At 68.5% G+C, this 57,671-nt stretch carries 41 protein-coding genes, 2 tRNA genes and 5 pseudogenes (2 of these 48 only partly in view); 21 read left to right on the plus strand and 27 right to left on the minus strand.

Annotation, left to right across the window (positions count from 1 at the left end; all coding sequences use genetic code 11):
* The 3 genes and pseudogenes from ACFV6H_RS22605 to ACFV6H_RS22615 form a co-directional block, all read right to left on the minus strand.
* Nucleotides 1–65, minus strand: partial view of a DUF6344 domain-containing protein gene (locus ACFV6H_RS22605; protein ID WP_385544908.1) — the 5' end (the start) only. Its footprint begins 319 nt before the window's first position; 65 of the gene's 384 nt are visible here — the first part of the coding sequence; it begins with the start codon at nt 63–65; the stop codon falls past the left edge of the window.
* Between the two features lie 287 nt (nt 66–352).
* Nucleotides 353–505: pseudogene (locus ACFV6H_RS22610) on the minus strand (PPOX class F420-dependent oxidoreductase); the annotation flags it as partial.
* 106 nt (nt 506–611) lie between these two features.
* The gene (locus ACFV6H_RS22615; RefSeq protein ID WP_385544911.1) at nt 612–1,490 is read right to left on the minus strand and encodes an alpha/beta hydrolase; all 879 of its coding nucleotides are present in this window, start codon (nt 1,488–1,490) and stop codon (nt 612–614) included.
* 157 nt (nt 1,491–1,647) lie between these two features.
* Here ACFV6H_RS22615 and ACFV6H_RS22620 point away from each other — a divergent pair, with 157 nt between their 5' ends.
* Nucleotides 1,648–2,505: a helix-turn-helix transcriptional regulator gene (locus ACFV6H_RS22620; RefSeq protein ID WP_385544914.1), complete on the plus strand. Its 858-nt coding sequence runs from the start codon at nt 1,648–1,650 to the stop codon at nt 2,503–2,505.
* A gap of 220 nt (nt 2,506–2,725) precedes the next feature.
* Here the strand turns inward: ACFV6H_RS22620 and ACFV6H_RS22625 are convergent, their stop codons facing one another.
* Nucleotides 2,726–3,667 (minus strand): AraC family transcriptional regulator, encoded by a 942-nt coding sequence (locus tag ACFV6H_RS22625; RefSeq protein WP_385544917.1) that lies wholly within the window; start codon nt 3,665–3,667, stop codon nt 2,726–2,728.
* Between the two features lie 164 nt (nt 3,668–3,831).
* Between ACFV6H_RS22625 and ACFV6H_RS22630 the strand changes: the two genes are divergently transcribed.
* On the plus strand, nt 3,832–4,677 hold the full coding sequence (locus tag ACFV6H_RS22630; RefSeq protein WP_385544920.1) for an SDR family oxidoreductase: 846 nt from the start codon (nt 3,832–3,834) through the stop codon (nt 4,675–4,677).
* A 53-nt stretch (nt 4,678–4,730) separates the two neighbouring features.
* Here the strand turns inward: ACFV6H_RS22630 and ACFV6H_RS22635 are convergent.
* Together ACFV6H_RS22635 and ACFV6H_RS22640 are read right to left on the minus strand one after the other, a co-directional pair.
* A pseudogene (locus tag ACFV6H_RS22635) lies at nt 4,731–4,871 on the minus strand (nitrilase); the annotation flags it as partial.
* Nucleotides 4,846–5,577: an AbiV family abortive infection protein gene (locus tag ACFV6H_RS22640; protein ID WP_385545092.1), complete on the minus strand. Its 732-nt coding sequence runs from the start codon at nt 5,575–5,577 to the stop codon at nt 4,846–4,848. The gene ACFV6H_RS22640 and the pseudogene ACFV6H_RS22635, both read right to left, overlap by 26 nt.
* Nucleotides 5,578–6,125: 548 nt before the next feature.
* On the opposite strand from ACFV6H_RS22640, the pseudogene ACFV6H_RS22645 reads away from it, so the two are divergent.
* Nucleotides 6,126–8,060, plus strand: a pseudogene (locus ACFV6H_RS22645) (PHP domain-containing protein); the annotation flags it as partial.
* A 307-nt stretch (nt 8,061–8,367) separates the two neighbouring features.
* Nucleotides 8,368–14,700 (plus strand): AAA family ATPase, encoded by a 6,333-nt coding sequence (locus ACFV6H_RS22650; protein WP_385544923.1) that lies wholly within the window; start codon nt 8,368–8,370, stop codon nt 14,698–14,700.
* Here ACFV6H_RS22650 and ACFV6H_RS22655 read toward each other — a convergent pair.
* A pseudogene (locus ACFV6H_RS22655) lies at nt 14,678–15,103 on the minus strand (FTR1 family protein); the annotation flags it as partial. The gene ACFV6H_RS22650 and the pseudogene ACFV6H_RS22655 overlap by 23 nt on opposite strands.
* A 124-nt stretch (nt 15,104–15,227) precedes the next feature.
* On the opposite strand from ACFV6H_RS22655, the gene ACFV6H_RS22660 reads away from it, so the two are divergent.
* Nucleotides 15,228–18,698, plus strand: a complete 3,471-nt coding sequence (locus tag ACFV6H_RS22660; protein WP_385544926.1) for a DNA polymerase III subunit alpha — start codon at nt 15,228–15,230, stop codon at nt 18,696–18,698.
* Between the two features lie 241 nt (nt 18,699–18,939).
* Here the strand turns inward: ACFV6H_RS22660 and ACFV6H_RS22665 are convergent, their stop codons facing one another.
* From ACFV6H_RS22665 to ACFV6H_RS22680, 4 genes are all read right to left on the minus strand, one after another.
* Nucleotides 18,940–19,890, minus strand: coding sequence for an RNA-binding protein (locus ACFV6H_RS22665; RefSeq protein ID WP_385544929.1), 951 nt, complete (start codon nt 19,888–19,890; stop codon nt 18,940–18,942).
* 97 nt (nt 19,891–19,987) lie between these two features.
* Nucleotides 19,988–20,854, minus strand: a complete 867-nt coding sequence (locus ACFV6H_RS22670; protein WP_385544932.1) for a hypothetical protein — start codon at nt 20,852–20,854, stop codon at nt 19,988–19,990.
* A gap of 226 nt (nt 20,855–21,080) precedes the next feature.
* Nucleotides 21,081–21,533, minus strand: a complete 453-nt coding sequence (locus ACFV6H_RS22675; protein WP_385544935.1) for a hypothetical protein — start codon at nt 21,531–21,533, stop codon at nt 21,081–21,083.
* 235 nt (nt 21,534–21,768) lie between these two features.
* A complete protein-coding gene (locus tag ACFV6H_RS22680; protein WP_385544938.1) occupies nt 21,769–22,866 on the minus strand; it encodes a barstar family protein in 1,098 nt (365 codons plus the stop codon).
* Nucleotides 22,867–23,201: 335 nt separating this feature from the next.
* On the opposite strand from ACFV6H_RS22680, the gene ACFV6H_RS22685 reads away from it, so the two are divergent.
* Together ACFV6H_RS22685 and ACFV6H_RS22690 are read left to right on the plus strand one after the other, a co-directional pair.
* Nucleotides 23,202–24,209 (plus strand): hypothetical protein, encoded by a 1,008-nt coding sequence (locus tag ACFV6H_RS22685; protein WP_385544941.1) that lies wholly within the window; start codon nt 23,202–23,204, stop codon nt 24,207–24,209.
* Complete coding sequence (locus tag ACFV6H_RS22690) at nt 24,206–24,388, plus strand: hypothetical protein (RefSeq protein ID WP_385544944.1); 183 nt, start codon at nt 24,206–24,208, stop codon at nt 24,386–24,388. Before ACFV6H_RS22685 ends, ACFV6H_RS22690 begins: the two co-directional genes overlap by 4 nt.
* A 136-nt stretch (nt 24,389–24,524) precedes the next feature.
* Here the strand turns inward: ACFV6H_RS22690 and ACFV6H_RS22695 are convergent, their stop codons facing one another.
* Nucleotides 24,525–25,841, minus strand: coding sequence for an MFS transporter (locus tag ACFV6H_RS22695; protein ID WP_385544947.1), 1,317 nt, complete (start codon nt 25,839–25,841; stop codon nt 24,525–24,527).
* 88 nt (nt 25,842–25,929) lie between these two features.
* Between ACFV6H_RS22695 and ACFV6H_RS22700 the strand changes: the two genes are divergently transcribed.
* Nucleotides 25,930–26,907 (plus strand): ArsR/SmtB family transcription factor, encoded by a 978-nt coding sequence (locus ACFV6H_RS22700; protein ID WP_385544950.1) that lies wholly within the window; start codon nt 25,930–25,932, stop codon nt 26,905–26,907.
* A gap of 160 nt (nt 26,908–27,067) precedes the next feature.
* Here ACFV6H_RS22700 and ACFV6H_RS22705 read toward each other — a convergent pair whose 3' ends face one another.
* Complete coding sequence (locus ACFV6H_RS22705) at nt 27,068–27,640, minus strand: hypothetical protein (RefSeq protein ID WP_385544953.1); 573 nt, start codon at nt 27,638–27,640, stop codon at nt 27,068–27,070.
* Nucleotides 27,637–27,996 carry a hypothetical protein gene (locus tag ACFV6H_RS22710; protein ID WP_385544956.1) on the minus strand — a complete coding sequence of 120 codons (360 nt, stop codon included), beginning with the start codon at nt 27,994–27,996 and terminating at the stop codon, nt 27,637–27,639. Before ACFV6H_RS22710 ends, ACFV6H_RS22705 begins: the two co-directional genes overlap by 4 nt.
* 104 nt (nt 27,997–28,100) lie before the next feature.
* On the opposite strand from ACFV6H_RS22710, the gene ACFV6H_RS22715 reads away from it, so the two are divergent.
* Both ACFV6H_RS22715 and ACFV6H_RS22720 read left to right on the plus strand, forming a co-directional pair.
* A complete protein-coding gene (locus ACFV6H_RS22715) occupies nt 28,101–28,544 on the plus strand; it encodes a hypothetical protein (RefSeq protein ID WP_385544959.1) in 444 nt (147 codons plus the stop codon).
* Nucleotides 28,541–30,382 carry a hypothetical protein gene (locus ACFV6H_RS22720; protein WP_385544962.1) on the plus strand — a complete coding sequence of 614 codons (1,842 nt, stop codon included), beginning with the start codon at nt 28,541–28,543 and terminating at the stop codon, nt 30,380–30,382. Before ACFV6H_RS22715 ends, ACFV6H_RS22720 begins: the two co-directional genes overlap by 4 nt.
* A 1,234-nt stretch (nt 30,383–31,616) precedes the next feature.
* On the opposite strand, the gene ACFV6H_RS22725 is transcribed toward ACFV6H_RS22720, so the two are convergent.
* Nucleotides 31,617–33,089, minus strand: a complete 1,473-nt coding sequence (locus ACFV6H_RS22725; RefSeq protein WP_385544965.1) for an integrase — start codon at nt 33,087–33,089, stop codon at nt 31,617–31,619.
* Nucleotides 33,090–33,145: 56 nt separating this feature from the next.
* On the opposite strand from ACFV6H_RS22725, the pseudogene ACFV6H_RS22730 reads away from it, so the two are divergent.
* Nucleotides 33,146–34,756: pseudogene (locus ACFV6H_RS22730) on the plus strand (OB-fold nucleic acid binding domain-containing protein); the annotation flags it as partial.
* Nucleotides 34,753–35,943, plus strand: a complete 1,191-nt coding sequence (locus ACFV6H_RS22735) for an ImpB/MucB/SamB family protein (RefSeq protein ID WP_385544969.1) — start codon at nt 34,753–34,755, stop codon at nt 35,941–35,943. The pseudogene ACFV6H_RS22730 and the gene ACFV6H_RS22735, both read left to right, overlap by 4 nt.
* On the opposite strand, the gene ACFV6H_RS22740 is transcribed toward ACFV6H_RS22735, so the two are convergent.
* Nucleotides 35,934–36,006, minus strand: a tRNA-Ala gene (locus ACFV6H_RS22740). The genes ACFV6H_RS22735 and ACFV6H_RS22740 overlap by 10 nt on opposite strands.
* Nucleotides 36,007–36,195: 189 nt before the next feature.
* Here ACFV6H_RS22740 and ACFV6H_RS22745 point away from each other — a divergent pair.
* Both ACFV6H_RS22745 and ACFV6H_RS22750 read left to right on the plus strand, forming a co-directional pair.
* On the plus strand, nt 36,196–36,747 hold the full coding sequence (locus ACFV6H_RS22745; protein WP_093602452.1) for a DNA-binding protein: 552 nt from the start codon (nt 36,196–36,198) through the stop codon (nt 36,745–36,747).
* Nucleotides 36,748–36,811: 64 nt separating this feature from the next.
* Complete coding sequence (locus ACFV6H_RS22750) at nt 36,812–38,401, plus strand: protein kinase (protein ID WP_385544973.1); 1,590 nt, start codon at nt 36,812–36,814, stop codon at nt 38,399–38,401.
* A gap of 42 nt (nt 38,402–38,443) precedes the next feature.
* Here ACFV6H_RS22750 and ACFV6H_RS22755 read toward each other — a convergent pair whose 3' ends face one another.
* The 11 genes from ACFV6H_RS22755 to dnaA all read right to left on the minus strand — a co-directional run bounded on the left by ACFV6H_RS22755 (nt 38,444) and on the right by dnaA (nt 53,326).
* Nucleotides 38,444–39,859, minus strand: coding sequence for a hypothetical protein (locus ACFV6H_RS22755; RefSeq protein ID WP_385544976.1), 1,416 nt, complete (start codon nt 39,857–39,859; stop codon nt 38,444–38,446).
* A gap of 247 nt (nt 39,860–40,106) precedes the next feature.
* The gene (locus tag ACFV6H_RS22760) at nt 40,107–40,241 is read right to left on the minus strand and encodes a DLW-39 family protein (protein ID WP_208857699.1); all 135 of its coding nucleotides are present in this window, start codon (nt 40,239–40,241) and stop codon (nt 40,107–40,109) included.
* 191 nt (nt 40,242–40,432) lie between these two features.
* A tRNA-Ile gene (locus ACFV6H_RS22765) sits at nt 40,433–40,506 on the minus strand.
* A 58-nt stretch (nt 40,507–40,564) separates the two neighbouring features.
* Nucleotides 40,565–41,191: a DUF3566 domain-containing protein gene (locus ACFV6H_RS22770; RefSeq protein ID WP_385544979.1), complete on the minus strand. Its 627-nt coding sequence runs from the start codon at nt 41,189–41,191 to the stop codon at nt 40,565–40,567.
* A gap of 87 nt (nt 41,192–41,278) precedes the next feature.
* The gene (gene gyrA, locus ACFV6H_RS22775; protein WP_384987902.1) at nt 41,279–43,924 is read right to left on the minus strand and encodes a DNA gyrase subunit A; all 2,646 of its coding nucleotides are present in this window, start codon (nt 43,922–43,924) and stop codon (nt 41,279–41,281) included.
* A 93-nt stretch (nt 43,925–44,017) separates the two neighbouring features.
* The gene (gene gyrB, locus ACFV6H_RS22780) at nt 44,018–46,096 is read right to left on the minus strand and encodes a DNA topoisomerase (ATP-hydrolyzing) subunit B (protein ID WP_385544983.1); all 2,079 of its coding nucleotides are present in this window, start codon (nt 46,094–46,096) and stop codon (nt 44,018–44,020) included.
* Between the two features lie 550 nt (nt 46,097–46,646).
* Entirely contained in the window at nt 46,647–47,243 is a 597-nt protein-coding gene (locus ACFV6H_RS22785; RefSeq protein WP_385544986.1) for a DUF721 domain-containing protein, read from the minus strand.
* A complete protein-coding gene (gene recF / locus ACFV6H_RS22790; RefSeq protein WP_385544989.1) occupies nt 47,240–48,427 on the minus strand; it encodes a DNA replication/repair protein RecF in 1,188 nt (395 codons plus the stop codon). Before recF ends, ACFV6H_RS22785 begins: the two co-directional genes overlap by 4 nt.
* A 72-nt stretch (nt 48,428–48,499) precedes the next feature.
* Nucleotides 48,500–49,387: a phosphogluconate dehydrogenase (NAD(+)-dependent, decarboxylating) gene (gene gnd, locus ACFV6H_RS22795; protein ID WP_384784511.1), complete on the minus strand. Its 888-nt coding sequence runs from the start codon at nt 49,385–49,387 to the stop codon at nt 48,500–48,502.
* A gap of 78 nt (nt 49,388–49,465) precedes the next feature.
* Nucleotides 49,466–50,596, minus strand: coding sequence for a DNA polymerase III subunit beta (gene dnaN, locus ACFV6H_RS22800; RefSeq protein WP_093601560.1), 1,131 nt, complete (start codon nt 50,594–50,596; stop codon nt 49,466–49,468).
* A gap of 915 nt (nt 50,597–51,511) precedes the next feature.
* Nucleotides 51,512–53,326: a chromosomal replication initiator protein DnaA gene (dnaA, locus tag ACFV6H_RS22805; RefSeq protein WP_385544994.1), complete on the minus strand. Its 1,815-nt coding sequence runs from the start codon at nt 53,324–53,326 to the stop codon at nt 51,512–51,514.
* A 362-nt stretch (nt 53,327–53,688) separates the two neighbouring features.
* Between dnaA and rpmH the strand changes: the two genes are divergently transcribed.
* From rpmH to ACFV6H_RS22840, 7 genes are all read left to right on the plus strand, one after another.
* Complete coding sequence (rpmH, locus tag ACFV6H_RS22810; RefSeq protein ID WP_093594288.1) at nt 53,689–53,826, plus strand: 50S ribosomal protein L34; 138 nt, start codon at nt 53,689–53,691, stop codon at nt 53,824–53,826.
* Nucleotides 53,827–53,844: 18 nt separating this feature from the next.
* The gene (gene rnpA / locus ACFV6H_RS22815) at nt 53,845–54,216 is read left to right on the plus strand and encodes a ribonuclease P protein component (protein WP_079125033.1); all 372 of its coding nucleotides are present in this window, start codon (nt 53,845–53,847) and stop codon (nt 54,214–54,216) included.
* Nucleotides 54,213–54,572 carry a membrane protein insertion efficiency factor YidD gene (gene yidD / locus ACFV6H_RS22820; protein WP_093594285.1) on the plus strand — a complete coding sequence of 120 codons (360 nt, stop codon included), beginning with the start codon at nt 54,213–54,215 and terminating at the stop codon, nt 54,570–54,572. The genes rnpA and yidD overlap by 4 nt, the downstream gene beginning before the upstream one ends.
* Nucleotides 54,573–54,575: 3 nt before the next feature.
* Entirely contained in the window at nt 54,576–55,859 is a 1,284-nt protein-coding gene (gene yidC, locus ACFV6H_RS22825) for a membrane protein insertase YidC (RefSeq protein ID WP_385544999.1), read from the plus strand.
* Nucleotides 55,860–55,873: 14 nt separating this feature from the next.
* Nucleotides 55,874–56,383, plus strand: coding sequence for a R3H domain-containing nucleic acid-binding protein (locus tag ACFV6H_RS22830; RefSeq protein WP_093594279.1), 510 nt, complete (start codon nt 55,874–55,876; stop codon nt 56,381–56,383).
* A 105-nt stretch (nt 56,384–56,488) separates the two neighbouring features.
* Entirely contained in the window at nt 56,489–57,205 is a 717-nt protein-coding gene (rsmG, locus tag ACFV6H_RS22835; RefSeq protein WP_093594276.1) for a 16S rRNA (guanine(527)-N(7))-methyltransferase RsmG, read from the plus strand.
* 266 nt (nt 57,206–57,471) lie between these two features.
* Nucleotides 57,472–57,671, plus strand: the 5' end (the start) of a protein-coding gene (locus ACFV6H_RS22840; RefSeq protein WP_093594273.1) for an AAA family ATPase. It continues 877 nt past the right edge of the window; only the first 200 of its 1,077 coding nucleotides appear in the window; it begins with the start codon at nt 57,472–57,474; its stop codon lies beyond the right edge, outside the window.

The following is a 57,671-nucleotide window of genomic DNA, read 5'->3' on the forward strand; positions in this document are numbered from 1 at the left end:
GCAAGCACCGCGAAGAACGCGGTGATGAAGACGGTCCACAGTTTCTTGACCTTGAAGGCGGCCATGACCCCTCGCTTTCGGGTTGGGCGATCTACATACCTTCCTCATGATGTGTACGCATCTCGAAAATCCACGGAGCGACGCCGTTCTCACGCAGCTCTTCGGATGAACACCACTCGTACGGTCCAACCACACCCGTAACACCCCGTCACACGCCCGCCCGCGGCCCATAACCCCCATAACCACGAAGAGGTCCTCCGACCTGCGTTTCCGCAGGTCGGAGGACCTCTCGATAGGTGGAGCCCAGGGGAGTCGAACCCGAAAGGCTTCTGGGCCTCTAGGTCCGGCAATCGAGCTTCCAGGAGTCGGCAGCCGTCCAGACGCCGAGCGTGTGGCCGTCGCGCACTACCCACACCGGGGTGGCGACCGGCGTGCCGTTCCTGCGATAGCTGGTGGCCAGCAGATATTTGCCTGCGCCAAGTCTTTCCAATGGCGTGCTGTCCACGGAGAGCGGTCTCCTGATCCGGGTGTCGAGTGGTGGCCGTGCGAGGGGGCGGGGGTGCGGGGGGCGGGGGCACGGCGGCCGATGCCGGGGCACCGGCCGGGCCGTGTCAGAGGTGGGTGCGCAGGAAGCTGTCGATCTTTGTGACCGCCGGGTCGACGTACTCGGGGCGGTCGTAGAAGTCGAAGTGGGTGCCGCCCTCGATCAGGAACAGTTCCTTGGGTTCCTGTGCCTTGCTGTAGGCAGCCTCGCTCTGCGAGAGGGTCTCGGCGTCGGATCCCGCGACGAGCAGCAGCGGGGTGGGGGCCAGGAGTTCGATGACGTCGAGGGCGGAGAACTGGACCATCTTGTCGTAGGACCAAAGGAGGAGCTGGTTCCTCCAGGCGGGGTCCTGGTTGCGGTCGCTGAGGTAGTACTTCTTGCCGTTGTTGACCCACTGGCCTGCGTCGCCCGGCGGCATGAAGGGCAGGTACTGCGCCTCACCGCCCTGCGCGTACGCCTCGCGTGCGCTCTGGGCGATGTTCATCATCTCCCGCCAGTCTCCCGCGTAGCCGTCGGTGATGGTGGCGCGGAGGTCGGGCAGGCCGCTGACCGTGGCCACGGCCTTGATCCGACGGTCGGCCACCGCGGTGTAGGGGACGTAGCCACCGCCGCCGCAGACGCCGACGGCCGCGATGCGCTCACGGTCCACCTCCTCCCGGCCGGCCAGGAAGGTCACCGCGTTCTTGATGTCCTCGGACTTGGCGAAGGGATTCTCGTCGCAGCGGGGTGCTCCCTCGCTGTCGCCGTAGGTGGAGTGGTCGAACGCCAGGGCCACGTAGCCGAGCTTGGCCAGACGCGTGGCGTAGGCGGCCGGGGACTGCTCCTTGGTTCCGGAGGCCGCGCCGACCACGATCACCGCCGGTGCCGCACCGGCGTCCCGCTCGGGAAGGTAGAGGTGACCGGCCAGGCGGTTGCCATTGCTGTCGAACGTGATGTCGCCGCGCATCTCTGATGTGCCTTTCCAGGGAAGTTTTCCGGGGTCGACATCGAGCATCGAGCCTGACCAGCGCGCTGACCAGGGGAAAGAGCCATCCTAGGAAGGAACCTTCCCAGGATGCGTACTGCTCTTCCAGGTCGATCCGTCCCAGGGAGAAGATGGGGTCATGAGCGCACGCAGCGACCGTTCCAAGGAACTTGGCGCCTTCCTCAAAGCGCACCGCAGCCGCCTCGGCCCCAGCACTGTCGGACTGTCCGGCGCCGGACAGTCGCGTCGCGTCCCGGGCCTGCGCCGCGAGGAGGTGGCCCAGCTCGCCATGATCAGCACGGATTACTACACCCGCTTGGAACAGGGCCGCCTCGCCGGAGCCTCCCCGGCCGTCCTGGACGCCCTCGCCGGTGCCTTGTGCCTGGGCGAGAACGAGCGCAGCTACCTGTTCCAGCTCGCCAACAGGGACGGCCAGCGCCCCAGCAAGAACCCGGACACGGAGCGGGTGCGCCCACAGCTCCAGTTGCTGCTGGACAACCTGCGTGACAGTCCGGCCCTGGTCCTCGGCGGCCACCTGGACATCCTGGCCTGGAATCCGCTTGCCACCGCGGTGTTCCTCGACTTCGCCCAAGTGCCCCGCCACGAACGCAACTTCCTGCGGATGCTCTTCCTCGACCCCCAGGTCCGCGGACGCTACATCGACTGGCCCTCCCTCGCCCGGATCTGCGTCGGGTTCGTCCGGGCGGCCGTCAACGGCCCCAGCGAGCCCAGGATCTCCTCCCTGATCGGCGAACTCTCCCTCCGCGACCCGGACTTCCGCACCTGGTGGGCCGAGCAGCACACCAGCTACCAGACCACCGGGACCAAAACCCTCACCCACCCCGACACCGGCCCCTACCCCCTGGACTGGCAGGTGCTCCGCACACCGGACGAAACCCAGGTCCTGATGGTGATGACCGCCCCACCAGGAACCCACAGCCTGGACGTGCTGCGTCGGCTCCACCCCCAGACCGCCCCCGCCAACCCCACCACCTGACCAGCCGACCAGCCGACCAGCAAGGCTTTCTGTGTGGCAGCGTGCAGATGCCCCACACCAACCGAACAGACACCAGCCACGCTCACCCTGATTTTGTCGGGGTGAACGGGAGCCACTGCATCGGCGGGATGGGGAGCCACAAACCTCACCCTCCGAAGCTGAACCCTCACAGGTAATGACCACGGGTGAGGGTTGCCGACAGGCGCCGCTGTTTCCCGGATCAGCAGGAGTTGTGTGTGGGGCTGGTGCGGTGGGCGCGCCGGTGGGCTCCGGGTGAGCGGCCGAGGGCGCGCCGGAAGGCTTTGCTGAAGGCGTATTCGGAGCCGTAGCCGACTCGGGCGGCGACGGATGCGAGGGGGAGGTCGCTTTCGCGGAGGAGGCGCCCGGCGAGGGTCATGCGCCAGCGGGTCAGGTACGTCAGTGGGGGTTCGCCGATCAGTTCGGTGAACCGGCGGGCGAAGGCGGTACGGGACAGTCCGGCTTCGCCGGCCAGACGGCTCACTGTCCACGGCGAGGCCGGTGAGTCGTGCATGCGCACGAGGGCGGTGCTGACAGGCGGGTCCTTGAGGGCCCGCGCCCACCCTGTGGCTCCCTGCGCGGCCTGCCGGTCGTACCAGGTGCGCAGACTGAAGATCAGCAGCAGGTCCAGCAGGGCCGGTACCGCCGCGCTGGTTCCCGGACCGCTGTGGTCCAGTTCGGTGCCCAGCAGGTCGACGACGGAGCGCAGCGGGTCGCCGGTCGCCGCGCGGGCGGGAAGACGGATGACCGGGGGCAGTTGGGAGATGAGGGGGTGGGGCCGGGCGCGGTCCAGGGAGTACATGCCGCACAGCATGAGCGTGGAGGGTTCCGCGCCGGGTGGCGGGCCGGTCAGGGGCCAGGTCTCCGCCGGGTCGGTGACGCAGACATCCGACAGCGGAGTTCCAGGCTGGTCTGCCAGGGCGTAGCCATCACCGCTGGCGGCGAAGACGACATCACCTGCGCCCAGTTCCACGGGACTGCCGCCGTGGGAAGGCCGCATCCAGGCGGTGCCCTGGAGGACCACGTGGAACCCGGCTCCGGGATCGCCGACGAACCGCAGGCCCCACGGGCTGTACAGGGCGGCCCGCCGTGCGATCGGTGTGCCCGTCCGGATGGATGTGATGACGTCTCCCACGATGTCCACCGGACCAACCTACGGCGGCATGCGCCCTTGCGCGACTGTCCCGGTTCACACCCACCCTCGGGACGACCGGACATCTTTCCGGGCGTTCTGAGCATCCACTGTCTCAGGACCGTCCTCGACACTCATGAGTGCGAACGACCTTTCCCAACCTGAGGAGCAGTGTGATGGCCCCGGCGAACACTTCGGATGACTGGGCAGCCGGCGAATCCCTCCACGGCAGGCGTGTCCTGGTCACCGGTGGCACCCAGGGGCTGGGAGCGCAGACCGTCGCGCGGCTGGCCCGGGCAGGTGCCACGGTGATGACCACAGCCCGGACCACACCGGACGGTCTTCATGACCCGGAGCTGTTCGTCGCGGCCGACCTGTCCACCACGGCCGGTGTCGAGACGGTCGTGGCCCGGGTGCGTGAACGCCTCGGCGGCGTAGACGTGCTGATCAACAACGTGGGCGCGAGCCTGACCGCGGGCGGGTTCGCCGACATCGGCGACGGTCAGTGGGCCCAGTTCCTGGACACCGCCCTGATGGCGGCCGTGCGTCTGGACCGCGCTCTGGTGCCGGACATGGTCGCGGCGGGCCGCGGCGTGGTCCTGCACGTCACCACGATCCAGCGCCGTATGCCGCTGACGAATGTGCGCCTGGGGGGCCCGGACGACGTCCCGCAGAACAGCATCGCGCTGACCGCGGCCAAGGCCGCCCTGACCGCCTACAGCAAGGGCCTGGCCACCGAGGTCGCGCCCAGCGGCGTACGCGTCAACACGGTGGCCCCGGGCTTCATCCAGAAGCCTGCCATCGAGGAGATCACCGATCAGGTCGCCGCTGCCACCGGTTCCGACCGAACCACCGTACTGCGGCAGTTCGCCCACGCCATGGTGCCGGGCGGTATCCCTCTGGGCCGGCCCGTGACCACCGCGGAAATCGCCGAACTCATCGCCTTCCTCGTCTCGGACCGGACGCCTTCCATCATCGGTGCCGAGCATGTGATCGATGGCGGCACGCTCCCGGTCATCTGACCCACCACGCGCACACGGCCTCCGGCCCACGGCGCACAGTCCGCGCCGGATCCGGCGTAGCGGGCAACTGCGTCATCGACCGCAGCACGCTCCTTACGGACTTCTGCCGTGCCTTCCAGCGTGGCCCAACGACCACCGTCAACTTGGCAGACCGCAACTCGGGCCTGACTATCGGTCGCCGCCAGAACGTTGGCGGCGGGCGTCGGCTGCGGCGACCTGCTCGGTGAGAGCCGTACCGAGGAAAACTGCAGACGGTGGCACGTCGTCATGAGTGAACGCCCGCACTTCGGCGAGGAACTTGTCCGGAGCCGTGTCGATGTACGCTCCGAGCGCGTCGAAGTCCACTCCGCTCTGCCACTGGTGAACGAAGTCCAGGTAGACGTCCGGCTCGGCGACCGCCGCCTCGGCGGGGCCGGATTCGGCGAGCGTGGTGGTGACGGTGTTCACCATCCACCTGGCATCGGCCTCGGCGACGTCGTCCGGCTTCAGCAGGGCGCCAGTGTCGGTGCAGTCGACGTACAGGCCGCGGAACTTCACCGTGTTGGTCCGGCGGGCGGACTCAATCACGTCGTCCATCATCTTCTCCAGGGTGGCCGACACCTCATCGGCGACCATCGCCAGGACCAGGTGCGCGAAGGTCGCCTTCGCCTGGTGGTCGGTGAACGCCTTGTTGAACGCGGGGCGGAATTTCTCGCGTTCGGTGGGAGGCATGCCGAGCATCGTCATGCACAGGGTCGCCTTGCCAACCTCTTCGAGGGCCAGCGCGGCCATGGAGAAGGCCGCCGGCCACTCCTGTTCATCCAGGACGGCCCGGGCGCCAGTGAGCAGTGCGCGCGCGTTCTTGAAGGCCGCCACGAGGTCGACGGTGCAGTCAAGGCGTCGGGTGGTGCGTAGGCGCACCAAGAGCCGCTTGGGCCGTCAAGCGCGGACTGATCGACAGGGGCGGACAAAAGTCCCTCGGGTGATCATTGCCACTCAAGAAAGTCACTTTCCGGCGTTATGGGCGTCACTGAGGGCCTTCTCCCAGTTGAATCGGGACCTGGCTGACGGATCGTCGGTCTGAGGTCAGACCCTCGGACCTAACGGCACCTCGGACAGACACCCCGTAGACACCTGTTTATCCGATCGCGGTTCTGGGAGATCCGGGAACAGGCCACCTGCCGTTGTCACCCGAGGAGCCGGTCCGCTGCTACGGCGTGGATGTGATGACAGTCACGCCGTGGGGCTGCCGGGGGCGGCGTCCGGGGAAGTGGCCTGCAGGCTCGGGGAGATGGCCGAAAGTTCGCATTCTCCGGAGCGCGTCTGCGGCTTGCGCTTCGCTGTCCGCACGCCTGCACCTGCGCGTTCGAGTCGCTGACCTGCGGTTACCGCGTTAGACTAATCGAACGAATGTACGAGTAATGTGTGGGATGGATGGCCGAAAAGGGGTGGAGTGATGGAGGTGTGGCATGGCGGGCTTCGTCCATCTGCATGCCGCGTCCGGTTACTCCGAGCGGTACGGCGCCGCCCACCCCGAGCAGCTCGTGGAGCGGGCCGCCGAACGTGGGATGGAGGCGCTGGCGCTGACCGACCGGGACACCGTGACCGGCGTCGTGCGGTTCGCCGAGGCGTGCCGGGAGACCGGCGTCAGGCCGGTCTTCGGGATCGATCTGGCCGTTGAGCCGATTGCGCCCCCGTCTCCGGAGAAGCGGCGCCGAGCTCCGGTCCGCGGCGGGACGCATGTTGTCGAGCCGCCGCTGCGGTTCGTGCTGCTCGCCCGGGACGGTGAAGGCTGGGCGCGGCTGTGCCGGATCACGTCGGCCGCCCATGTCGGCACCGCCGGCGGGAGTGCTCCCGTCCGGGTGTCCTGGGACGCGCTGCGCGCGCATGCCGGCCCGGGCCTGACGGTGCTGCTCGGTCCGCTCTCCGAGCCCGCGCGGGCTCTGGCGGCGGGCCGCCCGGATGCCGCCGAGCGGCTGCTGCGGCCCTGGTGGGAGCTGTTCGGGGACGGCGTACGTCTGGAAGCGGTGTCCCTCGGGCGGCCGGGTACGGGCCCGGGGTCGCTGCGGCTGGCCGCCCGTACTCTCGCGCTCGCCGACCGTACCGGGGTCACCGCCGTACTCAGCAACGCCGTCCGGTATGCCGACCCCGGCCAGCACCGTCTGGCCGATGTGCTGGACGCGGCCCGGCTGCTGCGGCCGGTCGACCGGCGGCGGCTGGACGGTGGGCAGCGCTGGCTCAAGGGGCCGCAGGAGATGGCCCGGGTCGCGGAGGAGGTCGTCGCCTGCGCGGGCGCGGAGCGGCGTCGGGCCGCTCGGCTGCTCGCCGACACCGCCGCCACGGCCGGGGAATGCCGCTTGGACCCGGGGCGCGGTCTCGGGATCGGTGCCCAGCATTTTCCCGAGCCGGGTGTGGTCGGTGCTGGGCCGGGCCCCGATGGTTCCGCCCGGCTGCTGCGGGAGCGCTGCGAGTCGGGTCTGGTCCGGCGCGGCCTGGAGCGCGACCGGGAGGCGCGGGAGCGACTGGAGCAGGAGCTTTCCGTCATCTCGGGGTTGGGGTACGACTCGTACTTCCTCGCTGTCGGCCAAGTCGTCGCCGATGTGAGGGAGTTGGGCATCCGGGTGGCCGCCCGCGGCTCGGGGGCCGGTTCGTTGGTCTGCCATGTCCTGAGTATCGCTACCGCCAACCCGCTGGAGCATCGTCTGCTCTTCGAGCGTTTTCTGAGTGCGGAGCGCAAGGGGCTGCCGGACATCGACATCGACGTGGAGTCGGCGCGGCGTCTGGAGGCGTACGACGCGATCTTCCGCCGGTTCGGCCACGAGCGGGTGGCGGTCACCGCGATGCCCGAGACCTACCGGGCCCGCAGGGCGCTGCGTGACACCGGCCTGGCGCTGGGCATCGCCCCGCAGGAGGTGGACCGGATCGCCAAGTCCTTCCCGCACCTGCGGGCCTGCGACATCACCGGCGCGCTCGCCGAACTGCCCGAGCTGCGCGGGCTCGCCGCCGAGGCGCACCGGTACGGGCCGCTGTGGGAGCTCGCCGAGGGGCTCGACTCCCTCGTCCACGGCATGGCCATGCATCCCTGCGGAGTGATCATCAGCGACGCGACGCTTCTGGACCGGCTGCCGGTGCAGCCCACCCCGCAGGGCGACTATCCGATGGCGATGGCCGCCAAGGAGGAGGTGGAGAAGCTGGGCAACATCAAGTTGGACGTGCTGGGTGTGAGGATGCAGTCCGCGATGGCGCACGCGGTCGCCGAGATTGCGCGGGCGACCGGGACCCGGATCGACCTGGACGACCCGCGGCAGGTACCGCTCGACGATGTCTTCGCCTTCAAAATCATCCAGGAGAGCCAGACCATAGGACTGTTCCAGCTGGATTCTGTGTCAAGTCTCAGCGTGTTGCCCTGGAAGTAGACCTGGTGTCATCGTCGTGGAGTTCAACTCGTACATCAACCGAAGCCATTGCGGGACCAAACGGCAGCCGCCACCCTTGCTGATCTGCGAGTTGGCGGGTTCGTCGAACAGACCGCAGTCCGGGCTGCTGTGCCCTCACAGAGTGCGCCGCCCGACAGGGCGTTGTCGGTGGTGCGCGTTATGGCGGCTGCGGTCCTCAGCGATGGCAAAGCCGGTGTGCCTGATAGGGAGCCTTCGTCGCGGTTTGGTCACTTCTGCGCCAGCAGGGTGTTTGACGGTGGAGAATGCTGCCGACATGAGTGATCTAACTGCCGCGCACCGCGGGTACGAGTACCAGGACTTGATGGAGGCAGGCCGCGTCGTCGACCTGCTGCTCGGCGGGATCGTCAGGGTCCATGTCGACGAGAAGCTGGTGGCGGACGACCGCTTCGACGACCTCACGGTGATCAACGCGGACGGATCCCGCGAACGGATCCAGTTCAAGCACTCGGACGAGGAAGACCCCCTCGGCTACACCACGTTCACGACCGACGATCGCGGACTGAGACTGGACCGCCTTGTGGCGGCTGCCGTCGCCGACCGGGACGGAGTGGGTGCGGGCGCCATCGCCAACCGACTGCGCATCGTGATGCGCAATGCACCTCCGGACGACGACGCACTGAACGCGGTGATGGTGCCCGCCCGCTCCTCCGACGCGCCGTTCCTGCCTGGGATGAACACCACACTCCTGCGGTTCGACGCGGAAGCCCTCTGGCGAGGGTTCGACCTGCCCGCGCGGGGCCGACGCAAGGCGGGTAACGTTTTTGGGTTCCTGACCAGCGGTGAAAAGGCCGTGTCCAAGCAGGACCTGGAATGGCTGTGCGAGCACCTGGTGGTGGAAGTCGGCGCACCGGCCATGACGACGGACCTCCTGCAGCCAGGGCCGGCCGAACAGCTTCTCCTCCAACGGGTGCATGGCGAGCTCGGCGCGGGGATCTACCCCAACGAGGGACGCTCACCGGTGGACGTCGCCGAGGCGCTGATCCGCACAGTCCGCTCCGCCCGGCAGCGCGGAACCGACGTGACACCCCGCGAGCTACTGCGCCAGGCTCAACTGCGCAGCGACCTCGGCGCCGTCGTGCGCGCGAACCCTGTCGACCGCGCCCTGGAAGTGGCCAGGCCCGCCACGGTCGGCGTCCTGGCGGAAGCGGCCGGGACAGCGGCAGCCGACGGGGAAGTCCTGCTGGTCACGGGCCCTCCGGGACAGGGCAAGTCCTGGGCGTGCCAGCAGCTGGTCGACCAACTCACCGGTGACGGATGGCTGGTCGCCGAGCACTACTGCTACCTCGGCGACGCTGACGGTGACCAGCTGACCCGGGTGGTCACCGAAACGGTCTTCGGTAGCCTGCTGGGCCGGCTGGCCGAGTCGGACCCCGACCTCGTCCAGGAGCAGCGCCCGCGTTTTGCCGCCGATGCGCAAGCGCTGACGACGGCTGTGGACACCGCTCTGCGCAAGGACCCCACCCGGCGCGTGGCGCTCGTCGTGGACGGACTGGACCATGTCACCCGCGTACAAGGAGGAAGGACCAGGAGAGCCGATCCGTCCCTGGCCCTCGCCGCGGTCCTCGGCTCGCTGCCCCTTCCGCCTGGCAGCGTCCTCATCGTCCTCAGCCAGCCCGGGAACCACCTCGTCCCCCTCCAGGACGCCGGGGCTTCCGTCGTCGTGCCGCCACTGACCGCGCACGAGTGCCGCGCCGTCGCGGAGCGGCTCGGACTCGTCCCGGCGGCGGACGACGAGCGCACCGAAGCCCTCCTGGCCGACGACCGCGACGTGATCGACTTCCTGGACGCGCTGCAGGAACGCTCGGGCGGCAACGCCCTGTACGCGACATACCTCTGTCGCGAGGTCGCCCTCCGGCCGGAGACGATCACGAAAGCCGCGGCAGTGGTGCGGGCGCTCCCGGCCTACCAGGGATCGTTGGAGGGCTACTACGCCCACCTCTACGACACGCTCGGTGCGAAAGCCGATGTCGTCGCGGACATCATCGCCCTGCTCGGAATGTCCGTCACCCGCGAGGAGCTCGGGCAGATCATCCCGGACCGGGCGCACAGGATCGACGGCGCGCTGAGGGTGCTGGCCCCGGTGCTCTCCGGGACGGCCGGACCCGGCGAAATCCGCGTCTACCACGAGTCGTTCGCCCGCTACCTGCGCCTGGGCTACGACAACGACCCTGGGGCCCTGGAATCGACGCTGGCGCTGATCGCCACCTGGCTGACTGGGAAGGGACTGTTCGACGACCCGCGGGCCTTCCGCCGCCTCCTGCAGATCCTCGCCGAAGCTGGACGCGACACGGAGGTGGTGGACCACATCGGGCGGGACTTTGTCACCCGGGCCGTCGCCACCGCCCACCCGGCCTCGGCGATCAGGGACAACCTGGCCACCGGCGTGCGCTGCGCCGCCAGGACGGCGAACTGGCCGGTCGTCGCGCGGTGCGTCGAACTCGCCAGGGCCGCGCAGACGTACGAGTTCGAGCGCTTCGACTCGGACCTGGTGGAATTCGCCGACATGCCGATCGCCTTGATGGGGGCTCAGACGCTGGCGGACCGGCTCCTGCACGACGGCCGGACCGTCATGCCTGCCCGGGCAGGTCTGCAGATGTGCGCCGTCCTCGACGTGGCAGGCGCCGTGGCACCTTGGCACGCGTACATGACGGCACACGACCACGAGGCCGAGTCGGACAACACCTCGTACGGGGCGGAGTCCGACCGAGCCGTCGAACTGGCACGCCTGCGGGGCCGGTTGCGCCTGTCGGCTACCGATCAGGGGAGAGGTGAGGAGCCCCGCGAGGACGGGCCTGACCGGCCGGTGTCGCTGGACCGCATCGCCGAGTGGCTTGAGGAACGGGGTGACCAGGCAACGGCCGACGCTGTCGTGAAGACGCTCCTCGACACCGTCGGAATCGAGGCCGTCACCGACCTGGTGCCGCGCCTTGCAACGGGCGGCCCAGTATGCCTCGCACTCGCCGAGCAGATCGCCGCAGACGCGGTGCCCGGTGAGGCGGGCAGCGCCGCGGACTGGGCTCAGGAGGCGGCCGACCTGGGATACGTGCTGGGAACGGGGCACCGGCTGCTCGCGCTGGGGGTCGCTGCCGCCGATCTCGCTGAAGGCATTGCGACAGACGAGACTTCGACTGCCCGCGACACCCTGTTCTCCCTCACCCACGAGGTACAGCACGAACGTGTCCAGTGGAGCCCCGTGGCCGTGGCCAGGTGGCTCGATGCCCTGGCGATCACGGCGCAGACCGACCTTATCGCCCTGGACGCGGTACCGGCTCTCGTTCAGGGGCCCGGCTGGTACCCCTGTTGGCTGCGGTTCGCGATCGCCCTCGCGCGCACCGAAGTCGCCGCAGCACACACCCAGTCTGGCCTGGCGGTCGAAGCCCTCGGGCTCCTGACCGCAGACCTCAGCCGCTTCACCGGCAGCCCGCGTGCGTGCGACCTCTACTCGATCCATCCGCTCATCGAAGAGTCGGTACGCCGGGCGGCCGCCCTCGTGTCCGACCAGGACTGGCCACAGGCGTGGAAGACCCTCATCCACGTCAGCCGGGAAATCAGCGTCAGCCTGCGAGGCGAGATGGGCGGACCACTGCCAGCCGACACGCTCCTTACGATCGCCGTCGAGCACACCACGCCCGCACGGCGGGCCGGCGTCGCCGAAGCCGTCCGCAACGAGTTCCTCCAGCAGGCTGGCGGACGCTTCTACAGCGACCTCGCCCGTTACCTCCTCATCCACGCGCGCCTCGCCCTCACCGCCGACGACCTCGCCGAGGCCGAGGAACACTGGCTGGCGGCCTGCCACTTCCTAGTGGCCTACGGCTGGCGCAAGGACATCACCGTCTATGAGCTCCTGGATCCGCTGCCCGCCCTGGTCACCGCGGACCCGGCCCGGGGGCGGGCGCGGGTGGCGCGAATCCAGCCACTGTGCGAACGTCTTGTCCTTCACACAGACGGCAAGGAGACCAACGCTGCCCGCCCGCGGTGGTGGAACGTCCTGGCCGGGGCAGACCCTGCGGCCCTTGCCAATCTCGTAGCCACCGGCCTGCTCAGCGACTGCAATGGCCCGAACACCATCCTCCACGGCGCCCGAGAAGACCTCTGGCGCGCGTGGAACGACACCGCCGATCCGGTTGTGGCAACCGCGCTCCGCATCACCTTGGACACCCCGCTCCTCCAAGCCGACGCCGCACTTCTGGACCGGCTCGCCCGGACAGTCGGCCCCTCCACGCCCGACGGCGTTCCACAACTGTTGCGCATCGCACTGAGCAGGGCCGACGAGCGGCAAGCCAACCGCGACTCCTCCAGCGACCAGACCAGGCCGGCCGACGGACAGCTGGTCGCAGAACTCAACGCCGTCGCCGAACGCATCGGCGCCCCGCAGCTCACCCGCCTGCCCGAACCACCGGTCACCGACGAGTCCCAGCCCCGCCGCAGCGCACCCATCCCCGCGCAGTCGGCCACGGCCCCGACCTCACCTGCCGCCCCGTCGCCCGCGCCCTCCGAACCGGTCGGCCTGATCCGGGTACTGCGCGCATGGCACCTGAGTCCGTACGAGGCCGGCGCACCACAACACACCCTCGAACAGGTGAGAGACCTCGTCGGCGACGGCCTGCTCAACCTCGCCACCCGAGGACAGACCGACGAGGCCGCACAAGTCCTGCGTGCCATCGCCGGCCCTTTCGACTTCCGGGACGGTCCCCTCCTGCTGCGCCAACTGGCGAACAAGCTCCGCCAGAACGGCCATGACGCGCTCGCCGCCGAAGCCTACGCACTGACCTGGGTACGCACCCGCGGACAAGGCGGATGGCTGAACTTCGGAGGCGAGACAGCCCTCGACGCCCTTCGTACGGCCGCGCAACTCGATCGCACCCTCACCCACCGCGTCATCACCGAAGAGGCCGAAGCAGTGGTGAGCGCCGGCCGGTACGGGACCCACGGCATCACCCAGGCACTGATCTTCGCCTTCGCCCAGCAAGCCTTCGGCCTGCCCCCGAACGACTCCCTCGACCTGGCCTTCGCCCTCTGGGACGAAGCCGCAACGGTCATCGAGAGCAGAGCACCACGCGTCCACGACAGCGACGACCCCCAGCACCCCTACCGCGCCCCCGACAACGACAACGGAACCCCCGCACCCGGCGATGTCGACCACGCCTTCGCGACCGCGGCACTGGCCGCAGTCGCACACGCGGACCGGGAAGGCAAACGCCGAGCGATGGTTGCGACGCGATCTCTGGTCACACTGCGCCCCGAAGCCACGGCACCCGCCATGGCCCTCGCACTGGAGCAACTCTCCGATCCGGCGACCCTGATGTGGCTGCTGTGCCTCCTCCAAGAACAGGGGCCGCAAGCCCAACCTGTCGTGGACCACTGCCAGGACGCGCTCGAGGCACTGGCCCGAGGACCGCTGCTCACCGTCCGCGGCCTCGCCCGTCGGCTGCTCACCGATGCGGCCAGCGTGCCCATGGGAGCGTCAGACCCGGCCGGGCTGAACCCGCCGAGCCGCCTGTGGACCTCCGCCGCACAGGGAGACAGCCCGAGAGACCGCGTCGTGACGGGGATGGTGGCAGAGGTGGCTGGCGCGCGGCTGAACGAAGCCGAGCAACTGCAGCCCGGGCTGATCCGAGCGGTCCTCGCCAGGGTTCGCCGCGAGGTTGACACGGAGCGCACCATCGAGAGGAACAAGGCCCAGTCCCGCGCCAACCTCAGCGCCGACGAGGGCGAGCTGCCGGACGCCTACCTCGCCATCGAGGAGACCATCGAAGAGGCGATCCAAACGGTGGCAGCGGGTAGCCGCGCGCACAGGCTCTCGCAGGGCCTGGGCGTGAGCGATCCGGCAGCTTGGGAGGATCAGCTGGCCACCGTACTGACAGACGACCCCCGCATTCCGCTGGCCTTCGAAGAGGCACGCTGGCCACGTCCCGACCTTCCTCTGCCACCCGGCCCGGACGACCCGGCCAGCCAGGACACTCCGCTGACCGGAACAACCGCCGAGACCATCTCCACACGGCCACTGACGCAAGCCGTCGCCCTCACCGGACAGACCCTCCCGGGCTGGCGCATCCTCGCTTCCGTGGAGGAACGCAAGTTCCTGTCACCGCACACCCGGAAGACCGGCCTGACCGTCGTGAGCTTCTCAGGCCCGGAAGTGACGGATTACGGGAATCAGGACAGCGACGCTATCCCCTTCTCGGACGGCGACATCGAGGAGTGGACCCGACAGCCGGGGCAGCACCCCGCCGTTGACGTCCCGCCGGGGATCTCGCTCCTCGGCCTCGACCGCGCCATGACCGCTGCCGCAGACGCCGACCAAGGCCTGGGTCTGCCCGGCTTCGCACTGACACCCGCCACGTGGCTGCCTGCCGCGCTGCGCCTGACACCCGGAGCCCTGATGACACTGGAGGACGACCGCGGTCCGGCCCTGCGGCTCATCTGCTGGCGCACCGAGTACGAGCGGAGCGCCTACCGCCTGCCGTGGCCGCGGACGACCGGCTGCGCCGTCGTGATCCGCCCCGACCTGCTGGACATCCTGTCCGAGCGGGCATCCGCACCGATCGTCACCCGAGATGTCGTTATGCGGCTGGAAGCGGACTGAAGAAGAGTAGACGGGACACCGTGGTCGGAAGGAACGGCACCCGGTACCAGGCAACGAGTACGACCCGTCCGACGTCAGGATCCGCACACGACGTGTGCGGACCCTGACGTCGGGTGTGCTTGGGATCAGGCGGCGGGCTCTGTCTCGGCGGGTTTGGGCGCGAGGGGCCGCAGCAGGGTTTGCGGAAGAAGAAGCAGAGGACCGGGACCACCGTAGAGGGCCCAGATCGCGAGCTGGAGCACGGTGGGGTCGGGCTGGAAGTTGAAGATGCCCTTGAGCAGGGTCCTGACCAGCTGGTCTTGGGGGTGGTGCTGGAGGTGTCGGAGGCGAGGTTCTGCAGGCCGGGCAGGTTGCTGGCCTCCTGAACGCCGTAGGCGAGCACTCCGGCGGCGATGACAACCAGCCACAGCAAGATCGGTTGGCTGAAATCTTTCTATCGAACTATTGTGCGAGTAGATCGGATGCGGCGTCGTGGTAGCAGGACGACAGACGAGCAGGGGGCGCCAGAGCAGATTGGGAGGTGCACGATGGGCGTTTTCACGCATCTCCACGTCGCTTCCGGGTTCTCCGCCCGCTACGGTGCCTCCCATCCGCAGGACCTGGTGCGCCGGGCGGCGGAGCTCGGCATGGGCGCGCTCGCGCTGACTGATCGGGACAGTGTCACCGGCGCCGTGCGGCACGCGAAGGCGTGCATGAGCGCCGGGGTACGCCCGATCTTCGGGGTGGATCTCGCCGTCCCAGCGTTCGACACGGCAAAGGCTCCCCGCCGCTCGCGCACACCGGTCCGCGGTGGTGGGCACGTGGCGGAGCCGCACTTGAGAGTCACGCTGCTGGCAGGCTCCGTGAGCGGGTGGGCGCGTATCTGCCGCCTTGTCTCCGCGGCCTACGCGCATCCGGTCGACGGCTTTCCGGTCGCCTCCTGGGAGGGGCTGCGGGAGGGCCTGGGCGAGGACGTGGTGGCGATCCTCGGGCCGACCTCCGAGCCTGTACGTGCGCTGGCCGCCGGGCGGCCAGACGTCGCGGAAAGGCTGCTCGTCCCGTGGCTGGAGATCGCGGGCGAGGGACTTCTTCGGCTGGAGGCCGTCGCCTACGGCCTGCCCGGGCTGGGCGCAGGATCGGTGCGGTTGGCCGCGCACACCCTTGCTCTGGGTGACCAGCTCGGCATCCCGACGGTGCTCACCAACGCGGTGCGCTACGAGCGGCGCGAGCAGCACCGCCTGGCCGACGTACTGGACGCCGCTCGGCTGCTGCGTCCGATCCCGCAGCGTGGACCGCTCGACTCGGGCGAGCGGTATCTGAAGTCCGGAGCCGAGATGGCCGAGGTGGCCGTGCGGGTGGCTGCGGCCATGAGCGCCTCGGCCAGTCGAGGGCGGCGTCTGATCGAGGAAACGGCGGCTACTGCCGAGCAGTGCACGGTGGACCCGGTGCGCGACCTCGGCCTGGGGCGAGCGCACTTCCCCGAGCCGCACGTGGTGGGAGCCGGCACCCGGCCGGGGGACGGGATGCGGCTGCTGCGGCAGCGCAGCGAGGCCGGGATGACCGCCCGCGGCCTCGACCGAGATGTGCGGGCGATGGATCAGCTCGGCTACGAGCTCGGGGTGATCGAACGCCTCGGATATGAGGCGTACTTCCTCGCGGTGGCCCAGGTCGTTGCGGAGGTGCGGGCAATGGGTATTCGGGTCGCCGCCCGCGGCTCCGGCGCCGGGTCCATGGTCAACCACAGCCTTTTCATCGCCACAGCCAACCCGCTCTCGCACCGGCTCTTGTTCGAACGCTTCCTCAGCGAGCGCCGCACTTCCTTGCCGGACATCGACCTCGATGTCGAGTCCGACCGGCGCCTGGAAATCTACGACCGGATCTTCGAACGGTTCGGCTCCGAGCACGTGGCGGTCACCGGGATGCCGGAGACCTACCGCGCCCGTCACGCCCTGCGCGATACCGGGCTCGCGCTCGGGATCCGCCCGCAGACCGTCGACCGGATCGCCAAGAGCTTTCCGCACATCCGCGCGTGCGACATCGGCTCCGCGCTGTCCGAGTTGCCCGAACTGCGGCAGCTCGCAGCCGAGGCCGACCGGTACGGGCCGCTGTGGGAGCTGGCCGAGGGCCTGGACGCGCTGCCGCGCGGCTTCGCCATGCACCCGTGCGGCGTGATCCTTTCCGACGTGAGCCTGCTCGATCGCCTCCCGGTGCAGCCCGCTCCGGGAGGTGCGTATCCGACGGTGCAGGCAGACAAGCACGACGTCGAAGACCTCGGCCTGCTGAAGCTCGATGTCCTCGGCGTGCGCATGCAGTCGGCGATGGCGCACTCGGTCGCCGAGATCCGCCGCACCACGGGCCGGCACATCGACCTCGACAGTCCCGACCACGTCGACCTCGCCGATGAAGCCACCTTCGAACTGATCCGCAGCGCCAAGGTGTTGGGCTGCTTCCAGATCGAGAGCTCAGGGCAGCAAGATCTCATTGCGAGACTCCAACCACGGCACATGCAAGACGTGATCGCCGACATCAGCCTCTTCAGGCCCGGCCCGGTCAGCGGCGGGATGCCCGCGAAATTCATCGCCGCCCGTCACGGGGCCGAGGAGGCTCGTTATCCCCACCCAGACCTTGTGCCGATCATGGATGACACGTACGGGGTGGTGATCTGGCACGAGCAGATCATGATGATCCTGGCCACGATGACTGGCTGCGACCGTGCCGCCGCGGACGTCGCCCGCCGCGCCCTCGCCGACGCCGAGCGGCTGCCGAAGGTGGAGGCGTGGTTTCGCCGCTGCACCGGCGAGCGCGGCTACACCCCGGACGTGATCGGCGAAGTCTGGGACATCATCAAGGAGTTCGGGGCGTACGGATTCTGCCGCGCGCACGCCGTGGCCTTCGCGATCCCGGCCGTCCAGTCGGCGTGGCTCAAAACGCACCACCCTGCCGCGTTTTTCGCCGGGCTGCTCCAGCACGACCCCGGCATGTGGGCGCCCCGCGTCCTGGTTCAGGACGCAAAGCAGTTCGGAGTGGCGATCCTGCCAGTCGACGTCAACACCTCCCGCAGCGCACACAGCGCCGAGCCGACCGCGAACGGCTGGGGCGTACGGCTCGCGCTGTCCACGGTGCGCGGGATCACCGAGGCGGAGAGCGCCCGCATCGAGGCCGGCCAGCCGTACGCCGGACTGCAGGATCTGTGGCTGCGCGCCCGCCCGTCCCTGCCTCTCGCCCAGCGCCTCATCAAGATCGGAGCCCTCGCTCCGCTGCAAGGCGAGCTGACCCGGCGAGATCTGCTGTTGCAGGCCACCGAGTTGCACCGCTCCGCACACAACCGGACCACGATCGACGGCCAACTGCCGCTCGGCGATGAGACGCACGCGGGCGAGCCGGCCGGGCTGCCAGAGATGACCAGCCGTGACGTGATGAGTGCCGAAATTGACGTGCTCTCCATCGACGTCAGCCGTCATCTGCTCGAACACCACCACCGCCTGCTCGCCGAGCTTGGCGCGACCGACGCCCGCCACCTGCAGGCGATGCACCGCGGACAGCAGGTGCTGGTCGCCGGCGTGCGGGCATCGACCCAGACGCCGCCAATCCCGTCCGGCAAGAGGGTCATCTTCGTGACCTTGGAGGACGGCTCCGGGCTCGTGGACCTCGCGTTCTTCGAGGACTCCCACGACACCTGCGCGCACACAATTTTCCACTCCGGCCTGCTCCTGGTCCGCGGAGTCGTCGAGAAACGCGGCACCCGGCGCACCGTGGTCGGGCAGATGGCCTGGGACCTTGAGGAAGTCGCTACCACCCGCCGCGACTTGGGCCCCGAAGCCGCCCTTGGCCTGCTCGGCCGCACCACACCCGCCCCCACACCTGCCCGCAGTAACAGCACGCCGGGTGCGGGCCGGACACTCGAAGACGGAACGGCTGGGGCAAAACTCAACGCCTGGAGCGATCTACAGCCCGCCGGGTCTCGCTCCGCCGACCTGCGACGCCTCGGACATCGATCTCCAGGTTCTCCAGATCTTTAGATGTCTCACGAGACAGCGGGCGCATCTCTGGCTGAGCTTGATGACGAGCGGGGTCACCGTCGTGGCGTAAGAGGTACGACGATCGCCGACTGGTTCGAGAAAGACCCCCGAGAGCGGCCCCATCATCCGACATTCCGTTCAATGGACGAACGGCCGAAGAGGAAACTGCCGCAGCAAGGTTCGGGACACAGACGCCGGGTCAGTCGAGCTGCCGGTCTGTGGCAACGCGGCGTGAACGGGGTCACCATCGGGCGCGCAGCACGCCGTCGCTGTCGGGCAGGGCGGCGCAAAGAAGCGGGTGGCGTTCGTCGAGGTACATGGGCAGGGCGCAGGCCGCCCGGGCGCGGGCCACCAGGGTGGCGAGCTCTTGGTACTCGGTGTCATCGACGACCGCGTGTCTGATCGTCCCGTCCTGTGCCTCCCAGACGAACTCCGCGGATCCCTCCTCTGGCAGCGTGGCGAGGACCGCGCCGACATCGGGATTCAGGTCCGGCCAGACGGTCAGCAGGGCGCGCGGGCTGAGACCAGTACGCACCGCGTCGAGGTTCTCCGGCGTGAGGCGGTGGAAGCGTGCAGCGTTGCGGACGTAGCCCTCCTCCAGGAGCACCGCCTTCCGTGAGGCCAGCACGGTGCGCACGCGCGCCCAGAACCCCTCGTCGGCCGCCTCCGTCACGTCCGGCTCCTCCAGCTCTGCCGCGTAGGGGGAGGTCGTCATCGGTTCCGGGAAGAGACCGAGTTCCCGTGTACGGGCCACGGCTTCCTCGCAGAGCCGGTTGCTGCCCACGTACACGTACTGGTCCCACCCGACATGCACGGTGAATACGTCCCCCGCCTTCAGACGACACCAGGCACCTTGTTCGCGGAGCATGGCCCGTACCAGCTCCAGAGCTACCGGAAGGGAGACCTCGGCCCCGTCGTGGTAGCCGGCGAGGTCGGGCGGGAAGAGCCCGCCGAGGCCATGTCTCCCATCCGACGGCTCCACGCCGAAGTGGACGAAACCGGTGACTGCAGGCTCGCGGATCTCCAGTCGATCGATGCCCGAAGCCTCCGCGAAGGCGGCGATCGCCGCGAGGTACGCGGCTTCGACCGGCCCATGATCACTGACCGCCTCCTCGGCACCGGTGTAGTGGCTGTGTTCGTCACGGTCGGCGGGGTCGTACTTGGTGATCCGGTAGACGAAGGACGGCGGCACGTTGCTCCCTGCGCGGTCAAGCGGGGTGCCAGCGCAATTCCCCGGCCTGAACGGATGGTCGACGATCGAGTAGAAATGGGCTTTCCAGTGCTGGGTATCAGCTGCTGAGGTCGAACACGCCCCAGGTTGTGAACGGCTCGGCCTGGACGTAGATCCTGTTTCCTCGGCCGACAACCCGCCGACGGCCGGGGGCAGAGCCATCGGGCAGGGTGAGCAGCCCGACGTCCGTTGACTCGACGGATGTTTCGATGATCTCTCCGTGGGCAAGTCGGTCCCGCTCCTCGCCGTAGCCGCCGTAGAAGGCGACCCGCTCACCGTGGACGGCCACCGCTTTGGCGCCCCGTACGCGGTTCGCCCACACCCTCACGGGCCGATGGGTGCGGTCGGGGCGGATCTCGACGAGCGGGAAGTCCGTGTATGGGCACGCCCAGGCGGTGGTGCCCGACACGTTCAGGGCGTAGCAGTCGAAGAGACCGGGGATGCCGGCGTCGTCTGACGTCCAGGTGTGCCGACCTGTGGAGCTCCAGCGGTGGATCCCGATCGGGTTCTCGTCGAAGTGCCCGACCCAGATCTGGCCGGCCTCGTCCACGAGCAGGTGCTCGATGGCGTCCCCGACGGAGAAGGACGAGGTCTCGTGGCCGAGCGCGTCGAAGATCTGGACCTGATGCGTGTCCTCGTACCGGCGGACGCGAGACGCGGCGACGACAAACCCGCCGTCGGGCAGGCGGTCCAGGTGCGGCCAGCGGGCTTGCACGGCGCTCAGCTCGGTGAGTTCGACGTTGCCGCCCGGATCGACGGAAACGACCAGCGCGTCAAAGGGCAGGACATCGCCGCCGGGCTGCGGAGCGCGTTCGGCAAGCAGCCAGTGGGCGGCGCCGTAAACGTCGATGGTACTGGCCAGGACGTGGCGGTCGTGGTGCGCCTGGGGCAAGTGGGCGTAGGGAACGAGGACGGTCTTCTGCACGGTGGGCTCTCCTGAGTGGGCGGTCGGTCACGGCCATCGGGCACTGCGGTGCGGCGATCGGCGGCGCGCGAGCGGTGGAGAGCAGAGCGGGGCGCCTAGAGGGCGTGGCCCTTTCTGGTCGTCATGAGGTGATCCTGGTCGACATCCGACCCAGGGACAAGCCATTTCGGGTGTAACTGAGCGCTCCAGTTGGCACCGTTCGCCAACTGGAGCGCCCAGTCGGGTGTCAGCAGAACCAGACGACGAGGCGTACGTTGTCCGGGCCGTGGACCTCGCTGAGAACAGACATCACGCGCCAGACCCGACCCCAGTCGGTGTCGGTCCCCGCAGCTGCGGCGCGGCTTCGTGTGCCGGAGGCGTCTGTCTCCTGCCAGTCGGTGGCCTCGAGCTCAGCCCAGGTCAGCCAGGTGGTTCCGTGCACGTCGTCCGGGCCGCCGTAGGCCAAGAAGTCCCTGCGCAGCCCATCCGAGGCGTCATGTGGGAAGCCGCGCCCTTCGGCCAGGGGCCGGAAGCCAAAGGAGTTGCGAATGCCGAAGAGACAGGCCAAGCCGTCGTAGGCGTTGCCCCTGTTGAGCAGGAAGAGGTCGATGCCGGCTTCCCATACCGAGTCCTCGTCCTCCGGTCCCCACAGCCGGGCCCCCGGCCGACACTCGATCACTCCGCTGACATCGGTTGACATGCCCGCGATCCTGCCCCGTGCCCCACAGTCGCTGCATGCGTATTTCGCTTCGGCATAAAGCGCGACTACGCCTGATCCGTAGATCCAGGCAGTCGGAGATGAGCTCCGTGCCAACTGAGCTGCCATCTGGGCCCAGGTAGGCACCACGGAGCCTGTGAGCCGGCAGCTTGCGCGGAACAAGCGCCAGAGGGCGGAGGGGAACGGGCAGGGGCGAAGGCACCGATCGGACAGCGGCTCATGCCATGGTGACGTCCATGCCACCCTCGGCCAGGGTTTCAAGGACTGCGGTGAACAGATCGTAGGGCTGGCCGTCCGGTGTGAGGGCGTGGGACAGGTGCTCGCGCGCGGTCGCGGCGTCTCGCCAGAGCAAGGCGGCGGGGGCGGTGTAGCCGAAGGTGCCGCGCAGGCAATCGTCGAGGGCGGCGAGGCAGCCGCCGAAGTAGCCGCCGGGTCCGTTGACCGCCTCGCCGAGCGCCAGATAGAGAGCTGGTTCGTCGGTGATGTACCGGCCGTCGAGTTCGTAGGCGTGGCCGGCTGGCCGGTCACGGTGGGATCGTCGACAAGCCCGCTCGCGCACAAGGTCATGCCAGGCCCCGCGGCGGCGGGTGTCGAGGCTGGCCCAGGTGTTCACGGCGGCCGGTGGTCCAGCGAGCCACCGTTCCCAGATCGGCCGAGCGTATTCGGGGACCGGTGTGAAGCGGCCTCCATCGAGCTCAAGGTCGATCAGGTCCGCCCCGCAGGAGGATGGGCGCCAGGCGCTGATCGTGGCCCACAGCAGCCGATCGGTGAGCAGCTCGCCTCGGCCGTCCCGTATCTCCAGCGCGGCCTCCCCCAGATCCAGCGCCCGCCGGGTGCCCTTCGTCAATGCCGCCCTGAGCTGATCACTCTGCGCGAGCCCTCGCAGGACAATTGGTGCAGGCATCTGGTCGGGCGACAGGATGCGGGTAAATTCCCGGCAGGAGCCCAGCCAGCGATGCCCGTCGTGCACGCGAACGCGACCCCTGTACCCCTCGGGCGGACCTTCGTAGTCGTCCAGGCCGGTGAGCACCAGACTGTCCGTCCCGGGGGGCTGCCCCAAACTCTCCGCGTCCTCCAGCAGCCAGGCATCGAATGCCTCGTCCTCCGGCACCAGCCACACCCTGCTGCCGGCCCAAGCGGGCACGCCGGATCCCTCCGGAACCCAGCCGAACAGCTCGTACGTCCCGCGCCGGGATTCTCCGAACAGCCCCTCCACCTCGGCGCAGACGCCCCAGACATGACCGTGCTCCGTCTCGGTCAGCGCGTAGGGCGCGCTCCCGCGCGACTTCTCGTCTTCATGCACAGCGGAAATCATGCCGCGACCACGTTCGGACGACGAGGCCAGGGCCGCAGGGGGCCGTTCCTGGCTGACGGCGCACGTGTCGGTGTCAGTCGGCACGACTCGATGTCATCTATCTCGAAAAGTCACACAGGCTCGAACGTCAAGGGCAGTCCCCGCTCACCTCGCGATGTTCGATTTATGTTCGATACATTGATCTTAGAGGTGCACCTGCAGCCCTCGAAGCACTGTGAGAGGCGGATGGTCATGCTGCTGCGAACGGCGTGCGTCTCGTGGCCCATGGCGACAAACCCGTCTGCAGCAGGGAAACGAGACACTCTGAGGCATCTGGAGAATCCCGGATCGGCGGGGTGAGCGCCATGACCACCCGAGCCCGGAGCATCCTGCGCATCCAGCTCCACGACCTCGGCCCGGCCGGCCAGGAGACGTACGAGCAGGCCCTCGCGCTGCTGCGTGATCTCACCCCGCTGGTGCAGGCCCTCCCGCCGGACGCCGCCGACCTCGATGTCACCGGTGCCCTGCGGTTCTTCGACCGGGACACGGGTGGCCTGGCGGCCATGGCCGCACTCCGCCTGGCCGCACATCTCGGGCTACGCGTGACGATCGGCGCCGGCCCGAATCGGATGCTGGCCGCGATGGCGGCCGCCACGACCGCCCCCGGCCAGGTCACCATCGTCGCCCCGGCTCCCGAGGCAGTCGCCGCGTTCCTCCATCCCAAGCCCGTCGGCGCCCTTTCCGGGGTCGGCCCGGCCACCGCTCGCACGCTCGGGGAATACGGCCTCCACCGCATCGGCGACCTTCTCGACGTTCCGCTGCTGACGCTGCAGCGCATCCTCGGCAAGACCACCGCCGTGACGCTGTCGGAACGGGCCCGCGGCCTGGACACGCGCCCGGTCACCTCCGAGACGGCGCCCAAGTCCACCGGCTTCTCCTACGAGTTCAGCCACGATGAGCTCGACCCCGCCGCACACCGCCGGGCCCTGCTCGACCTCTGCGAACGTCTCGGGCTGCGGCTGCGCACCACCGGCCAGGTCGCCGCGCGGCTCGCGCTGAGCATCTCGTACGCCGACGGCGCCACGACGCAGCGCTCGCGCACGCTGGAGGAGTACACCGCTCACACACCGGCACTCAGCACTGCCGCGTACGACCTGTATGCCTGCCTCGGGCTGCAGCGCGCCCGTGTCCGCACGATCACTGTTCGCGCGGACCTTACCGATGCCCAGTACGCCGTCCAGCGGCTGCTCCTGGACCCGGCGGACGGCAAACGGCGCCGCATCGAGCAAGCCGCCGACAGGGCACGGACCCGCTTCGGGGATCAGGCGATCCGCCCGGGCACCCTCGCCCAGCTGCGGTGGTGACCGCGGCCCTCCATCTGATCTGGTGGGCCGAAGGGAAACCGGCCGCCCACCTGGACGACGGCCGGGTCATCGTCGTCGCCCAGCCCACCGGCACGCCCGTGTCCCACCTCGTGACCCGGGCACCCGTCAGACCACAACGGAGCGGACGTGACGGCGCGGGCATGGGTTCCATCCGCTGACGGGACCGCCAAGCTCTTGGGCCCTAAGGACTCCTTACATAATAAGTTAGCGGGAATGACTGTCTGTCAGAGAGACGTGGAGGTGGGGGTGGGGGTGGGGTGCGTGACGGCTCGCAGCCGACCCGGCCTGCGACGGTTACTGCGCAGGAGAACTACACGCATGCTGTTCGGTGCCGTTCTCTGATCCCGTTGAGTGGTTCGGGACGGGGGCCGGGGAGGTGGGCGGGTGCCAGGTGAGAATCCAGCCGGCGGTAAGCGCCGTCGCGCCGCCTGCCAGGGCGATTGCGCCGCCTGTTCCGATGCCTGCGGCCACCGCGCCCAAGCAAACCGGTCCGACGCCCTGTAGCGTCATGCTGCCGGAGCCGAGCAAGCCGAAGGCCTGACCTTGGCCGTCCTGCGGCAGGGCGTCCAGGAACGGGCGTTGCAGGCCGAGACCGTAGGCGTATCCGAGGCCGCTGAGCAGCAGCAGACAGGACGAGACGCTCACTCCGGGCTCGGCAGCGAAGCCGATAAGCGGCAGCCCCGCCAGCGCGATCAACGGGACTACCAGTCGCTCCCGGGTGGACGGCCGTAGGAGTCGGCCCACCAGAAGGTCACCGACAAGCATGCCGACCGGCAGACATCCCATCAGCACCGCGTACCAGCCGGGCGCGAAGTGGCGTTCTCCCGCGTAGGCGACGATGATGCCTTCCGCGCCCGCTACGAATGCGACGGGTAGCCACTGGGCCAGCATCAGTCGTCGCACTGTGCGTCCGCGCAGCAGCAGGCCTGCACCATGCAGGCTTGCACGGACGGCCCCGCTATCGCCCCCAGCGCTGCCGGGTGTGCCGCCGAACTCTCCCGGCTGCAGCCGGGGTAGCCGGATGCGGATAGCAAGTGCGCAGCCGAGGTAAAGGACGGCGCTGACCGCGAGTGCCCGGCGTGGGCCGAGTGCCGCGACGATCGCACCTCCCAGCGCCAGGCCGAACAATTGCGCGCCGGCGCCAGCGATGTTGTTCAGTGACCGGCCCAGTACATAGGCGTCGCCCTCCAGCGACTGCGCGACCAGCCGACTCGACGCGCCGTGAAACACCGGTGTGGCGAGGGAGACCAGCGCTACGACACTGAGGCTTGCCGCGATCGGCATTCGCACCAGGGCGAGCAGCAGGGCGGCGGCGCACGTCAAGGCGTAGCCGCCGGTAATGAGCGCGCGGGGCGGCAGTCGGTCGGCCAGTGAGCCCAGCAGCAGCGAGCCGAACAGCTGCGGGATGAAGCCGATGCCGAAGGCCACTGCGCTCAGCAGCGGGGAGCCGGTGGCCGCGAAGACCAGCACCGAGAACGTGGTGATCCGCAGCGCGTCCGCAGTGATCGAGACGGCGCGTGTTGAGAAGAGCAGCCGGAATCGCGGCTCGGCCAGCACCTCCCGGTAGGTGGCACGGTGGTTGCCCTGTGCGGGTTCGGCGGTTGGAGTCATGACGCGCAGCCTCGCCGTGCGCCCACTCCGCTCACCAATGGTTCGTCGCTCGACGAATCGGAACGACGTCCCGCGCTAGCCTGGCAGGGTGCTGCGCTTCGAAGTCTCCGTCGAGGACCTGCTGCGCAGCCGCTTCGCGCTGTCGCCCGCGCTGGACCTCTGCTTGCTGCTGCGCTCGCTCATCGGCCAGGGCCAGCCGCTGCCGCGAGCTTGGGCCGCCCGGCTCCTGCCGGCCTTTGAACGGCTTCGCCGCGACACCGAACTGGACGCCGCCCTCGCTCTGCAGGCCTTGCACGGCGGACCGAACTTCGTCGCCCCGCCCCCGCGCGGTCTCAACCAGACCTGGGCGGACGACCTGGCCATGATCAGGGCCACGCCGCTGGAAGCGGCCCGCCGCGAATTCGCCACCACCGCGACCGGCCCGTCCGCCCGTGATCCCCGCGTACGCGCGGTGCTGGACTCGCCGGACGCCGTCTCCAGGATCGCCGAGGCGATGGACCAGGCATGGCACGAACTGCTCGCCGCGGACTGGCCGCAACTACGCGCGATCTGTGAGCGCGATGTCGTGCACCGGGTGGGTGTGATCGGCGAACACGGATGGGCCGCGACCATCGAGAGCCTGCACCCGGGCATCGCCTGGCACGCAGGCGGTATCGAGATCGACTTCTTCCGAGGCGGAACAGTCCGCCTCACCGGCGATGGGCTCCTGCTGATCCCTTCGGTCTTTGTCGGGCATATCGCAGCCCAGTTGGAAGACCCCTGGCCCAGGACCTTGGGCTATCGTGCCCGCGGCACCGCTGCTCTGTGGGGCGAACAGGAAACCGTCCCCCAACCGGACACGCTGACCGCTCTGGTCGGCCGGTCCCGAGCCCGGCTGCTGTTGGCGCTGGACGCCCCGGCCAGTACCAGCCACCTCGCCCGAAGCCTCGCCATGACACCCGGCGCGGTGGGAGACCACCTCGCCATCCTGCGAGGCGCGGGACTGCTCGTCCGCGCCCGGTCCGGACGGTCCGTGCTCTACCGCCGCACCCCGCTCGGCGAGGCGCTGGTCGCCGGTTCGGGCTGAGGGATCAGATCAGCACTGCTTTTGAGGCGCCGCCAGCAGACGATTGCGCGGCCGAGGGTGAGGAAGGCCTGGTGGATGTCGGCGCGGATTTCCCTTCACAGCCCAAGATCCACTTTCGATACACGGCCTACCTACCGCGGGAGTTCACGGTGTTCCGCTCCTATGACCTGCTTCCCCTGCCACCGGCGGGAGGCCGCTGCTGAACTGGGAGTGCCCGGACCACACCGTCCTTCCCGGCCGACTGCCTCAGCTGCTGGTTCTCGACCTCCAGCACGTGGACCACACGCGCCATCTGTTTGACGTCCAAACGCAGTTGGTTGTGCTCGTCGCGCAGGCCCGAGAGCCTTGTCTTGAGCTCCTCGTTCTGCCGCTTGAGGCCGTCGAATGCCTTGGGCCGTGCGTCCTGCATGCGCACCAGGGCGTAGAAGAGGTCCTTAAGCCCCGTGTGCTTGTGGGTGAGCTTGTTGCGTTTCAGCCCGGCTTCCTCGGCCAGGGACTTGATGGTCAACTGCCCGTCGGAGTGCAGGGGGGTTCCGATCAAGAGGCGGACCATGGCGTCGGTGATCGCCCGGATCTCTGCGGCGTCGCCGGGGTGCGCCGAGGCTGCCGCATCGGCGGCCATCGTGTAGACCCGCCCGACTGTCTCCGCGATTCCCGCAGCGGCCGGCAGCGCGGCGTCGTCCTCGGTGAGTTCTCGTTCAGAGACTGGCGCTGATCCGGGTTCTGTCGTCACGCGCTGTCCTTGTGGTCAGGGTCGACCGCGGCGGCCTCGTGCTCCGTGATGATCTGCTCCTTGCTGGTGCGGCAGAGCTCAAGCCGTCGGCGCAACGGGTACGGAGTGAGAGGATCCTGGCAGTCGGCGTCGATCTCCGCGATCTGCTCGCGGGCACGTTCGATGTGGGTGTCGGTGCGGGAGATGTTCGCGCAGGCTGGATTGCAGCGATTCCAGTTCGGAGTGCGCAGCGATGGCTTCCTGCCGACGGCGAGGTCGCTGTCGCACAGTGCCTTGTAGGGATCGAGGTTGCAGGTCAGCAGGGCCTGTGGGTCCTCGAAGATCTGGAGCCGGGGATTTCGGCGCAGGCTCTTCATCTGCCCCTTGGTGGCGAACCCGCCGCGGTATCGGGTGTTGAATTCCTCCACGGTGGCCAGGTAGCGGTCGAGACGCTTTCCGTCATGCCCGGGCCACTGTCCAGATGCGGATGATCTCCGCCGACGGCCAGGACGCCAGCGCCCAGGACATCGCCGATCAGGCGGGGCTGCCCCTGGACGTGGCCGAGCGGGCGGCCCGCGGGGAGCTGGACACGGCAGTGGGGGCGTGCGAGGACATCGATCACAGTCCGCTCAGCGGCGGCAGCCTGTGCCAGGTGTCGTTCCTCTTGTGCTTCGCCTGCCCGAACGCGTTGGCCACTGCGCGGCACCTTCCGCGGATCGTCTACCTGTTCCGGGCCATGGAGGCTGTGCGGGCCGCGGTGCCGACGGCGGTCTGGAAGACGGACTGGAAAGCTCACCACCGCCGCGTGGGCGACCTGTTGGAACAGCACACCGACCTCGGCCAGCACTCCGGCCTGCTGCAGGCACTGACAGAGCTGGACCGCAGCCTCATCGATCGCCTGCTGGAAAGGAAACTCGACCCGTGAGCAGCAGCACGTCCGTCCAAGGGGCCGTGGGCCTCGTTAACCCTGGTCCGACGACTCCGGTAGTGCCGGCGCATCGGTTGCGGCCGGGACTACGCGCGGAGGAGGTCTGCCTCTTCGGCCACCTGCGGTGGGAACTGGCCCATCTGGAGCACAAGGACATCACCAGTACCAAGGCGTTCTTGTGGTCGAACTTCCCGGAGGCGCTGCGGAACTCTTTCAAGCGGATCGCCTGGGCGTTGATCAACATTCCCACCCCCGACGTGCTCCACGCGCGCCTGGGCTCTCGGTCGCGTGCGGTGATCTCAGCGAGTTGGGTCATGACTGCCCTGACCGGGTTCCGCAAGTTCGCGAAGTGGCTCGAGAAGCGGGGCATCACGCAGATCGCCGAGATCGACCAGAGCGTGCTGTCCGAGTACGCCGGGTACTTGAGCGAGAAGGGGTGGACCGACCCTCATGACGAGCGGCAACTCTACGCCCTGACGCGGGTATGGGCCTATGCGCCATACCTGCTGCCCGGGGACCGGCTGGTGATGCCGCCCTGGGAAGACCCCGGCGCCGCCATCATTGACTTCCTCGACGACTTCCGCGGCGAGGTCGGCGAGAACAACGAGGTGGTTATTCACCCTGCCACCATGTCGCCCCTGATCATCTGGGCGGTCCGCCTTGTGCTCGATCTCGGTCCGGACATCGTCGACGCCTACCGTGCGTGGTATGCGCTGCGGGCCAAGACGTGCTTGGACCGCACGCCCGGCGAATACGACATCGTCCGCTCCCACTTGCTGCACCTGAAGGACACCGGCGGCAGCCTGCCCGGATACGTCGGGAAGCGGGGCGCGCACCTGATGGAGCACAATCGCACTCATTGGGGATCTTCGAGCCAGGGAGTCAACCGCCTTCTCCTAGCTGCGCAATTGGGGGTCACCACCGAGGTGGTCAATCAGGTCTTCTCGAAGGTGCCCGCGCGATGGCAGGCGCTTCCGGTGACAGACGGGTCTCCGCTGCCAGTCGCCGTGAACGGCCGGATCGACGGCGAGCCGTGGACCGACGCCATCGACTTCAACGAAGCACAGGAGCTCGCCGGGCACTTGATGACAGCCGCCATGATCACGATTGCCTACCTGTCGGGCATGCGTCCCGAGGAAGTGCTGCACCTGGAACGCGGGTGCTCGAGCAAGGAGGAGATCGAAGGGGAGGACGGTGCCGTTCGCCACCGGATCAGCGGGCTGCACTTCAAGGGAGTGACCGACAAGGACGGCAACACCAAGCCCCGTGGTGAGGTTCGCCCCGAACCGTGGACGGTCATCGAAGTCGTCGCTCGCGCCGTGAAGGTCATGGAGCAACTCCACGACGAGCGGCTGCTGTTCCCCCGGTCCATGGCCGTCCGCACCTGGGAGCCGGCCGAGCGCCAACTGCCCGCGGAGGGACTGATGCCCGCCAGGTTCATCGATCGCATCAAGACGTTCATCGCATGGGCCAACAAGACCGCCTCCCGGCTGGATCGCAACCACGAGGTTATCCCGGCCGACCCTCACGGCCGGATCAACATGCGCCGCCTACGGCGGACCGTAGCTTGGTTCATCTACCGTCGGCCCGCCGGGCGCATCGCTCTTGGCCTGCAGTACGGCCATGTCGCAACCTCCATGGCCGAGTCGTACGGTGGGCGTACCAAGACCGACATGCTCGACATCCTCGACTTCGAGAAGACCTTGGCCCTGGCGGATACCCTCGCAGAAGCCAGCGACCGCATCACCTCCGGGGAGAAGATCAGCGGCCCGGCCAGACCTGCGGCCACCACGGATCGCGAGTTCTCGACGACCCGCTCGTCGCGGCGCAGATAGTGCTCCTCCTGCACACGTCGGCTGTTGTGGCGAGGCCGCTCGTACAGCACCTGAGCGGTATGGCGCAGCAGCCGTCGGTTGAGCCGACGGCCCAGGTCGGCCAGCTCTTGCTCCCCCCACGCGTCGACGGCATCGGCCAATCCGACCGAGGCGTTGCTCCACATCGGGTGACGCGCCCCACGCGACCACAGCAGCAGATCACTGGGCCGTCCGAGCAGCTCCAGGGTGCGCCGGGCCTGGGCAGTCATGGCGATGATCTGCCGCATCGCCTGGCCCGGTGAACCTTCGCCCACGTCGACCAAGTTGCTGCTGGAGTGCCGTGCCCGGCCGCGGCGGGCCTTGTCGGTGTCCATGCGATGGATCGCGGGCTCGGCCTCGTCCGCGTCCGCGTTCGGCCACTGGTCAGGCACTGTCAGTTTCTCGAGCACTGACCCATTCCAGCCCTCGTGGCATACCAGGAGCACCGCGGCGGCGCCCTTCTCGCTCACCGAAGGAAACAGCTGCATTACGGCCGTCTGCATACTCCATTCGCCGAGCTGGCGGCGGCACTCGTTCTTGGCCCAATGGCGCACTGTGCTGCCGTCGGGGAAACGCGGCACGTCGCCGGTGCGGGCCAGGTGATCCAGGTACTCACCCCACAGGGCATCCGGATGCTCGGTGATCTCGCCGGCCCTCCAGCGCTCCAGGAGCGCGAGATTGGTGGCGATGCGTTGCTCGGCACGGCGCACCGTGTGCGCAGCGACCTGCCGCACACGTTTCATCTCAGTGCCGGTCAGGCTCTTCTTGGGCTTAGCCGCGACGAACCGGCGGCGCTTGGTCATCGCAGCGGCCGCCGCTGAGGGCACGCCGGGAGCCTTCCGTAGCAGGACGGACAGGTGCTTGGCCCGGAAGAATCCGCCCGGTGCCTCGGCCCACGCCCTCCAGATCTCCGCGGTCAACTCGGACAGGGACTGCACGGGCGGCTCCACCTCCGCCATCGTCCGAAGGAAGTGCCGCACGCTCCTGTCGTAGCTGGTGCAGGATGCCTCGCTGTTCCAGTGCGCGCGGGCCTGCCGGGCGAAGGCCGCGGCCACCTCGCGCCGCAGTGTCTGCGAGCCTGGCAGCACGGAGTAGTCGTAGGTCCCCAGGTCCTCACCTTTCTCACCGAGGGGGCGCACCACCAGACCCGATGCATCGACGATCTCGCGCCGCCGGTAGCCGGTAGGCGGGAGCGGAGCCCGCCGTCCCGTCGGGCTCATACGGCATCCAAGATCAGGCCGGTGCGCCGGGCCAGCTCGGTGAACCAGGCACTGTTGCCGGGGTTGTCCTCGTCGTTGAGCAGGCCCTCGATCTGCAGACCGCGGACCGGCTCGAGGTAGATCTCCCGCGTCGTTACCTCGGATTGATGGCCCAGCAGATCCTTGACCATCGTCCATACGCTGCCGTACGCGTCCTCGTAGTCCCTCCGCTGCTCGGGAGTCAGCCCGAGACGTCGGTCCAACGCGTGGTGCAGGTGCACGAGAACGCGCAATGCCATCGAATGACGCAGCATCTTCGGCGTCGCGTACACCTTCAGGCCCTGGCTCTTGCACCGCACGCTGGCTCGCTTGAAGACCTTCGTCCAACTCTTGTGGTGCATCGGCATGCCGGTCTCGGTCAGCCACAGCATCGCGGGCTCCAGGCCGTCGAGCCCCTCAACGAACATCCGTAGGCGCTGCGCGACGGTGACTTCATCCACGTGCGCCTCGAGCGTGCGGCCCGCCTCATCGCTCCACCGAAGGACACGGCGGTCGTCGGAGATCTCTCTCAGCAGCAGCCGGCCCTCCACTTGGTCATAGAGTCCGCGCCTGTGTGCTTTGCGGACTACCGCGTCGCGGGTGCCGATCCGATACAAGTCGGTCTGCTGGAGCGCTGGTTCGCTGACGTAGTAGAAGCGCCCGGCCCGCTTGGCCACCTCCTTGGCGACCCAGCCTGAGCGGTAGCGGCGAGTAGCGAGGTTCTCCAGGGGAGGCAACTCCCAGGTCAGTAGTGAGCCGACTTCCCGCCTGCGCAGCCCACTTGAGTAGGTGTAGTCGGCGAACGCCACGTCGCGGCCGTCGTTCCGGCCCGGCCAGCTCGGGTTCTCCAGCCCGCTGCGAAACATCCCTCCCAGACCTACGTCCCGCCACAGCCGATACCCGCGCGGCGAGAGCCACTTCACGTTCGAGCTGCGCACATCTGTGGGTGCAAGGTCCGCAACCTCGACCGTGCCGCCGTCCGGCGTGCTCACGGTGTGCGTCAGCACCGGCGAGTGATCCACGAACCCCAGACTCTTAGCGATCTTGCAGAAGAGGCCGAATGCGGCCAACTCCCGTTCCCACTTCGCCCCTCCGATCCGCCGGGGGTTTCCTTCGTCGCGTCGGCGCCAGTCCTCCCAGTCGTCGAGGTCCTCGTCTGTGGCCTGGTCCCACCTCACTCCCCGTTGCCACAGGAAGGTGAAGAACAGCCGGTAGTCCGGCGCATATGTCTCCTTCGTGCCATCCGCCTTCCTCGCGAAATCACGGTGTCGGAAGATCTGGCTCAGCCGAGGATCGGACCGGCCTGTGGGATCGATCAGAATTGGCTGCCCGACTCGGATCTTGAGGGCCCGCTCGCGCTCGGCCAGGTCTCTCCAACCGTCGAGAACGTCCATTCCGGCCCCGTCCGGTTCGCCGCCAGCACCCACCCAAAACAGCCGCCACTCGCTCACAACTCAGTCCGTCCCCTGCGCAACACGACCTCCAGCAACACGGGGACCGTACACAGAAGCTGGAGTCGCCCGGCCAGCAGGATCTGTTGTCGCGGCTCCAGCCGCGGTATGTGCAGGACGTCATCGCCGACATCAGTCTCTTCCGTCCGGGCCCGGTCGCCGGAGGAATGCCCGAGCGGTATATCGCCGCACGTCATGGCGGTACACCGGACTACGCCCATCCGGACCTCGAACCGGTGCTCGCCGACACCTACGGTGTGACCATCTGGCACGAGCAGGTCATCGAGACGCTGCATGTGATGACCGGGTGCGACCGGGCGATGGCCGAGATCGCCCGGCGCGCGCTCGGTGACAAGGACCGGCTGCCCAGGATCGAGGACTGGTTCCACCGTCAGGCACGCGCTCGCGGTTACAGCACGGCGGTCCGGGACGAGGTGTGGAAGACCGTCGAGGCCTTCGGCGCGTACGGCTTTGCCAGGGCGCACGCGGTCGCTTTCGCCGTGCCCGCGCTGCAAAGTGCCTGGCTGAAGGCTCACTACCCGGCTTTTCTACTGGCCGGGCTGCTGGAGCACGACCCAGGGATGTGGCCCAAGCGTGTCATCGTCGCCGACGCCCGCCGACGCGGTGTCCCGGTCCTGCCCGTCGACGTCAACAGCTCCACGACGAAGCACACCGTGGAGCGGCTCGACGAGGCGCGGACCGACGTGGAAGGGACCGACGGGGAAGGGACCGATGAGGAACAGACCGACGGGGAGCGTTGGGGAGTACGGCTCGCTCTGTCCGGGGTGCGCGGCATCAGCGCGGACGAGTGCGCACGCATCGAGGCAGGGCAGCCGTACGAGTCCCTGTCGGACTTCTGGCAGCGCGCTCACCCCAGCCGGCCGGTCGCCGAACAGCTCGCGGAGATCGGGGCGCTGGGCACGCTGCACGACGGACGGCTCACCCGACGGGACCTGCTGCTCCAGATCACCGAGCTGCACCGGCAGTCCCGTACCCGCAATGCCGGCGAGGGGCAGCTACCGCTCACCGCCGAGATGATCGGCGGTGAGCCCGCGGGGCTGCCGGAGATGACCGGGCGCGAGGCCCTCGGCGCGGAGCTGCACACCCTCGGGATCGACGTCTCCCGGCACCTCATGGACTACCACCACCGGCTGCTGCGGGAACTCGGCGCGACCGACGCCGCCCACCTGGCCGAGCTGCCGGCCGGGCACCAGGTCCTGGTGGCCGGAGTCCGCTCCGCGACCCAGACGCCGCCGATCGCCAGCGGCAAACGCGTCATCTTCGTCACCCTGGAGGACGGCTCCGGCCTGGTCGACCTCGCCTTCTTCGAGGACTCCCACCCGGCGTGCGCGCACACCGTCTTCCACTCCGGGCTGCTGCTGGTGCGCGGTACGGTCCAGGTCCGCGGCACCCGCCGCACCGTCGTCGGCACCATGGCCTGGAACCTGGAAGAACTCGCCGCCGTCCGGCGCGACCACGGCCCTGAAGCCGCGCTGAGACTCCTCGGCGCCGCCCGCCCCCACACCACCCCCGCCGAACCGTCCCGCACCCTGGCCAACAGCCCCACCGGCGCCCGCCTTCATCCCTATGCGGATCTTCAGCCGGCCGGCTCCCGCACCGCTGACCTGCGCAAGCTGGGCCACCGCAGCCCGGGAAGTGCGGGATGAGCAGCCGGGTCCGGCGTCGTCATCACATCGCCCATCTCCACCTGCACGGCGACCTCTCCGCAGACCGGTACGACAAGGCCCTCACACTGCTGGCCGACATCACCCCCCACGTCCAGCCCTTCCCTCCGGACGCCGTCCAGCTCGACCTGGCCTCCGCACTCCGGTACTTCGACAGGACCCCGTACGACCTGATCCAGATGGCACAACTCAGACTCATGGGCCACTTCGGTATCGAAACCAGTGCGGGGCTGGCCGGGAACCAGATGCTCGCCGCAATGGCCGCCGCGGCCTCCGCACCCGGGGAGACCACGCATGTGCGGGCCGGGCTGGAAACCGGCTGGCTACGGCCCTTCCCGGTCAGCGCGCTGCCCGGAATCGGCCAGGCAACAGCCGCGACCCTCGGCACGTACGGCCTCCACACCATCGGCCAGGTCGCCGACACCCCCGCCGCCACCCTGCAACGGATCCTCGGCGCCGCCCCCGCCCGGCTGCTCGCCGACCACGCCCGCGGCCACGACCCCCGTCCGCTCACCCCAGCCGAACCCGCCGCCCACCTGACCGCCGAACTCACCCTGGACCAGGACTGCCTCGACCCGGCCCGCCACCACACCGCCGTCCTCAGCCTCACCGAAGAACTGGGCATACGGCTACGCACGGCCGAGCAGGTCACCGCCCGGCTCACCCTCACCGTGCGGTACGCCGACCGCAGCACCACCACCCGCACCCGCACACTGCCCGAACCCACCGCACACTCACCCCTACTGGCCACCACCGCCCTCGGCATCCTCGCCGCCCTCGGCCTGCAACGCGCCCGGGTCCGCAACTACAGCCTGCGCGCCGACCAGCTACGACCCGCCGCGCACGCCCACCACCAGCTCACCCTCGACCCGTCCGACACCCGCGCCCACGCCGCCGAAGCCGCCGCCGACCAGGCCCGCCACCGCTTCGGCCGCACCGCGGTCACCCCGGCCACATTGAGCCGGAACGGGACGAACACGCGTAATGCGAGACGGAAACAGAACCGCTTACAAAGGCATGGACCGGTTCCGCTGCTGGGCCTCCGCATAAGCCATGAACCGACCGTACTCGACCGACGCCGCCCACCAGTCGCCCACCAAAACGGAAGAAGGACCCCTTCTGATCTACGTTTCCGCAGGTCAGAAGGGGTCCGCGAGAGTGGAGCCTAGGGGAGTCGAACCCCTGACATCTGCCATGCAAAGACAGCGCTCTACCAACTGAGCTAAGGCCCCGGGACGGGTGTCGGGTACGGGCGAGCGGTTGTGCGTGGCTCGTCCTTCGCCGGGGACCAGAGTACCGGGTGTTCCCCGGGATCCCGCAAAAGGATTGGGACTCCCCGTGCGCGACCACGCTCCGTAAGATGCCCCACGAGGTTCGCAGCAGCGAAGCTGCTGCGATGGGGAAGCGATGGGGAGACGCACATGGACGCCGCACAGCAGGAAACGACTGCGAGAGCCAGAGAACTCCAGAGAAGCTGGTACGGAGAGCCGCTGGGGGCGCTCTTCCGCCGGCTCATCGACGATCTTGGCCTGAACCAGGCCAGGCTCGCCGCCGTCCTCGGGCTGTCCGCGCCGATGCTCTCACAATTGATGAGCGGTCAACGCGCGAAGATCGGCAATCCGGCGGTCGTCCAACGCGTCCAGGCATTGCAGGATCTGGCCGGTCAGGTCGCGGACGGCAGCGTCAGCGCGGGAGAGGCCACCGACCGGATGGAGGAGATCAAGAAGTCGCAGGGCGGCTCGGTCCTCACCGGTACCAGTCAGACGACGACGAACAGCTCGGGCGCGCCGACCGTGCGCCGGGTGGTCCGCGAGATCCAGTCCCTGCTGCGGTCGGTCGCGGCGGCCGGCGACATCATAGATGCGGCGGACTCCCTCGCACCGACCCAGCCCGAACTGGCAGAGTTCCTCAGGGTCTACGGCGCCGGGCGCACCGCGGAGGCGGTCGCCCACTACGAGGCGCACCAGAGCTAGCAGCGGAGCGGGGCCCGGAGGCGGCGGGCCGCCGGACGAGACGACTGGGAGCGAGCGCGGCGCAATGGGTGAGGTCTTCGCGGGGCGGTACGAGCTGATCGACCCGGTCGGACGCGGTGGTGTCGGCGCCGTCTGGCGTGCCTGGGACCACCGGCGCCGACGCTATGTGGCGGCGAAGGTCCTCCAGCAGAGCGACGCGCACACTCTTCTCCGCTTCGTCCGGGAACAGGCGCTCAGAATCGATCATCCCCATGTCCTCGCTCCGGCAAGCTGGGCCGCCGACGACGACAAGGTGCTGTTCACCATGGATCTGGTGAGCGGCGGATCGCTGGCGCATCTCATCGGTGACTACGGACCGCTGCCGCCCCGCTTCGTCTGCACCCTGCTCGACCAACTGCTGTCCGGGCTGGCCGCGGTGCACGCGGAGGGCGTCGTGCACCGCGACATCAAACCGGCCAACATCCTGCTGGAAGCCACCGGTACGGCCCGGCCGCATCTGCGGCTCTCCGACTTCGGCATCTCCATGCGCAAGGGAGAGCCGCGTCTGACGGAGACCAACTATGTGGTCGGTACGCCCGGTTACTTCGCGCCCGAGCAGTTGACGGGCGCCGAGCCCGACTTCCCCGCCGATCTCTTCGCGGTCGGTCTCGTCGCGCTCTATCTGTTGCAGGGTCAGAAGCCGGATTCCAAGGCCCTGGTCGAGCTCTTCCTCGCCCATGGCACGCCCGGGGCGCCGCAGGGCATTCCCGAGCCGCTGTGGCAGGTCCTGGCGGGCCTGCTCCAGCCCGACCCGCACGCACGGTTCCGTACGGCCACGGGCGCGCGCAAGGCGCTGACGTCGGCCGTGGAACTGCTGCCCGAGCCGGACATCGACGACGAACTGGTCGAGGTCTTCGACCAGATCGGGCCGCTTCCCTCCGCGTTCGGCCCCGACGGGCCCGTCATGGAGCCGCAGCCGGCCGTCCGGCCGGAGACCAGGCGGCCGGCAGCCTCCCGGACAGACCCGAACGCCGGCCCGCGCTCAGCCCCGCACTCCACCCCGTACGCAGGACCGCAGACGGGCCCGCAGACAGGCCCGCACGCCGCCGATCCGTACGCCGATCCCCGCGCGGCCCTCGGGACCGGCGGCCAGATGTCCGTACCGCAGCCGCCCTCGTCGCCTCCCCCCACCACGCCCGTCACTCCGACTCCCACCCCCACCTCCATGTCGGAGACCGGCAGCTTCCATCTCCCCCCACCGCCCGACCGCAGCCAGGAGCAGCCACAGCAGCAGGCTCAGCCGCAGCAGCCCGAGCCACGACGGCAGACTCCCGCGCCGCCGCATCCGCACCCGGTGCAGCCGTCCACTCCCCCCACCCCCATGCCGGCGCATCAGGTCCCGCCCTTTCACCCGCAGCCGCCCGACCTCTCCCAGGCCCGGACAGAGGCGGTCTGGCACGAACAAGGCCACACTCGTCCGTACACCGCTCAGAGCCCGCAGGTTCCGCTTCAGCCGCAGCCGCAGCCGGTTCCGCAGGAGCCCGTGGCGGTGCGCGCTCCGGCTCACCATGGGCCCAGGAAACGGCCGGGACCGCCCCCGAAGGTGGCGGTCCCGGTACTGCTGGTGGCGCTGGCCTGCTTCACGGTCGGCTTCTGGGCGCTGACCCAGATCTGACCGCCGTCCTTGCCCCTTGCCGCCCCCTTGCCGCCCTTCCCGCTACCAGGCCGAGGGCGGCCCGTACGACTGCGTCGGCGGCGTGTGCTGTGTCGGCACCTCCACCGTGCTCGTCCCCGGCCCAGCGCCCATCCCCGGGCCGGGCCCCCGGCCCGCGCGCCGCCGCGCGAGCAGCGTCCATACTCCGAGCCCCAGCACCAGCACCGTGCCCGCGCCGATCCCGCCCGCCGCGACCAGCACCATCCTGCCGTCGCTTCCCGTACCGCCCGGACCGCCCGCGTCGCCGTCACCGTCGCCCACCGCGAAGTCGCCCGCGGGCCCGTCGTACTCCGGTCCGCCGGTGGCCTGGCCCTCGATGTTCACCCGCATCGTCAGCCCGTACGGCCTGTTCCCGAACTCCTCGCCCACCTGCGGATTGAGACTGACCCTCAGGTAGTACCAGCCGGCGAACCGCATCTCCTTGTCTCCCACACGGGAGCCGAAGCGGTTCTCGTACGCCACCGGCGGCAGCGGATCGAGCGCCGTGGTCTTCTGCCTGCCGTTGTACGACATCGCGCCGGTGCTGTCGACGAGTCCTCGCGCCGGGTTGTAGAGCGACATGGCCAGAGCGCCGGTCACAAATCCTCTGCCCTCGGAGCTGCCCAGATCGGCGCCGGCGAAGAGCTGCTGTCCCCAGCCCACCGGCACCTTGTAGAAAAGCGATTCGCCCGGCTCGATCCGCGCCGTCCACTCGCCGTCGGCCAGCCCTTCGGCGTCGAAGAAGCTGGTGCCGCCCTGCCGCTCCTGCGGCACGCCGTCGGCCGGTCCGGGAGAGGCGCTCGGCCACTCCGAAGGCGCCTCGGACGGAGACGGACCGGCCGCCACGAGTCCCGGCTCGGAGACATGGCGGATCTCCAGCTCCCACGGCTCGGGCGTGGAGGTGTCCGCGCTGGTCCGCTCGATCACGACGTAGTACGGGCCGGCCTCCTGGCAGGAGTACGCGCCGGCCTCGATCATCCGGTAGGCATAAGCCGCGAGCGGTCTGGGAAACCGGCCGGCCGAGCCGAACTGCGCGTCATTGGAGCTGCAGTCACTGCCCTGGCGGTCCTGGAGCGAAACCTTGATCTTGTCCCCGTAGGCGACCGTCGTACCGAGCTGAGGCACGGCCACCGCCGAAACATAGGCGTTCGTCGTAGCGTCGAGATTCAGCCGGTAGACGAGCTTGTCGCCGGGCCGTATCGAGTCCCGGTAGGTGGCGCCCGGCTCCAGCGGCTCCGCGTCGCTCGTGGTCGCCGCTCCCGTGATCTGCCGCGCCTCGGGATCGAAGACATACGGGCTCGGCTCGCCGGCCGCCGCCCAGGACCGGTCCGGCAGCGCCACCACGGCACCGGCCGCCACCACGGCGCAGACCGCCGCCGCCACGCACATCGCCGCCGCCCCGGCCGACGCCGCCCGGCCCCTGCTGCGCTGCCACTTCACGCGCTTCCCCTCGCCCTCTCGGCCGTCCCGCGCCGCGGCGGGCGCGACGCGCGTCCATCCTGCCCCGGAGCTCCCGCCACTGTCCCCTCACACCGGCCCACCCACACGCTTTGCTCACGCAAGCGAACAATTCACGCCAGTGAACCCGCCGACCGACACCACACCGACCAACCGACCCGCAAAGCCCCCGGCAGCACGAAGCCCCGGCCGCTCGGCGGCCGGGGCTCCCGTTTCAGGACTGTTGGTCTCACACACCCGAACCTGCGGGCACGGAGTCGGTCGCCTCCGTCCACAGATCCTGCTCGGCGCGATCCGCCTGGATCTGGCGGTACACGAGGAGCCCGCCAATGGCGGCCAGTGCGATCAGGAGAAGCTTCTTCACCGCGCGACCTCGTCTTTCCTTGACGTAGGGGACTTCTGGCGCCCGACTATACACACCGACCGATACCGATCGGTGACCTGTCCGCAACCCAACTCGGGCCTTCATCAGGCAGAAAACACAGCCGGTCGAAAGGACTACGAAATGCAATCGGGCCCGTACGGAGGCGTTCCGTACGGACCCGATTGTCGCGGTGGGGCTAACAGGATTTGAACCTGTGGCCTCATCCTTATCAGGGATGCGCTCTAACCAACTGAGCTATAGCCCCGCGCTGCCCCTGAAGATTAGCGCACTCCAGGGCCAGCCCCAAAATCGATACCCGTCGCTCACTCGTCCTCGGCGAGCGTGAGCTCAACACCGCCCACGAAGCCCGCCGACAGGTTGTAGATGAAGGCTCCGAGCGTCGCCAGCGCCGTCGCCAGAACCACATCGATCACCGCGATGACCGACGTGAAGATAAGCACCCGCGGCAGCGAGAGGAACGACTGGAGATCGAAGCCGTTGCTCTCGTTCGAGCCCGTGGCCTCGCTGATCGTTCCGCCGACCGTCGAGAAGACGCCCATCGCGTCCATGACCATCCACAGCACCGCGGACGCGACGACCGTGCAGACGCCCAGTGCGATGGAGAGCAGGAAGCTCACCTTCATCACCGACCACGGATCGGCCTTCGCCACCCGCAGCCGGGCCTTGCGCGTACGCGGAGTCGTCCGCGCGCCCGTCCTCGGACGGCGTACGGCCGAGGTCGTGGCCGCGCCGCCGGCCAGAGGCCCGGACGCCCCGGTCATGCCCGGGGATGCCCCGGTCATGCCCGGCTGTTGTCCCTGCTGTCCGCCCTGCGTTCCCCCGCCGGGCGAGGGATACGCCTGCGGCGGGTGATACGGCTGCGCGGTCGGCTGCGACTGCTCAGCGCCATAGCTTTCGTACGGGGGCGTGTGCCCCCGGGTATCGGTCACCGTTACCCCCTGGGAGTCCGTGGCAGGGCCACGGGCAACGTTCGCTCCGGAAGCGGCCGATCCGGCGCCCGTGGCTCCACTCACGCTCTACTCCTCGTGCTCCCCGGCCGAGGGCGGATTGCCCTCGGCGACGACCTCGGCCGTACCCGCCTCATCGGTCCCCGGGTCATCGGTCCCGTCGACCTCTTCCGCCTCGCGGCCGGCCTCGGCATTACGCGCGATACCGACGACGGCATCGCGCTTGCCCAGATTGATCAGTTGGACGCCCATGGTGTCACGGCCCGTCTCCCTGACTTCGTTGACTCGCGTGCGAATCACACCGCCGCCGAGGGTGATGGCAAGGATCTCATCCGTTTCCTCGACCACCAGCGCGCCGACGAGCGATCCGCGGTCCTCCACAATCTTGGCGGCCTTGATTCCGAGGCCACCACGACCTTGGACGCGATACTCGTCCACGGCGGTTCGCTTCGCGTACCCGCCATCTGTAGCGGTGAACACGAACGTACCGGGCCTGACGACATTCATCGACAGCAGTTCGTCGCCTTCGCGGAAACTCATCCCCTTGACACCCGATGTGGCTCGCCCCATCGGACGCAGGGCATCGTCCGTAGCGGTGAACCGGATCGACTGGGCCTTCCTGCTGATGAGCAGCAGATCGTCCTCGGCCGACACCAGTTCGGCGCCGATCAGCTCGTCGTCGGCACCCGCCTCGGTCTCCCGGAGGTTGATCGCGATGACACCGCCCGCACGGGGCGAGTCGTAGTCCTTCAGAGGGGTCTTCTTCACCAGACCCGCCTTGGTCGCCAGAACCAGATACGGCACGGCGTCATAGTCCCGGATCGCCAGGATCTCGGCGATCCGCTCGTCCGGCTGGAAGGCCAGAAGATTGGCCACATGCTGACCCCGGGCGTCGCGGCCCGCGTCCGGCAGCTCGTACGCCTTCGCGCGGTAGACCCGGCCCTTGTTCGTGAAGAACAGCAGCCAGTGGTGGGTCGTGGAGACGAAGAAGTGGTCGACGATGTCGTCTTCCTTCAGCTTCGTACCCCGTACGCCCTTGCCGCCGCGCTTCTGCGAGCGGTAGTCGTCCGTCTTCGTACGCTTCACATAGCCGCCACGCGTGATGGTGACGACGATGTCCTCCTCGGCGATCAGGTCCTCGATGGACATGTCACCGTCGAAGGGCACCAGCTTCGAACGCCGGTCGTCGCCGAATTTGTCGACAATGACGGCCAGTTCCTCGCTGACGATCCGGCGCTGCTTCTCCGGCGAGGCCAGGATCGCGTTGTACTCGTTGATCTTCTGCTGGAGCTCGTCGTGCTCCGCGACGATCTTCTGCCGCTCCAGGGCCGCCAGCCGGCGGAGCTGCATCTCCAGGATCGCGTTCGCCTGGATCTCGTCGATCGCGAGCAGGCCCATCAGGCCCGTACGCGCGGTCTCGACCGTGTCACTGCGCCGGATCAGCGCGATGACCTCGTCGATCGCGTCGAGCGCCTTGAGCAGACCGCGCAGGATGTGCGCCCGCTCCTCGGCCTTGCGCAGCCGGAACCTCGTCCTGCGGACGATGACCTCGATCTGGTGCGTCACCCAGTGGCGGATGAACGCGTCCAGGGAGAGCGTGCGCGGCACGCCGTCGACCAGCGCCAGCATGTTCGCGCCGAAGTTGGTCTGAAGATCGGTGTGCTTGTACAGGTTGTTCAGTACGACCTTGGCGACCGCGTCCCGCTTCAGTACGACGACCAGCCGCTGGCCCGTACGTGAGGACGTCTCGTCGCGGACATCCGCGATGCCGCCGATCTTTCCGTCCTTGACGAGATCGGCGATCTTCTGCGCGAGATTGTCCGGATTGGTCTGGTACGGAAGCTCCGTGACCACCAGGCACTGACGGTTCTGGATCTCCTCGACCTCGACCACCGCGCGCATCGTGATCGAACCGCGGCCCGTGCGGTACGCGTCCTCGATGCCCTTGCGGCCCACCACCAGCGCGCCGGTCGGGAAGTCGGGGCCCTTGATCCGCTCGATCAGCGCGTCGAGCAGCTCCTCGTGCGTGGCCTCCGGGTGCTCCAGCGCCCACTGCGCACCGGCCGCGACCTCCCGCAGATTGTGCGGCGGGATATTCGTGGCCATACCGACGGCGATGCCGGCCGAGCCGTTGATCAGCAGATTCGGGAACCGCGCCGGCAGGACCGTCGGCTCCTGGTTACGGCCGTCGTAGTTGTCCGTGAGGTCGACGGTGTCCTCGTCGATGTCCCGGAGCATCTCCATCGACAGCGGCATCATCTTGCACTCGGTGTACCGCATGGCCGCGGCCGGGTCGTTGCCCGGAGAACCGAAGTTGCCGTTGGAGTCCACCAGCGGCATCCGCATCGACCACGGCTGCGCCAGCCGGACGAGCGCGTCGTAGATCGAGGAGTCGCCGTGCGGGTGGTACGTACCCATGACGTCACCGACGACGCGGGCGCACTTGTAGAAGCCCTTCTCGGGCCGGTAGCCGCCGTCGTACATCGCGTACAGCACACGCCGGTGGACGGGCTTGAGACCGTCCCGTACGTCGGGCAGCGCGCGCGACACGATGACGGACATCGCGTAGTCGAGATACGAGCGCTGCATCTCCGTCTCGAGCCCGACCGGCTCGACGCGCAGGGCCAGGCCCTCCACGGCGGTGGCGGTCTCCGGGGCGCCGGGCTCGGGGACGGCGGGTGTGTCTGGGGTGTGAGGGGTGTTCTCGTCGGCCATTGCTGGTCAGTGTTCCTTTCGGCCTTTTCGCTTTCGGCCTTTTCGAATCCGTGAGCTGAGATCCGTGGGCTGGATCCGTCAGCTGTGACCGACTCAGATGTCGAGGAAGCGGACGTCCTTGGCGTTGCGCTGGATGAAGGAGCGCCGTGCCTCGACGTCCTCACCCATCAGCACCGAGAACAGATCGTCGGCCTGGGCGGCGTCGTCCAGGGTGACCTGGCCGAGCACGCGGTGGTCGATGTCCATGGTGGTGACCCGCAGCTCCTCGGCGTTCATCTCGCCCAGACCCTTGAAGCGCTGGATCGAGTCCTCGCGGATGCGCTTGCCGTTCTGCTTGCCCAGCTCGACCAGGGCGTCGCGCTCGCGGTCGGAGTACGCGTACTCGAAGTCGTCCCGGCCCCACTTGATCTTGTAGAGCGGCGGACGCGACAGATACACATGCCCGGCCTCGACCAGCGGACGCATGAAGCGGAACAGGAACGTCAGCAGCAGCGTGTTGATGTGCTGGCCGTCGACATCGGCGTCCGCCATCAGGATGATCTTGTGATAGCGGAGCTTCTCGATGTCGAAGTCCTCGTGCACACCCGTGCCGAACGCCGAGATCAGCGCCTGCACCTCGGTGTTCTGGAGGATCTTGTCGATCCGCGCCTTCTCGACATTCAGGATCTTGCCGCGGATCGGCAGGATCGCCTGGTACATCGGATTGCGGCCGGACTTCGCAGAACCGCCGGCGGAGTCGCCCTCGACGATGAAGATCTCGCACTTGGACGGGTCGTTCGACTGGCAGTCGCTCAGCTTGCCGGGCAGCGACGCGCTCTCCAGCAGGCCTTTGCGACGGGTGAGATCGCGTGCCTTACGGGCGGCGACCCGGGCCGTGGCGGCCTGGATCGACTTGCGGATGATGTCCGCCGCCTCGTTCGGATTGCGGTCGAACCAGTCCGTCAGATGCTCATGGACGACCTTCTGGACAAAGGTCTTCGCCTCGGTGTTGCCCAGCTTGGTCTTCGTCTGGCCCTCGAACTGGGGCTCGCCCAGCTTCACCGAGATGATCGCCGTCAGACCTTCGCGGATGTCCTCACCGGTGAGATTGTCGTCCTTCTCACGCAGGAACTTCTTCTCGCGCGCGTACCGGTTGACCAGACCCGTCAGAGCGGCCCGGAAGCCCTCTTCGTGCGTACCGCCCTCATGCGTGTGGATGGTGTTCGCGAAGGAGTACACGCCCTCGCTGTACTGCGCGTTCCACTGCATCGCGATCTCGACGGAGAGCAGCCGCTCCTTGTCCTCGGCCTCCACGTCGATGACCGTCGGATGGATCAGCTCGCCCTTGCGCGAGTTGAGGTACTTCACGAAGTCGACGATGCCGCCCTCGTAGTAGTACTTGACCGTACGGGCCAGCTCCTCCGCCGTGCCCTCGGCGGCGTCCGTGCCCGCGACATCGGCGCCGACGACGGCCTTGGCCGACTCGCGCTCGTCCGTCAGCGTCAGAGTCAGGCCCTTGTTGAGGAAGGCCATCTCCTGAAAACGGCGGGACAGCGTCTCGAAGGAGTACTCGGTCGTCTCGAAGATGTCCGGATCGGCCCAGAAGGTGACCGTCGTACCGGAGTCGCCCGTCTCCTCGTTGCGGAGCAGCGGGGCCGTCGGCACACCGAGCTTGTAGTCCTGCGTCCAGCGGTAACCGTCGGTCCTGACCTCGACCGCGACCTTCGACGACAGCGCGTTGACGACCGAGACACCGACGCCGTGCAGACCGCCGGAGACGGCATAGCCACCACCGCCGAACTTGCCGCCCGCGTGCAGCACCGTGAGCACGACCTCGACGGCCGGCTTGTTCTCGGACGGGACGATGCCCACCGGGATACCGCGCCCGTTGTCGATCACGCGTACGCCGCCGTCGGCGAGGATGGTGACGTCGATGGTGTCCGCGTGTCCCGCCAGGGCCTCGTCGACGGAGTTGTCGACGACCTCGTACACCAAGTGATGCAGTCCACGCTCACCGGTCGAGCCGATGTACATGCCGGGCCGCTTGCGGACCGCGTCAAGGCCTTCGAGAACGGTGATGGCACTGGCGTCGTACGAGGCGGTGACCTCGCCGTTCTCACCGGTGGCGGTGGACGGAGTCTTCTCATTGGGGTTGCCGGAATCGGCCACGAAGCGCCCTTTCTGGCACAGCACAGGCCGTTCTCCGAGCAAGCGGGACCGGCTGCGTCGTTCGGCTTGTGTCAGCATCTGTTGACGGTTCCCGCAAGCGCAGCGGGATTTCCCATCAGTCTACCGGTAGCGCCGACCCGAATGGGGGTTTGCCGGTACCTGAGTCCGCATGTGCCGCCCTGAATGAGCGCCTGCCGACTCCCCATATTCGGGAAGGGGCTCCAAGAGGCTCACACGGGCATTGAGCGCTTCGGGCTGTCAACCTCCCGCTACGGTGAGGGACACCGCGGTCTTCCCGGGCGCTCTCGCAGGTCGGCGGGCGGGTCGACGGGCAGGCCTGAGCGGGGAGGGACGCCGGAAGGGCGGACGGCGGGCGGAGACAGGGCGGGGCGTGTCCCGCGTCAGGAAGGTTTCCCTTGTCGCGTCACAGCGGATCCGCTCACTCACTCGTACGAGTGAGAACGTACGGGCTGCTCCCGGCAAGCCGTACGGCCGGCCCGAAAAGCTGCTGTACGGCCGGTCCGTTGTACGGCTGGCCCGTGCAGCCGGTCCGTTCGGCCGGCTCCCGGGACCGTCAGCCGTAGGTGTCGCCCGGTCCCTTGCTGCCTGGCGCGCGCAGCCGACCGTACCGCTGCGGCGGGCCACTGGGCGCCAGCACCTTGATCATCCGTACGGTGCCATGGCCCAGATCCTCGTTCAGCCGGGCCACCAGCCTGGGCGCCAGCAGCCGCAACTGCGTCGCCCAGGCCGTCGAATCGCACTGGACCGTCAGGATCCGCTCGTCCTTGCCGTCGTCGTACCGCTGCGGTACACAGTGCTTCGCCACGTCCTCGCCGACGATCTGCGGCCAGCGGCCCATCACTCCGCCCACGGCGGCCGGTGTCTCCCAGCCGCGCTCCGTGATCAGCCGGTTGATCGCCGCGCCGAGCGGCAGTGGATCACGTCCGTCGGCCCCGGCGCCCGACCGCAGCCCGCCGCCCCATCTGGCCTGCTTCTTCTGCTGTACGGCGGCTCCGCGCGCCCGCGCCTGCTCCTTGGCCGCGCGCAGCGCGACCCGCGCCAGATCCACACCGGAGGACTCGGGCACCGACGGCGGCACCGCACCGGGCGGCGCGCCGGACGGCCCGGTGGGCAGCTCCGCGGGCGGCTCCGAGCCTCCGAGGCCGGTCATACGCGCTCCACCGCGCCCTCGGCCACCATGAAGCGGGCGCCTGCCAGCACTCCGGGGACGTCGTCGTCCACCGCCGCGGTCACCAGCACCTGCTCGCCCGGAACCACCAGTTCCGCGAGCCGCTCCCGCCGTCGCGCGTCCAGCTCGGCGAACACGTCGTCCAGCACCAGCACCGGTTCATTGCCCTCGGCGCGCAGCAGATCGTACGAGGCCAGCCGCAGCGCCAGCGCGTACGACCAGGACTCGCCATGGCTGGCGTATCCCTTCGCGGGCATACGGCCCAGATTCAGCACCAGATCGTCGCGGTGCGGACCGACCAGCGTCACACCGCGCTCGATCTCCTGCTTGCGCACTCCGGCCAGGGCGGCCAGAAGCTGTGCGTACAGCTCGTCGCGCGTATGCGCGGAGGCGGCGTCGTGCGTGTCCAGGCCGGCCGCGGAGGCGTCGAGAGCGACGGCGTCCAGGACGACGGCGTCCAGAGCGGAGGAACGGTACTCCAGCGCCACCGGACCGCCACCGGGCGCCAGTTGCTCGTACGCCTTGTCCGTGAGCGGCTGAAGAGTCGCGATCAGATCGACCCGCTGCGCCAGCAACTCCGCGCCCGCGCGCGCGAGATGCTGGTCCCATACGTCCAGCGTGGAGAGATCCATGCCACGCCCGCCGTGCCGCCGTGCCATCGCCGCGGATTTCAGCAGGGTGTTGCGCTGTCTGAGCACCCGGTCGTAGTCGGAGCGCACTCCCGCCATCCGGGGCGAGCGCGCCGTGATCAGTTCGTCAAGGAACCGGCGGCGCTCGCCGGGATCGCCCTTCACCAGCGCCAGATCCTCCGGCGCGAACAGCACGGACCGCACTATCCCCAGCACATCACGCGGTCTGACCTGCGAGGACCGATTGATACGGGCGCGGTTGGCCCGGCCGGGATTCAGTTCGAGCTCGATCAGCTGCGAACGCTCGCCCTGGGTGACCGAGGCCCTGATCACCGCGCGGTCCGCACCCATCCGTACCAGCGGCGCGTCGGACGACACCCGGTGGCTGCCGAGGCTGGCCAGATAGCCGATGGCCTCGACCAGATTGGTCTTTCCCTGACCGTTCGCCCCCACAAAAGAGGTCACGCCCGGATCGAGCGGGACCTCGACCCGGGCGTAGGAACGGAAGTCGGCCAGCGACAGATGCGTGACGTGCATGGGTGTGCGTCGGCCTCCCCCGGCTCGGTGCTCTGCTTCTCCGCTGCGGCTTCTTCTTCCGCTGCTTTTCTGCTATTTCTTCGATGCGCTCGACTCGACCGCATGGCCGCCGAACTGGTTGCGCAGCGCCGCGACCATCTTCATCTGCGGCGAGTCGTCCTGCCGGGAGGCGAACCGCGCGAACAGCGACGCGGTGATCGCGGGCAGCGGCACCGCGTGGTTGATCGCCGCCTCGACCGTCCACCGGCCCTCGCCGGAGTCCTCCGCGAAACCCCGCAGCCGGTCCAGATGCTCGTCCTCGTCCAGGGCGTTGACCGCCAGGTCCAGCAGCCAGGAACGGATGACCGTGCCCTCCTGCCAGGAGCGGAAGACCTCCCGGACATCGGTGACCGAGTCGACCTTCTCCAGCAGCTCCCAGCCCTCGGCGTAGGCCTGCATCATGGCGTACTCGATGCCGTTGTGGACCATCTTGGCGAAGTGGCCCGCGCCGACCTTGCCGGCGTGTACGGAGCCGAAGTCGCCCTCGGGCTTGAGCGCGTCGAGGATCGGCTGCACCTGTGCCACATGCTCCGGGGCACCGCCGTACATCAGCGCATAGCCGTTCTCCAGGCCCCAGACACCGCCGGAGACACCGCAGTCGACAAAGCCGATGCCCTTGATACCGAGCTCCACGGCGTGCTTCTCGTCGTCCGTCCAGCGGGAATTGCCGCCGTCGACCACGACATCGCCGTGGGACAGCAGCGCGGCCAGCTCATCGATGGTCGCCTGGGTCGCGGCACCGGCCGGCACCATCACCCAGATGGCCCGAGGGCCTTTGAGCTTGCTCACCAGCTCCTGAAGGCTGTGCACATCGGCAAGGTCAGGATTGCGGTCGTATCCGATGACGGTGTGGCCCGCGCGGCGGATGCGCTCGCGCATATTGCCGCCCATCTTGCCGAGACCGATGAGACCGAGCTCCATCAGGGATTCCTTAAGCGTTGAGGCGATTGCGTACCCGGATCCGAGCCTACGCCCGGATCCGGCCACTCACCTGTGGGGTCAGCCGCTCAGGCGTACCGGCATGATCAGGTACTTGTACGCGTCGTCCGCCTCCGCGTCGACGGCCGGCCGGCCGCTGAGCAGCGCCGGCTTGGTGGAGGTGGTGAACGCGAGCTGCGCCACCGGGGAGTCGATCGCGCTCAGACCGTCCAGCAGGAAGGTCGGGTTGAAGGCGATCGAGATGTCGTCGCCCTCGAGCTGCGCGTCGACGCGCTCCACAGCCTGTGCGTCGTCGCTGGAACCGGCCTCCAGGATCAGCACGCCCTGCTCGAAGCTGAGCCGCACCGGGGTGTTCCGCTCGGCGACCAGGGCCACACGCTTGACGGCCTCGACGAACGGAGCGGTCTCGATCACCGCGACCGAGTTGAACTCGGTGGGGAACAGCGTGCGGTACTTCGGCAGATCGCCTTCGAGCAGCCGGGTGGTGGTGCGCCGCCCGGCGCCCTCGAAACCGATCAGTCCCTCACCGGCACCGGACCCGGAGAGCGCCAGGGTGACGGTGTCGCCGTTGGTGAGCGCCTTGGCGGTGTCCAGCAGCGTCTTGGCGGGCACCAGGGCGACCGCGGAGATCTCCGGGGACTCCGGCTTCCAGAGGAACTCACGGACCGCGAAGCGGTAGCGGTCGGTCGAGGCCAGGGTGACCGTGTCGCCCTCGATCTCGATCCGTACGCCGGTGAGCACCGGCAACGTGTCGTCCCGGCCCGCGGCGATGGCGACCTGGGAGGCGGCCGAGGCGAAGACCTCACCGGGGACGGTGCCGGTGGCCGTCGGCATCTGCGGCAGCGCCGGGTACTCGTCCACAGGGAGCGTATGGAGCGTGAAGCGCGAGGAGCCGCAGACCACCGTCGCCCGTACACCGTCCGTGGAGATCTCCACGGGACGGTTGGGCAGGGCGCGGCAGATGTCGGCGAGGAGCCGGCCGGAGACGAGGACGGTGCCGTCCTCCTCGACCTCGGCGTCCACCGAGACCCGTGCCGAGACCTCGTAGTCGAAGCTGGAGAAGCTGAGGGCGCCGTCCTCGGCCCTCAGCAGAAGGCCCGCAAGTACGGGCGCCGGCGGACGGGCCGGGAGGCTGCGGGCCACCCAGGCCACCGCCTCCGCGAGTACATCGCGCTCCACCCGGATCTTCACCGGAACCGCCTCCTGCTGTTGCTGGCTCGCCCTGCTGGCCTTCGTCGTCGGCTGTGATGCCGGGGACCAGTCTGACGTACGGCACCGACACTCGGTGCGGCTGCGGGTCAAGTCGGTGCGAGAGGCGGCGGAGGCTCGGAGGCCGAGTTGTGCACAGGGCCCACTTCCAAGCGGATTCCCAGCTAACTCTAAGTGGGAGTAGTAGTAGGGCCTGTGGAAACCGTGGATAACGTCGTTTCCGCAGGTCAGACCCGCTTTTTTGTCCACCGGTCCTGTGGGCGCCACCCGTGGACAACTCGGTGGTTCTGTGGACACGCGAAAGTTCTGCACAACCGATGCACAGGACACAGGGAGTTCTCCCCAGTCCTGTCCCCAGCTTTACCCAGGTTCCCCACAGCCCAATCCGGCTTCCTGGTGTGACGCCTTTCACTCGACTCAGCGATCCCGGGTGTTTCGTTGCCGAACAGTGGACAGGGATGTGGACAGGCTGTGGGCAACGCGGGTCCGCCTGTGGGCCGCCGGTGGACAACCGAGGCCCGGCCCTGTGGAAGATTTTTTCGTCCACAGTCTGTGGAGCGCCGTCAGCCACAATTCCACAGGGGCCTGACCTGGCCCGATGGATCTGCGGCGGCTGTGCCTGTGGACACAGTCTGAACAACTTCTCGGTCCCCAGGCTGTGGACGGAAGATCGCTCCCAGATCTGTGGAGAAGGCCCTCGGGCCGACGCTGATTCGAACAGCCCAGGAGCGAGACCGACGTGCCGGCGAGGTCACCGAGAGGCCTGGGCGGGGTTTCGAGGCATGAAAAAGGGCGCCCGGGACCGTGTCGGACGGTGTCCCTGGCGCCCTTCGCCCGCAGGCTGCGCGTCGGCCGGGTCGGCCGTGTCAGCCGACACGGCTGTGTGTGCCGGGTGTGTCAGCCGTTCTTGATGCGGTTCGTGAGTTCGGTGACCTGGTTGTAGATGGACCGCCGCTCGGCCATCAGCGCCCGGATCTTCCGGTCCGCGTGCATCACGGTCGTATGGTCACGGCCGCCGAACTGCGCACCGATCTTGGGCAGCGAGAGATCGGTCAGCTCCCGGCAGAGATACATCGCGATCTGGCGGGCCGTCACCAGCACCCGGCTCCGCGAGGAGCCGCAGAGATCCTCCACCGTCAGACCGAAGTAGTCGGCGGTCGCCGCCATGATGGCGGCGGCGGTGATCTCCGGAGCCGAGTCCTCGCCGCCCGGGATCAGATCCTTGAGCACGATCTCGGTGAGCCCGAGATCCACCGGCTGCCGGTTGAGCGAGGCGAACGCGGTGACCCGGATGAGCGCGCCCTCCAGCTCGCGGATATTGCGCGAGATCCGGGAGGCGATGAACTCCAGTACCTCGGGCGGTGCGTTGAGCTGCTCCTGCACCGCCTTCTTACGGAGGATCGCGATACGCGTCTCCAGCTCGGGCGGCTGCACATCGGTCGTCAGCCCCCACTCGAAGCGGTTGCGCAGCCGGTCCTCAAGGGTGATCAGCTGCTTGGGCGGCCGGTCCGAGGACAGCACGATCTGCTTGTTGGCGTTGTGGAGCGTGTTGAAGGTGTGGAAGAACTCCTCCTGCGTCGACTCCTTGCTCGCCAGGAACTGGATGTCGTCGACGAGAAGGATGTCGACATCGCGGTAGCGCTTGCGGAAGGTGTCGCCCTTGCCGTCACGGATCGAGTTGATGAACTCGTTCGTGAACTCCTCCGAGCTGACGTATCTGACGCGTGTGCCCGGGTAGAGGCTGCGTGCGTAGTGCCCGATGGCATGGAGCAGATGGGTCTTGCCGAGCCCGGACTCCCCGTAGATGAAGAGCGGGTTGTACGCCTTCGCCGGCGCCTCGGCCACGGCGACCGCCGCCGCGTGCGCGAACCGGTTGGAGGCGCCGATCACAAAGGTGTCGAAGAGGTACTTGGGGTTGAGCCGGGCGTGCGGCTCGCCGGGGCCCGCCGGGGCGGGCTGGGCGCCGAGCGGTCCCGGCACTCCACCGCGTGGTCCGCCGTGCGGCCCTCCGCCGGGTCCGCCACCGGGCCCGCCACCGGGTCCTCCCGGCCCGCCGCCGTGGCGCGGTGACGGCGGCTCCTGGAGGTCGTGCCGGTCGTGACGGTCGGGACGCTGTTCGTACGGCGAGGGATCGAGCCCCTGAGGCTGCCGGTAGTCGTGCGGCTGCTGCGGGCGGACGGTGGCGTACGGATCGTGCTCCTGGTAGCCGCCGAGCCGGGGCTGCTGCCAGGACAGGTCCTCCTGCGTACGCGGCCAGGCACCGGGATCGGGGCGCTGCTGCTGGTAGTCCGGATAGGCCGGGCGTACCGATGGCATGCCGTCGTCCGATGGGCGGTGCCCGTAGCTGTCGTATGTATCGCTCTGCCGCTGCTCGTCGTGCGGCGGGCCCTGGTAGCGGTGCTGCTGAGGCACGGCCGGAGCAGGCGGTGTGGGCTCGGCCGCCGAGTCGTCGACGGTGATGGCGATCCGGATGGGCCGGCCGCACTCATGGCTCAGGGTCTCGCTGATGAGAGGAGCGAGCCGTCCCTCCAGGACGCGTTTTCCCCACTCGTTGGGGACGGCGAGCAGGGCGGTGTCGGCCACGAGGGCAAGAGGCTGGCAGCGCTCGATCCACTGCTTGTCCTTGGGCTCGACGCCCTGCTGGCCCTCCCTGAGGAGCTGCTCCAGCACTCGTGGCCACACTGCGGCAAGATCGGCAGGTACATCAGCCACAAGGCACGCTCTCTCGCAGGTCCCACGAATGTGTGGTTCTCGGGACGGGATGGGAAGACCGGCAGGAAACGAAGCCGGAGTTCAGCCACGGTAGTCACGGCGACCCACGCGGTTCAAGTTGTTGTCCACAGCCTGTGCACAATGGAGCCCGGCACAGAGCTGGTTTGACCGGATGGCGTAGCCGCGCGTACCGTGACCAGGTCGAGTTGTCGATGGCTGCTGCCGCCTGCCTCCGATGGGCAAAGATCACGATCTGTGGTTGTGAAGCGGTGCACTCGGGCGTAAACGCGAGCTACTCGTGGGCGCACGGTGACAGCCAGGCGATGTCCCGCCATCCCACACATCATCTCTGGAGCCCCCGAGTGAGCAAGCGCACCTTCCAGCCGAACAACCGTCGTCGCGCCAAGACCCACGGCTTCCGGCTGCGGATGCGTACCCGTGCCGGCCGCGCGATTCTCGCGAACCGCCGTGGCAAGGGTCGCGCCCGTCTGTCCGCCTGATCGCCGTCAGGTCATGACGTGCTGCCTACCGAGAATCGGCTGAGGCGGCGCGAGGAGTTCGCGGCCGCGGTTCGCCGAGGTCGCCGGGCCGGACGCCCGCTTCTTGTCGTCCATCTACGCAGCGGTGCAATGGACCCGCACGCGCCTGGGGAGAGCGCCTCCCCGACGCGTGCGGGTTTCGTCGTAAGCAAGGCCGTGGGCGGTGCCGTCGTACGTAACCAGGTGAAGCGCAGACTTCGTCATCTGATACGTGAACGACTGCCCGAGCTGCCCCCCGGTAGCCTGGTTGTCGTACGGGCGCTGCCCGGAGCGGGTGACGCCGATCATGCACAACTGGCCCGAGACCTGGATGCCGCTCTCCGGCGGCTGCTGGGAGGGGGCACGCGATGAAATACCCGCTGCTGGCTCTTATCAAGCTGTACCAGTGGACGATCAGCCCGCTGCTGGGGCCCGTCTGCCGGTACTACCCGTCGTGCTCGCACTACGGATATACGGCCATCGACCGGCATGGCGCGGTGAAGGGCACGGCGCTGACCGCTTGGCGCATCCTGCGGTGCAATCCGTGGTCGCCGGGCGGTGTGGACCATGTTCCACCGCGTAAACGCCCACGGTGGCACGAACTGCTGCGCAATGCGTGGCGCGGCAGTAAGGGCGGGCACTCCGCCGCTGGCGTGCCTTCCGGGGGACCGGCCCCCGAAACTCCCAGTCCAGCCGCAGAGACCTCGTCCAAAGCTCAAGGAGCCTGATTAGTGGACACGATTGCCAGTTTTTTCAGTTTTATCACCACACCTGTTTCATGGGTCATTGTCCAGTTCCACGCGCTGTACGGGACGATCTTCGGCCCTGATACGGGCTGGGCCTGGGGACTGTCCATCGTGTCCCTGGTGGTGCTGATCCGGATCTGTCTGATTCCGCTCTTTGTGAAGCAGATCAAGTCGACCCGGAATATGCAGGTGCTCCAGCCCAAGATGAAGGCGATCCAGGAGCGCTACAAAAACGACAAACAGCGTCAGTCCGAAGAGATGATGAAGCTGTACAAGGAGACGGGCACCAATCCGCTCTCCTCATGTCTTCCCATCCTGGCGCAGTCACCGTTCTTCTTCGCCCTGTACCACGTGCTCTCCAGCATCGCGAGCGGCAAGACGATCGGCGTCATCAACCAGTCGCTGCTGGACAGCGCGCGTCAGGCGCATATCTTCGGCGCCCCGCTGGCCGCCAAGTTCACCGACAGCAGTGACAAGGTCGCGTCCCTGAGCGCCTCGCTGACCGATGTACGTGTGGTCACCGCGATCATGATCGTTCTGATGTCGGCCTCGCAGTTCTACACCCAGCGCCAGCTGATGACCAAGAACGTCGACCTGACGGTCAAGACGCCGTACATGCAGCAGCAGAAGATGCTCATGTACATCTTCCCGCTGATCTTCGCCGTCACCGGTATCAACTTCCCGGTCGGTGTGCTCGTCTACTGGCTGACCACCAACGTGTGGACCATGGGCCAGCAGATGTATGTGATCAACCAGAACCCGACGCCGGGCAGCAAGGCGCAGGACCAGTACCTCCAGCGGCTGCTCAAGAGCATCACCTCCCACAGCGAGGTCCGGTCCCGTCGTAAGCGCAATATCGTCAAGGCGATCGTGGCCAAGGGGCCCGACCGCAACGACAACGAGCGCAAGTTTGTGACGGGCCTGGCCAAGGTGGGTCTGGCCGCCCAGGCCGACGGCACGGTGATCAGGAGTGAGACCGCCTCCGCCGAGGCCGAGTCCGGCGGTGCGGCGAGGCGGCAGCAGCCGAAGCGCCAGACCAAGGCGCAGCGGCAGGCCGCCGCCGCTGCCCATCCGGGTGCGGAGAAGCCGGCCGAGGACAAGGACTCCGAGGCCGCCGACGACATGGCGAAGACCTCGTTGCAGAAGAAGGACGAGCCGCAGGACACCAAGTCCAAGCCGACGGGCAAGCCCGCCGCCGGTTCCGCACGCCAAGCCAAGTCGGGGCAGCGTAAGGGCCCGCAGCGGCCCAAGCACCCGTCCAAGAAGTAAGAAGGAGTCCATCCGTGACGGAAGGCACCATCTCCGCCGCCGAGGGGGGCGACACCCTGACCCGCCTGGAGCAGGAAGGGGAGATCGCGGCCGACTACCTCGAAGGTCTGCTCGATATCGCTGATCTCGACGGCGACATCGATATGGACGTCGAGGCCGACCGGGCCGCGGTCTCGATCATCAGTGACTCGGGCGGCCGGGATCTGCAGAAGCTGGTGGGACGCGACGGTGAAGTGCTGGAGGCGCTTCAGGAACTGACACGGCTCGCGGTCCACCGGGAGACCGGGGACCGCAGCCGGCTGATGCTGGATATCGCGGGCTTCCGGGCCAAGAAGCGCACCGAGCTGGCCGAGCTGGGTGCCAAGGCCGCGGACGAGGTGAAGAGCACCGGTGAGCCGGTGAAGCTGAACCCCATGACACCCTTCGAGCGGAAGGTTGTGCATGACGCGGTCGCCGCCGCGGGTCTGCGCAGCGAGTCCGAGGGCGAGGAGCCCCAGCGCTTCGTCGTGGTGCTCCCGGCCTGACCGGTCCATCGCTTTCCGGCCCCGTCTGTTCCGCAGGCGGGGCCTATTTTTGCCAGCCTGATAGTCAGCCACCGCTCGGTGGTTCGGTATGGAAGGACGGTTCCCGTGACGGAAGCAGCAGAGCTTCCCCCTGCACCGGACGCGGCGCGTGCTGTCTTCGGTGAGTTCTTTCCCGAGGCTGTCCGCTACGCGGAGCTGCTGGCGGACGCGGGGGTCAAGCGCGGTCTGATCGGTCCACGCGAGGTACCACGGCTGTGGGAGCGGCATCTGCTGAACTGCGCGGTGCTCTCCGAGGTGGTGCCCGAGGGCGTGATGGTCTGCGACGTCGGTTCGGGGGCCGGGCTTCCCGGGATCCCGCTGGCGCTGGTACGGCCGGATCTGAAGATCACGCTGCTGGAGCCGCTGCTGCGGCGGACCAACTTTCTCCAGGAAGTGGTCGAGCTGCTGGGCCTGGACCATGTCACGGTGGTGCGTGGCCGCGCCGAGGAGGTCCTCGGCACACTCCAGCCGGTGCATGTGGTGACCGCGCGTGCGGTGGCTCCGCTGGACCGTCTGGCGGGCTGGGGCGTGCCGCTGCTGCGTCCGTACGGCGAGATGCTGGCACTCAAGGGCGACACGGCCGAGGAGGAGATCAAGGGGGCCCGCGCGGCGCTGAGCAAGCTCGGTGTCCTGGAGACCTCGGTGCTCCAGGTCGGAGAAGGTATCGTCGATCCGCTGGCCACCGTGGTGCGGGTCGAGGTCGGAGAGAGTCCCGGTGGAGTGAGGTTCGCCACGAAGCGGGCCAAGGCCGCGCGAGCGGGCCGTGCGCGGCGACGCCGCTGAGCCGTACCGACCTACGCCGCCTACCGGTGGTGCTCCATACAAGCTGCCCTGCCTATGCAGTGCGGAGTGTCGTGACGATCTAGACCTGCGGCGCGTGCATCGTGTTTCACGTGAAACGTCGCTCACTGCTACAAGGAATCATCGGCCGTGGCCGCGCGGCTTCCACACCACGCGGCCGAAAGCCCCTCGTAAGGGGCACGGGGTTGTCCACAGATGTGGATTCATCCACAGAACCACGGGCCTCGCTGGTTCACGACCCCGAAAGCATGGCAGGCTCTCTTCATTGCGAGTCTGAAGTCGAGGAGAGTGAATCCTTGCGGTCCGACGCCAACATCGCGGGACCGATGACCGATCCGGTCCCCGGTCCCCGCACCGAGTCGGTGGGGGAGGATGTTTCACGTGAAACACCACCCCCGATGGACGACACCCCCATTGGTCGCGCTGCCCAACTGGCGGTCGAGGCATT

It is taken from the genome of Streptomyces sp. NPDC059743 (assembly GCF_042732975.1).
Lineage (GTDB): Bacteria > Actinomycetota > Actinomycetes > Streptomycetales > Streptomycetaceae > Streptomyces.

Coding starts and splice junctions, on each gene's coding strand:
- ACFV6H_RS22615 (WP_385544911.1), bottom strand. CDS start 1,490: ATGCGCGGCGACATCACGTTCGACAGCAATGGCAACCGCCTGGCCGGT.
- ACFV6H_RS22620 (WP_385544914.1), top strand. CDS start 1,648: ATGAGCGCACGCAGCGACCGTTCCAAGGAACTTGGCGCCTTCCTCAAA.
- ACFV6H_RS22630 (WP_385544920.1), top strand. CDS start 3,832: ATGGCCCCGGCGAACACTTCGGATGACTGGGCAGCCGGCGAATCCCTC.
- ACFV6H_RS22650 (WP_385544923.1), top strand. CDS start 8,368: ATGAGTGATCTAACTGCCGCGCACCGCGGGTACGAGTACCAGGACTTG.
- ACFV6H_RS22660 (WP_385544926.1), top strand. CDS start 15,228: ATGGGCGTTTTCACGCATCTCCACGTCGCTTCCGGGTTCTCCGCCCGC.
- ACFV6H_RS22675 (WP_385544935.1), bottom strand. CDS start 21,533: ATGTCAACCGATGTCAGCGGAGTGATCGAGTGTCGGCCGGGGGCCCGG.
- ACFV6H_RS22680 (WP_385544938.1), bottom strand. CDS start 22,866: ATGATTTCCGCTGTGCATGAAGACGAGAAGTCGCGCGGGAGCGCGCCC.
- ACFV6H_RS22695 (WP_385544947.1), bottom strand. CDS start 25,841: ATGACTCCAACCGCCGAACCCGCACAGGGCAACCACCGTGCCACCTAC.
- ACFV6H_RS22710 (WP_385544956.1), bottom strand. CDS start 27,996: ATGAAGAGCCTGCGCCGAAATCCCCGGCTCCAGATCTTCGAGGACCCA.
- ACFV6H_RS22715 (WP_385544959.1), top strand. CDS start 28,101: ATGCGGATGATCTCCGCCGACGGCCAGGACGCCAGCGCCCAGGACATC.
- ACFV6H_RS22735 (WP_385544969.1), top strand. CDS start 34,753: ATGAGCAGCCGGGTCCGGCGTCGTCATCACATCGCCCATCTCCACCTG.
- ACFV6H_RS22745 (WP_093602452.1), top strand. CDS start 36,196: ATGGACGCCGCACAGCAGGAAACGACTGCGAGAGCCAGAGAACTCCAG.
- ACFV6H_RS22750 (WP_385544973.1), top strand. CDS start 36,812: ATGGGTGAGGTCTTCGCGGGGCGGTACGAGCTGATCGACCCGGTCGGA.
- gyrA (WP_384987902.1), bottom strand. CDS start 43,924: ATGGCCGACGAGAACACCCCTCACACCCCAGACACACCCGCCGTCCCC.
- ACFV6H_RS22785 (WP_385544986.1), bottom strand. CDS start 47,243: ATGACCGGCCTCGGAGGCTCGGAGCCGCCCGCGGAGCTGCCCACCGGG.
- recF (WP_385544989.1), bottom strand. CDS start 48,427: ATGCACGTCACGCATCTGTCGCTGGCCGACTTCCGTTCCTACGCCCGG.
- gnd (WP_384784511.1), bottom strand. CDS start 49,387: ATGGAGCTCGGTCTCATCGGTCTCGGCAAGATGGGCGGCAATATGCGC.
- yidD (WP_093594285.1), top strand. CDS start 54,213: ATGAAATACCCGCTGCTGGCTCTTATCAAGCTGTACCAGTGGACGATC.